Origin of the sequence: Serratia sp. BFP-2025 (assembly GCF_050880365.1) — a bacterium.
GTDB lineage: Bacteria > Pseudomonadota > Gammaproteobacteria > Enterobacterales > Enterobacteriaceae > Serratia > Serratia surfactantfaciens.
The window spans coordinates 112,165-168,346 of record NZ_JBPAFV010000001.1 but is presented as its reverse complement, the minus strand read 5'-3'; the positions used below and the strand labels follow the sequence as shown (position 1 = coordinate 168,346).

General features: G+C 61.4%; 52 protein-coding genes (2 of these 52 running past the window's edge). 8 read left to right on the top strand and 44 right to left on the bottom strand.

Going from position 1 to position 56,182, the window contains the following annotated elements:
• The 10 genes from pepB to trmJ all read right to left on the bottom strand — a co-directional run.
• A protein-coding gene (gene pepB, locus ACRAWE_RS00815) for an aminopeptidase PepB (RefSeq protein WP_025159553.1) crosses the window boundary here: on the bottom strand, positions 1-1,104 show its 5' portion. Its footprint begins 192 nt before the window's first position; the window shows 1,104 of its 1,296 coding nt (coding positions 1-1,104); it begins with the start codon at positions 1,102-1,104; the stop codon falls past the left edge of the window.
• A gap of 223 nt (positions 1,105-1,327) precedes the next feature.
• Entirely contained in the window at positions 1,328-1,528 is a 201-nt protein-coding gene (gene iscX, locus ACRAWE_RS00810) for a Fe-S cluster assembly protein IscX (RefSeq protein ID WP_006327336.1), read from the bottom strand.
• Positions 1,529-1,560: 32 nt separating this feature from the next.
• Complete coding sequence (fdx, locus tag ACRAWE_RS00805) at positions 1,561-1,896, bottom strand: ISC system 2Fe-2S type ferredoxin (RefSeq protein WP_004941417.1); 336 nt, start codon at positions 1,894-1,896, stop codon at positions 1,561-1,563.
• 2 nt (positions 1,897-1,898) lie between these two features.
• Positions 1,899-3,749 (bottom strand): Fe-S protein assembly chaperone HscA, encoded by a 1,851-nt coding sequence (gene hscA, locus ACRAWE_RS00800; RefSeq protein ID WP_432524409.1) that lies wholly within the window; start codon positions 3,747-3,749, stop codon positions 1,899-1,901.
• 32 nt (positions 3,750-3,781) lie between these two features.
• Positions 3,782-4,303, bottom strand: coding sequence for a co-chaperone HscB (hscB, locus tag ACRAWE_RS00795; protein ID WP_033644094.1), 522 nt, complete (start codon positions 4,301-4,303; stop codon positions 3,782-3,784).
• 62 nt (positions 4,304-4,365) lie between these two features.
• Entirely contained in the window at positions 4,366-4,689 is a 324-nt protein-coding gene (gene iscA / locus ACRAWE_RS00790; RefSeq protein WP_004941410.1) for an iron-sulfur cluster assembly protein IscA, read from the bottom strand.
• Between the two features lie 54 nt (positions 4,690-4,743).
• The gene (gene iscU / locus ACRAWE_RS00785; protein WP_004941408.1) at positions 4,744-5,130 is read right to left on the bottom strand and encodes a Fe-S cluster assembly scaffold IscU; all 387 of its coding nucleotides are present in this window, start codon (positions 5,128-5,130) and stop codon (positions 4,744-4,746) included.
• Between the two features lie 24 nt (positions 5,131-5,154).
• Positions 5,155-6,369 carry a cysteine desulfurase gene (gene iscS, locus ACRAWE_RS00780; RefSeq protein WP_015378780.1) on the bottom strand — a complete coding sequence of 405 codons (1,215 nt, stop codon included), beginning with the start codon at positions 6,367-6,369 and terminating at the stop codon, positions 5,155-5,157.
• A 54-nt stretch (positions 6,370-6,423) separates the two neighbouring features.
• Positions 6,424-6,918 carry a Fe-S cluster assembly transcriptional regulator IscR gene (gene iscR / locus ACRAWE_RS00775; protein ID WP_025159551.1) on the bottom strand — a complete coding sequence of 165 codons (495 nt, stop codon included), beginning with the start codon at positions 6,916-6,918 and terminating at the stop codon, positions 6,424-6,426.
• Positions 6,919-7,111: 193 nt separating this feature from the next.
• Positions 7,112-7,846: a tRNA (cytosine(32)/uridine(32)-2'-O)-methyltransferase TrmJ gene (gene trmJ / locus ACRAWE_RS00770; RefSeq protein WP_019452346.1), complete on the bottom strand. Its 735-nt coding sequence runs from the start codon at positions 7,844-7,846 to the stop codon at positions 7,112-7,114.
• 119 nt (positions 7,847-7,965) lie between these two features.
• Here trmJ and suhB point away from each other — a divergent pair, with 119 nt between their 5' ends.
• Positions 7,966-8,769 carry an inositol-1-monophosphatase gene (suhB, locus tag ACRAWE_RS00765; RefSeq protein WP_004941400.1) on the top strand — a complete coding sequence of 268 codons (804 nt, stop codon included), beginning with the start codon at positions 7,966-7,968 and terminating at the stop codon, positions 8,767-8,769.
• A 56-nt stretch (positions 8,770-8,825) separates the two neighbouring features.
• Here suhB and ACRAWE_RS00760 read toward each other — a convergent pair whose 3' ends face one another.
• Together ACRAWE_RS00760 and ACRAWE_RS00755 are read right to left on the bottom strand one after the other, a co-directional pair.
• Positions 8,826-9,848, bottom strand: a complete 1,023-nt coding sequence (locus ACRAWE_RS00760; protein ID WP_063919895.1) for a nickel/cobalt transporter — start codon at positions 9,846-9,848, stop codon at positions 8,826-8,828.
• The gene (locus tag ACRAWE_RS00755) at positions 9,839-10,474 is read right to left on the bottom strand and encodes a DUF1007 family protein (RefSeq protein ID WP_063919896.1); all 636 of its coding nucleotides are present in this window, start codon (positions 10,472-10,474) and stop codon (positions 9,839-9,841) included. Before ACRAWE_RS00755 ends, ACRAWE_RS00760 begins: the two co-directional genes overlap by 10 nt.
• A 181-nt stretch (positions 10,475-10,655) precedes the next feature.
• On the opposite strand from ACRAWE_RS00755, the gene csiE reads away from it, so the two are divergent.
• Positions 10,656-11,921, top strand: coding sequence for a stationary phase inducible protein CsiE (gene csiE / locus ACRAWE_RS00750; RefSeq protein WP_211129579.1), 1,266 nt, complete (start codon positions 10,656-10,658; stop codon positions 11,919-11,921).
• Between the two features lie 6 nt (positions 11,922-11,927).
• On the opposite strand, the gene ACRAWE_RS00745 is transcribed toward csiE, so the two are convergent.
• Together ACRAWE_RS00745 and glyA are read right to left on the bottom strand one after the other, a co-directional pair.
• On the bottom strand, positions 11,928-13,073 hold the full coding sequence (locus ACRAWE_RS00745; protein WP_019452342.1) for a 3-phenylpropionate MFS transporter: 1,146 nt from the start codon (positions 13,071-13,073) through the stop codon (positions 11,928-11,930).
• Positions 13,074-13,229: 156 nt separating this feature from the next.
• Positions 13,230-14,483: a serine hydroxymethyltransferase gene (gene glyA / locus ACRAWE_RS00740; protein WP_432524404.1), complete on the bottom strand. Its 1,254-nt coding sequence runs from the start codon at positions 14,481-14,483 to the stop codon at positions 13,230-13,232.
• 357 nt (positions 14,484-14,840) lie between these two features.
• Here glyA and hmpA point away from each other — a divergent pair, with 357 nt between their 5' ends.
• Entirely contained in the window at positions 14,841-16,031 is a 1,191-nt protein-coding gene (gene hmpA / locus ACRAWE_RS00735) for an NO-inducible flavohemoprotein (protein WP_019452341.1), read from the top strand.
• 37 nt (positions 16,032-16,068) lie between these two features.
• Here hmpA and ACRAWE_RS00730 read toward each other — a convergent pair whose 3' ends face one another.
• From ACRAWE_RS00730 to purL, 15 genes are all read right to left on the bottom strand, one after another.
• Complete coding sequence (locus ACRAWE_RS00730) at positions 16,069-17,253, bottom strand: c-type cytochrome (protein WP_432524400.1); 1,185 nt, start codon at positions 17,251-17,253, stop codon at positions 16,069-16,071.
• Positions 17,250-19,160 (bottom strand): NAD(P)-binding protein, encoded by a 1,911-nt coding sequence (locus ACRAWE_RS00725; RefSeq protein ID WP_432524397.1) that lies wholly within the window; start codon positions 19,158-19,160, stop codon positions 17,250-17,252. The genes ACRAWE_RS00730 and ACRAWE_RS00725 overlap by 4 nt, the downstream gene beginning before the upstream one ends.
• Before the next feature lie 85 nt (positions 19,161-19,245).
• Entirely contained in the window at positions 19,246-20,670 is a 1,425-nt protein-coding gene (gene patD, locus ACRAWE_RS00720) for an aminobutyraldehyde dehydrogenase (RefSeq protein ID WP_015378788.1), read from the bottom strand.
• Positions 20,671-20,705: 35 nt separating this feature from the next.
• Positions 20,706-21,512, bottom strand: coding sequence for an ABC transporter permease (locus tag ACRAWE_RS00715; protein ID WP_016929774.1), 807 nt, complete (start codon positions 21,510-21,512; stop codon positions 20,706-20,708).
• Entirely contained in the window at positions 21,502-22,446 is a 945-nt protein-coding gene (locus ACRAWE_RS00710; RefSeq protein ID WP_019452337.1) for an ABC transporter permease, read from the bottom strand. Before ACRAWE_RS00710 ends, ACRAWE_RS00715 begins: the two co-directional genes overlap by 11 nt.
• Before the next feature lies 1 nt (position 22,447).
• Positions 22,448-23,476 (bottom strand): ABC transporter ATP-binding protein, encoded by a 1,029-nt coding sequence (locus ACRAWE_RS00705; RefSeq protein ID WP_019452336.1) that lies wholly within the window; start codon positions 23,474-23,476, stop codon positions 22,448-22,450.
• 53 nt (positions 23,477-23,529) lie between these two features.
• Positions 23,530-24,684, bottom strand: coding sequence for a putative ABC transporter substrate-binding protein YdcS (gene ydcS / locus ACRAWE_RS00700; protein WP_019452335.1), 1,155 nt, complete (start codon positions 24,682-24,684; stop codon positions 23,530-23,532).
• Between the two features lie 72 nt (positions 24,685-24,756).
• On the bottom strand, positions 24,757-26,220 hold the full coding sequence (locus tag ACRAWE_RS00695) for a gamma-aminobutyraldehyde dehydrogenase (RefSeq protein ID WP_025159549.1): 1,464 nt from the start codon (positions 26,218-26,220) through the stop codon (positions 24,757-24,759).
• Positions 26,221-26,335: 115 nt separating this feature from the next.
• On the bottom strand, positions 26,336-27,259 hold the full coding sequence (locus ACRAWE_RS00690) for a LysR substrate-binding domain-containing protein (protein WP_019452333.1): 924 nt from the start codon (positions 27,257-27,259) through the stop codon (positions 26,336-26,338).
• A 216-nt stretch (positions 27,260-27,475) separates the two neighbouring features.
• Entirely contained in the window at positions 27,476-27,814 is a 339-nt protein-coding gene (glnB, locus tag ACRAWE_RS00685; RefSeq protein ID WP_004847623.1) for a nitrogen regulatory protein P-II, read from the bottom strand.
• Between the two features lie 11 nt (positions 27,815-27,825).
• Positions 27,826-29,448 (bottom strand): NAD+ synthase, encoded by a 1,623-nt coding sequence (locus ACRAWE_RS00680; protein ID WP_019452332.1) that lies wholly within the window; start codon positions 29,446-29,448, stop codon positions 27,826-27,828.
• A 130-nt stretch (positions 29,449-29,578) separates the two neighbouring features.
• Positions 29,579-30,916, bottom strand: a complete 1,338-nt coding sequence (gene glrR / locus ACRAWE_RS00675) for a two-component system response regulator GlrR (RefSeq protein WP_019452331.1) — start codon at positions 30,914-30,916, stop codon at positions 29,579-29,581.
• On the bottom strand, positions 30,913-31,785 hold the full coding sequence (gene qseG, locus ACRAWE_RS00670) for a two-component system QseEF-associated lipoprotein QseG (protein WP_432524390.1): 873 nt from the start codon (positions 31,783-31,785) through the stop codon (positions 30,913-30,915). The genes glrR and qseG overlap by 4 nt, the downstream gene beginning before the upstream one ends.
• 3 nt (positions 31,786-31,788) lie before the next feature.
• Positions 31,789-33,225 carry a sensor histidine kinase gene (locus ACRAWE_RS00665; RefSeq protein WP_019452329.1) on the bottom strand — a complete coding sequence of 479 codons (1,437 nt, stop codon included), beginning with the start codon at positions 33,223-33,225 and terminating at the stop codon, positions 31,789-31,791.
• A gap of 887 nt (positions 33,226-34,112) precedes the next feature.
• The gene (gene purL, locus ACRAWE_RS00660) at positions 34,113-38,003 is read right to left on the bottom strand and encodes a phosphoribosylformylglycinamidine synthase (protein ID WP_432524387.1); all 3,891 of its coding nucleotides are present in this window, start codon (positions 38,001-38,003) and stop codon (positions 34,113-34,115) included.
• A gap of 277 nt (positions 38,004-38,280) precedes the next feature.
• Here purL and mltF point away from each other — a divergent pair, with 277 nt between their 5' ends.
• Positions 38,281-39,741: a membrane-bound lytic murein transglycosylase MltF gene (gene mltF, locus ACRAWE_RS00655; protein ID WP_019452327.1), complete on the top strand. Its 1,461-nt coding sequence runs from the start codon at positions 38,281-38,283 to the stop codon at positions 39,739-39,741.
• On the opposite strand, the gene tadA is transcribed toward mltF, so the two are convergent.
• Positions 39,742-40,248: a tRNA adenosine(34) deaminase TadA gene (gene tadA / locus ACRAWE_RS00650; protein ID WP_019452326.1), complete on the bottom strand. Its 507-nt coding sequence runs from the start codon at positions 40,246-40,248 to the stop codon at positions 39,742-39,744.
• Positions 40,249-40,365: 117 nt separating this feature from the next.
• On the opposite strand from tadA, the gene ACRAWE_RS00645 reads away from it, so the two are divergent.
• A complete protein-coding gene (locus ACRAWE_RS00645; RefSeq protein WP_432524384.1) occupies positions 40,366-41,418 on the top strand; it encodes a DUF2157 domain-containing protein in 1,053 nt (350 codons plus the stop codon).
• Positions 41,419-41,466: 48 nt separating this feature from the next.
• On the opposite strand, the gene yfhb is transcribed toward ACRAWE_RS00645, so the two are convergent.
• From yfhb to murQ, 3 genes are read right to left on the bottom strand one after another with little or no spacing between them, the layout of a single operon-like run.
• Entirely contained in the window at positions 41,467-42,123 is a 657-nt protein-coding gene (yfhb, locus tag ACRAWE_RS00640; RefSeq protein WP_019452324.1) for a phosphatidylglycerophosphatase C, read from the bottom strand.
• A 3-nt stretch (positions 42,124-42,126) separates the two neighbouring features.
• Complete coding sequence (locus ACRAWE_RS00635) at positions 42,127-43,494, bottom strand: PTS transporter subunit EIIC (RefSeq protein WP_432524381.1); 1,368 nt, start codon at positions 43,492-43,494, stop codon at positions 42,127-42,129.
• 18 nt (positions 43,495-43,512) lie between these two features.
• A complete protein-coding gene (gene murQ / locus ACRAWE_RS00630; protein ID WP_154747509.1) occupies positions 43,513-44,406 on the bottom strand; it encodes an N-acetylmuramic acid 6-phosphate etherase in 894 nt (297 codons plus the stop codon).
• A 167-nt stretch (positions 44,407-44,573) separates the two neighbouring features.
• On the opposite strand from murQ, the gene ACRAWE_RS00625 reads away from it, so the two are divergent.
• Both ACRAWE_RS00625 and ACRAWE_RS00620 read left to right on the top strand, forming a co-directional pair.
• Positions 44,574-45,422 carry a MurR/RpiR family transcriptional regulator gene (locus ACRAWE_RS00625; RefSeq protein ID WP_063919905.1) on the top strand — a complete coding sequence of 283 codons (849 nt, stop codon included), beginning with the start codon at positions 44,574-44,576 and terminating at the stop codon, positions 45,420-45,422.
• A 52-nt stretch (positions 45,423-45,474) separates the two neighbouring features.
• The gene (locus ACRAWE_RS00620; RefSeq protein WP_019452320.1) at positions 45,475-45,735 is read left to right on the top strand and encodes a YfhL family 4Fe-4S dicluster ferredoxin; all 261 of its coding nucleotides are present in this window, start codon (positions 45,475-45,477) and stop codon (positions 45,733-45,735) included.
• Between the two features lie 46 nt (positions 45,736-45,781).
• On the opposite strand, the gene acpS is transcribed toward ACRAWE_RS00620, so the two are convergent.
• From acpS to lepA, 7 genes are all read right to left on the bottom strand, one after another.
• The gene (gene acpS / locus ACRAWE_RS00615) at positions 45,782-46,162 is read right to left on the bottom strand and encodes a holo-ACP synthase (protein ID WP_432524376.1); all 381 of its coding nucleotides are present in this window, start codon (positions 46,160-46,162) and stop codon (positions 45,782-45,784) included.
• Positions 46,162-46,893: a pyridoxine 5'-phosphate synthase gene (pdxJ, locus tag ACRAWE_RS00610; protein ID WP_432524374.1), complete on the bottom strand. Its 732-nt coding sequence runs from the start codon at positions 46,891-46,893 to the stop codon at positions 46,162-46,164. Before pdxJ ends, acpS begins: the two co-directional genes overlap by 1 nt.
• Before the next feature lie 71 nt (positions 46,894-46,964).
• A complete protein-coding gene (gene recO, locus ACRAWE_RS00605; RefSeq protein WP_019452317.1) occupies positions 46,965-47,696 on the bottom strand; it encodes a DNA repair protein RecO in 732 nt (243 codons plus the stop codon).
• Between the two features lie 6 nt (positions 47,697-47,702).
• On the bottom strand, positions 47,703-48,611 hold the full coding sequence (era, locus tag ACRAWE_RS00600) for a GTPase Era (protein WP_004929162.1): 909 nt from the start codon (positions 48,609-48,611) through the stop codon (positions 47,703-47,705).
• A complete protein-coding gene (gene rnc / locus ACRAWE_RS00595; protein ID WP_004929158.1) occupies positions 48,608-49,288 on the bottom strand; it encodes a ribonuclease III in 681 nt (226 codons plus the stop codon). Before rnc ends, era begins: the two co-directional genes overlap by 4 nt.
• A gap of 236 nt (positions 49,289-49,524) precedes the next feature.
• Entirely contained in the window at positions 49,525-50,502 is a 978-nt protein-coding gene (lepB, locus tag ACRAWE_RS00590; RefSeq protein ID WP_063919908.1) for a signal peptidase I, read from the bottom strand.
• Positions 50,503-50,534: 32 nt separating this feature from the next.
• Positions 50,535-52,334 carry a translation elongation factor 4 gene (lepA, locus tag ACRAWE_RS00585; protein WP_019452315.1) on the bottom strand — a complete coding sequence of 600 codons (1,800 nt, stop codon included), beginning with the start codon at positions 52,332-52,334 and terminating at the stop codon, positions 50,535-50,537.
• A gap of 519 nt (positions 52,335-52,853) precedes the next feature.
• On the opposite strand from lepA, the gene ACRAWE_RS00580 reads away from it, so the two are divergent.
• Positions 52,854-53,690, top strand: coding sequence for a hypothetical protein (locus ACRAWE_RS00580; RefSeq protein ID WP_309530577.1), 837 nt, complete (start codon positions 52,854-52,856; stop codon positions 53,688-53,690).
• Here ACRAWE_RS00580 and rseC read toward each other — a convergent pair.
• The 4 genes in view from rseC to rpoE are tightly spaced (at most 30 nt apart) and all read right to left on the bottom strand, a layout consistent with a single transcriptional unit that may run on beyond the window.
• On the bottom strand, positions 53,687-54,163 hold the full coding sequence (gene rseC, locus ACRAWE_RS00575; protein WP_432524371.1) for a SoxR-reducing system protein RseC: 477 nt from the start codon (positions 54,161-54,163) through the stop codon (positions 53,687-53,689). The two genes, ACRAWE_RS00580 and rseC, sit on opposite strands and share 4 nt — an antisense overlap.
• Entirely contained in the window at positions 54,163-55,119 is a 957-nt protein-coding gene (gene rseB / locus ACRAWE_RS00570; protein ID WP_019452312.1) for a sigma-E factor regulatory protein RseB, read from the bottom strand. The genes rseC and rseB overlap by 1 nt, the downstream gene beginning before the upstream one ends.
• Entirely contained in the window at positions 55,119-55,772 is a 654-nt protein-coding gene (rseA, locus tag ACRAWE_RS00565; protein WP_019452311.1) for an anti-sigma-E factor RseA, read from the bottom strand. The genes rseB and rseA overlap by 1 nt, the downstream gene beginning before the upstream one ends.
• A 30-nt stretch (positions 55,773-55,802) precedes the next feature.
• Positions 55,803-56,182 carry the 3' portion of an RNA polymerase sigma factor RpoE gene (gene rpoE / locus ACRAWE_RS00560; protein WP_004929136.1) on the bottom strand. It continues 196 nt past the right edge of the window, so 380 of the gene's 576 nt are visible here — the last part of the coding sequence; its start codon lies off the right edge, out of view — the gene reads right to left on this strand; its stop codon occupies positions 55,803-55,805.

Below are 56,182 nucleotides of genomic sequence, written 5' to 3'. Positions count from 1 at the left end.
GCCGGCCACGTTGTTCAGCTCGGCGAAGTTGGACGGCAGCTGGCTGCGGTGGAACTCGGCCAGCGGCAGGCGCCAGAACGGCTCTTGCTCGGCGGCGGCGCTGCTGAGCAGCTCTTGCGCCAGCGCGTCGTCAAAGCTGAACAGCGCATGGTAGTCGTTGCCTACCGCAGTTTTGGCCGCGCCGGTCAGGGTGGCGCAGTCGATAATCAGCTGCGGGTTCTGCTCAGAAGCGTCGATCAGGCCGTCGGCCAGCACCAGGCGCCCTTCCGCATCGGTGTTCATCACCTCAACGGTTTTGCCGTTGCGGTAGCGAATGATGTCGCCCAGTTTGAAGGCGTTGCCGCTGACCATGTTGTCGGCGCAGCACAGGTACAGCTTCACGCGCTGCTTCAGGCCGCGCGCCGCCGCCAGCGCCAGGGCGCCGGTGATGGTGGCCGCGCCGCCCATGTCAGCCTTCATCGAATCCATAAAGGCGCTTTGCTTCAGGCTGTAGCCGCCGGTGTCGAAGGTGATACCCTTGCCGACCAGGCACGCGAACACCGGCGCGTCCGGGTTGCCGGTCGGGTTGAAGTCGAGCGCCAGCAGTACCGGCGGGCGTTCGGAACCGCGGCCGACGGTGTGGATGCCGGCATAGTTCTGCTCACGCAGATCTTCGCCCTTGGTGATGCGATAGCTGACGGCATCGCAGCCGACGTCGCACATCAGATCGACGGCGCGGGTCGCCAGTTGCTCCGGCCCCAGCTCTTCCGCCGGCATGTTGATGGTGTCGCGCACCCAGTCAACGATCTTCAGGCGCTTATCCAGCTCCTGACGCGCGGCCTCCGGCAGCTCGGCCCATTCGACGTTGCGCTGCCCTTTCGGCCCGCGGTAGCCTTGCCAAAACGCCCAGCTGTTTTCCAAATCCCAACCGTCGCCGGCCAGCTTGACGTTTTTAATGCCCTGACCATCAATTTTGCGGCCCGCACGCTGGACAGCGCCCAGCTTGTCGGCACCGGTCAGGTGGATGGTCATCCCTTCGCCGTTGGTGCTCAGCAGCGCTTTCTCGCCCCAGCGGGCGTCGGCAGGTTGTTGCGACAGCGTGACCTGCATGAATTCTGTTGTCATAGCCTTCTTACTCCGGATGTTCCCTTTATTATTTCATTAGGGCTTTATTGCATACCCTATGGATTTCAAATTGCAGCTAGGCGCCCAGCGATCTCATCCCCAGGAGCTTACTCAGGTAAGTGACTGGGGGGTGATCGTGCAGGTAACAACGCTGCGGTTTGAAAGACGACGGGTATGTCGGATACAAAATAAACGGGCCGCCCATGGCAGCCCGTTACGCTATTTACTCCGCTTCATCTAACCAGACCAGCAGGATCGCTTCCAGTATTTTTTCGTTGGAAGCCTGTGGATCGTCATCGAACTCTTCCAGATCGCAGATCCACTGATGCATGTCGGTAAAACGCACGGTTTTCGGATCGGTGTCCGGGTATTGGTCGTACAGGGCTTCGCCGATTTCACGGCTGTCGGTCCACTTCAGTCCCATTATGATCTCCTGGTTGGCGCCGCGGCTAACAATTAATGCTCACGCGCGTGGTTGACGGTGTAACGCGGCATTTCGACCACCAGATCTTCGTCGGCGACCAGCGCCTGGCAGCTCAGACGGCTTTCCGGCTCCAGCCCCCACGCTTTGTCCAGCATGTCGTCTTCCAGCTCGCTGCTCTCTTCCAGCGAATCGAAGCCTTCACGCACGATGCAGTGGCAGGTGGTGCAGGCGCAGGATTTCTCGCAGGCGTGCTCGATTTCAATGCCGTTGCGCAGCGCAACGTTGAGGATCGACTCCCCTTTTTCGGCTTCCAGAACCGCCCCTTCCGGGCAAAGATCTTGATGGGGCAGGAAAACAATTTTAGGCATGGTTAAACCTCATCCACAGAATGGCCAGCCAGCGCGCGGCGAATGGAAGCGTCCATGCGGCGCGCGGCAAAATCTTGCGTTTGTGCATCTAATGTTTTGATAGCGTCTTCGATAGCGGCGGGATCTTCACCCTGCGCCGCCTGCTGCAACGCCTGGGTCGAGGCGGCGATCGCCTGACTTTCCGCCTCGCTCAGCAGCGCGGCGTCGGTGGCCAGCGCGCCCTGCAGGCTTTCCAGCACCCGCGCGGCTTCCACGCGTTGCTCCGCCAGCTTGCGTGCGCCCACGTCGCTTTGCGCGTTGGCCATCGAGTCTTTGATCATGCCGGCGATTTCGCTGTCCGACAGACCGTACGACGGCTTGACCTGGATCGAGGCTTCAACGCCGGTGGATTTCTCCATCGCGGTGACGCTCAGCAGGCCGTCCGCGTCCACCTGGAAGGTCACGCGAATGTGCGCGCCCCCGGCAGGCAGCGGCGGCAGGCCACGCAGCGTAAAGCGCGCCAGCGAACGGCAATCCTGCACCAGCTCGCGCTCGCCCTGCAGCACGTGGATCATCATCGCGCTCTGGCCGTCTTTAAAGGTGGTGAACTCCTGCGCGCGCGCCACCGGGATAGTGGTGTTGCGCGGGATCACTTTCTCCACCAGACCGCCCATGGTTTCGAGACCCAGCGACAGCGGGATCACGTCCAGCAGCAGCATGTCGCTGTCCGGCTTGTTGCCCACCAGGATGTCGGCCTGGATCGCGGCGCCGATGGCGACCACTTTATCCGGATCGATCGACGTCAGCGGCGTGCGGCCGAAGAAGGCCCCCACCTGCTCACGCACCAGCGGCACGCGGGTAGAACCGCCGACCATCACCGCTTCCAGCACCTCGTCGGCGGTGACGCCGGCGTCTTTCAGCGCGCGACGGCAAGCCATCAGCGTGCGTTTCACCAGCGGGGCGATCAGCGCTTCAAACTGGGCGCGGGTCACCTCGCCCTGCCAGCCTGCCACCTCAACGCGCGCGCTGTCGGCATCGCTCAACGCGATTTTGGCGGCGATGGCGGCATCCAGCAGTTGGCGCTGCACGCCGTGGTCGCTGCGATCGGCCACGCCGGCCTGCTCGCGCAGCCAGTCGGCCAACAGATGATCGAAGTCGTCGCCGCCCAGCGCGGAATCGCCGCCGGTCGCCAGCACTTCGAACACGCCGCGGCTGAGACGCAGAATAGAGATATCAAAGGTGCCGCCGCCCAGATCGTAAACCGCGATCACCCCTTCCTGGCCGGAATCCAGCCCATAGGCGATCGCCGCCGCGGTCGGTTCGTTCAGCAGGCGCAGGACGTGCAGGCCGGCCAGACGCGCCGCGTCTTTGGTACCCTGGCGCTGCGCGTCGTCGAAGTAGGCGGGAACGGTGATCACCACGCCGTCCAGCTCCCCTTCCAGCGCCGCTTGCGCGCGCGCGGACAGGGCCCGCAGGATATCGGCGGAGACGCCGACCGGGTTAACCGGGCCGGCGGCAGTGACGATCAGCGGCAGGCCGTTGTCGCTGGCCTGGAATTGATACGGCAGGTTCGGGTAACGTTGCTGCACGTCCGCCAACGAGCGGCCCATCATGCGTTTGATGGAGCTGACGGTATTGGCCGGATCCTGCGCCGCCTGTTGGCGCGCCTCCCAGCCGACGCGCTGCGCGTCCGCCTGATAATGCACCACCGAAGGCAGCAAATGGCGCCCCTGTTCGTCGGCCAGCGTTTCCGCCTGCCCGCTGCGCACCGTGGCGACCAGCGAGTTGGTGGTGCCTAAGTCGATGCCGGCGGCCAAGCGTCGCTGGTGCGGCGCGGCGCTGAGACCAGGCTCACTAATTTGTAATAAGGCCATGTTGAAGCTTCCACAATCAGAATCAGAAGGTGTTACTCAAAACCCAGCAGTTTTTCTTCGAGTTGTTCAACCTGTTGCTGGAGTTTGTCCAAAAAGCGCAGCTTGCGCACGGTGTCGGCGGCGTCCGCCCACTGCTCGCTATCCAACTGCTGCAGCATCAGCGCGCTGCGCTGTTTGACCGAGGCGGCCAGCCGCGCGCCGAAATCGGCCAACAGGCTTTCCGCCTCCGGCTTGCGCTCAATGGCGTCGAGCTCTTCGCGCAGTTCCAGCTGTTCCATCAGAAACGCGGTGTCGCGCATCGTATGCTGCTCGTTGCCCAGATCGAAGCCGTGCAAAGATAGCATATACTCCGCGCGTTTTAACGGGTGCTTCAGCGCCTGGTAGGCTTCATTGATGGTCGCCGCCTGCTGCAACGCCATCAGGCGTTCGCGCTCCGGCTGGTTGGCGAAACGATCGGGGTGGAATTGGCGCTGCAGATCCTGGAAGCGGGACGCAAGCAGGCTGCCGTCCACGGTATAGCGAACTGGCAGCCCGAATAAAGTAAAGTAATCCATAGCGTGCTCTGGGCGTTAGCGGATGAAGTTCCCCCGCCGAGGCGGGGGAGCACGATGGACTGTCAGACGTTGAAACTCTCGCCGCAGCCGCATTCGCTTGAGACGTTCGGGTTGTTGAACTTGAAGCCTTCGTTCAGGCCTTCCTTAACGAAATCAAGCTCGGTGCCGTCAAGGTAGACCAGGCTCTTGCCGTCGATGATCACCTTGATGCCTTTGTCTTCAAACACGATGTCGTCATCGTTGGCTTCGTCAACAAATTCCAGCACGTACGCCATCCCGGAGCAGCCGGAAGTTCGCACTCCCAGACGCAGGCCGAGACCTTTGCCGCGGTTCGTCAAAAACGCCTGAACACGCTGCGCAGCGCTGTCGCTCATGGTAATAGACATCACAACCTCACACTTCACATCAAAGCCCGGCGCGGCCGGGCCGACTCAGACAAATTACTTGGCGCTATGCTTGCTCTTATAGTCAGCAATCGCTGCTTTGATGGCGTCTTCAGCCAGGATCGAGCAGTGAATTTTGACCGGCGGCAATTCCAGCTCTTCGGCGATCTGGGTGTTTTTGATCGCTTCAGCCTGATCCAGCGACTTGCCTTTCATCCATTCGGTCACCAGCGAGCTGGAGGCGATGGCGGAACCGCAGCCGTAAGTTTTAAAGCGCGCGTCTTCGATGATGCCTTCATCGTTAACCTTGATCTGCAGCTTCATGACGTCGCCACAAGCCGGCGCCCCTACCATGCCGCTGCCGACGGTAGGATCTTCGTTGTCGAAAGAACCCACGTTGCGCGGGTTTTCATAATGATCGATTACTTTTTCGCTGTAAGCCATGACCTTGCTCCTGAAACCTGAGAATTAATGATGCGCCCATTCGATGCTGTTGATATCCACGCCCTGCTTGAACATCTCCCACAGCGGGGACAGATCGCGCAGACGGCCGATGGATTTACGCACCAGTTGAATGGTGTAGTCGATCTCTTCTTCCGTGGTGAAACGCCCCAGGGAGAAACGGATCGAGCTGTGCGCCAATTCATCGCTCATGCCCAGCGCGCGCAGCACGTAGGACGGCTCGAGGCTGGCGGAGGTACAGGCTGAACCGGAAGAAACGGCCAGGTCTTTCAGCGCCATGATCAGCGACTCGCCTTCAACATAGTTGAAGCTGACGTTCAGGATGTTCGGTGCGCCGTGCTCCAGATCGCCGTTCAGATACACTTCTTCCATATCTTTCACGCCGTTCCACAGACGATCGCGCAGGGTGCGCAGACGCGCCATCTCTTCGGTCATCTCTTCTTTGGCGATGCGGTAAGCTTCGCCCATGCCGACGATCTGGTGAACAGGCAGGGTGCCGGAACGCATGCCGCGCTCGTGACCGCCACCGTGCACCTGCGCTTCGATGCGGATACGCGGCTTGCGGCGCACGTACAGCGCGCCGATGCCTTTCGGGCCATAGATTTTGTGGCCGGAGAACGACATCAGGTCGACTTTCAGCTTGCTCAGATCGATAGGCAGTTTGCCCACGCTCTGGGTAGCGTCAACGTGGTAGATGATACCGCGCGCGCGGCACATTTCGCCGATCGCTTCGATGTCCTGCACCACGCCGATCTCGTTGTTGACGTGCATGATGGAGACCAGGATGGTGTCATCGCGCATCGCCGCTTCGAGATCCTGCAGGCTGATGATGCCGTTGCTCTGCGGCGCCAGGTAGGTCACTTCGAACCCTTCGCGCTCCAGCTGACGGCAGGTGTCCAGCACGGCTTTGTGTTCGGTTTTGCTGGTGATGATGTGCTTGCCTTTTTTCTGGTAGAAATTGGCAGCGCCTTTGATCGCCAGGTTGTCGGATTCGGTCGCCCCGGAGGTGAAGACGATTTCGCGCGGGTCGGCGCCCACCAGTTCGGCGATTTGGTTACGGGCGATGTCTACCGCCTCTTCCGCCTGCCAACCGAAACGGTGGGAACGGGAAGCCGGGTTGCCGAAAGTGCCGTCCAGGGTCAAAAACTGCATCATCTTCTCAGCAACGCGCGGGTCGACCGGCGTCGTTGCTGAGTAATCCAGATAAATCGGTAATTTCATTGCTCTTGTGCTCCGTACATCACTTCCAAAAACTAAAATAATTTCGCCAGCTGCTTATGCGCGCAGATTAACGTTGATAGTTTCTTGCGGACGACCGTTGGCCGTGCGGCGCGTATCGTTGTTTTGACGATCTGCCACCATCAGCACTTCCTGGTTGTTGACCAGTTCAGCCAGCGTAATGTTGTTCAGGAACCCGCTGATGCGCTCGCTCAGATCGCGCCACAGGGCGTGGGTCAAGCAGCGATCACCGCCCTGGCAGCCTTCTTTGCCCTGGCAACGGGTTGCATCTACCGATTCATCGACAGCAGTGATGACAGCGCCAACGGCGATCTCACCCGCGTCTTTACCCAGCAGATAACCACCGCCCGGACCGCGCACGCTGGCCACCAGGCCATTCTTGCGCAGACGGGAGAATAATTGTTCCAGATAAGAGAGCGAAATACCCTGGCGTTCGGAAATGTCCGCCAGTGGCACCGGCCCTTCCTGGGAATGCAGCGCTACGTCGAGCATAGCGGTTACGGCATAACGGCCTTTGGATGTCAGTCTCATAGCTCAATGGTTACCTGTTGGTCAAATATGGCCGAAAGTCTGACATTCCTGAGTAAATCAGTCAACTATTTAACCTAGTAATTAACTCAAGTATTAGCACGTTTTGTACTTAGCAAGAACAAAGGTATATAAAATACATGTTATAACCTTTGGATAACTAATACTATTGTCGCCCACCGTTACGCCGCATCAATTAATTACCTTGATGTTTGTCCTGTTTCTCGATCGACGTCAGCATGCCGCGCAGGATATTTAGCTCCTGCCCTTCCGGGCGCGCGCGGGTGAACAGCCGACGCAGGCGGTTCATCACCTGGCCCGGATGGGACGGGCGAATAAAGCCGGTGCGCTGCAGCGTCTGCTCCAGGTGCTGATAGAAGCGCTCGAGGTCATCCACCAGCGGATACGGCGTCTCTTCCAGCTGCGGCGCGCCCGCCTGTTGGCGATCGAGGTAAGCCACGCGCACTTCGTACGCCAGGATCTGCACCGCCATCGCCAGGTTCAGCGAGCTGTAGTCCGGGTTGGCCGGAATGGCGACGTGGTAGTGGCACTTCTGCAATTCATCGTTGGTCAGCCCGACGCGTTCACGGCCGAACACCAGCGCCACCGGCGCGTGCTCGCCTTCGTGCACCGAACGCACGCCGCATTCACGCGGCTCCAGCATCGGCCACGGCAAGGTGCGGGAGCGCGCGCTGGTACCCACCACCAGGCTGCAGCCGGCGATGGCGTCATCGAGGGTATCGACGATAGTGGCGTTGCCGATCACGTCGCTGGCACCGGCGGCCAGGGCGATGGCCTGAGAATCGGGTTTGATCAGCGGATTAACCAGATAAAGGTTGGTTAAACCCATGGTTTTCATGGCTCTGGCGGTCGAGCCCATGTTGCCGGTATGTGAAGTCTCTACCAGAACAATGCGGATATTGTGCAGCATACAAACTCTGAGCGTGGCGGAAAATCGCAGCATCTTAACACAGCCGTAGGCAATTTGCCGAACAGCTGCTATACTTCGCGCCGTTTCCTGTTCTTTAACATCCTAGTTGGAAGATACCCATGCATCCGATGCTGACTATCGCCGTGCGCGCTGCGCGCAAGGCCGGTAACCTGATTGCCAAAAACTACGAAACCCCTGACGCTGTAGAAGCGAGCCAGAAAGGGACCAACGACTTCGTCACCAACGTCGATCGCGATGCAGAGCATCTGATCATCGACGTCATCCGCAAGTCTTATCCGCAACACAGCATCGTGAGCGAAGAGCGCGGCGAACTGATCGGCGAAGATCGCGATGTGCAATGGGTGATCGATCCACTGGATGGCACTGCAAACTTCATCAAACGCTTCCCTCATTTCTCCGTTTCCATCGCCGTACGCATCAAAGGCCGTACTGAAGTGGCCGTGGTTTACGATCCGATGCGCAACGAACTGTTCACCGCCACTCGCGGCCAGGGCGCACAGCTCAACGGTTACCGCCTGCGCGGCACCAACGCCAAAGATCTGGATGGCACCATCCTGGCGACCGGCTTCCCGTTCAAAGTCAAACAGCACGCTACGCCTTACATCAACATCGTCGGCAAACTGTTCACCCAGTGTGCGGACTTCCGCCGCACCGGTTCCGCCGCGCTGGATCTGGCCTATGTGGCCGCCGGCCGCGTAGACGGTTTCTTCGAAATCGGCCTGAAGCCGTGGGACTTCGCTGCGGGCGAGCTGCTGGTGCGTGAAGCCGGCGGCCTGGTGACCGACTTCGTCGGCGGCCACAACCACTTCAGCTCCGGCAACGTGGTAGCGGGCAACCCGCGCGTGGTGAAAGCCATGTTGGCCACCATGCGTGAAGAACTGAGCGAAGCGCTGAAGCGTTAATCGCCAGAAGCGAATCGAAAAAAAGCGCTGCCGATGCAGCGCTTTTTTTATGCCCGTTAGCGAGAGAAGGGGCGGATGCCGCCGCCGAATTCCGGCTGCGCGCTGACGTACAGCAGCAGCCCGGCGGCCAGCAGGATCAGGCCACCGGCCAGCGCCAGCGAGCCCCAGGCTACCGCGCTCCAGGCGGCGGGCGCGCGCGAACGGCTGAGGCGCACCGCCAGCCGGCGGCTGTAATGCACCAGCAGCGCCAGCATGGAAATGGTCAAGGATGTGCCGAATGCCATCGCCAGCGCGGAAAGCACGCCCCAGCCGAACACGCCGATCACCTTGGAGAACAGCAGTACCAAAATCGCCCCCGAGCAGGGGCGCATGCCCATCGCCAGCACGATGGCGGTTCGGGTGCGCCAGTCGCTCCCCGCCTGTAGCTCGCTGTCGCTCGGCAGATGCCGGTGCCCGCAGCCGCAGTCGGCGCTGTGCACATGATCCGCCGCCAGCGGCGTCAGGCTGTTGATGCGCAGCGCCGGCGCCGGGCGCATCGCTTTGATCGCCGCAAACAGACGTTTCAGCGCGCGCCAACTCAGCAGCGCGCCAAGCAGCATCACCAGAATAAAACTGCCCTTCTCCAGCCAAAAGCTGCTTTGGTGCAGCTGGCGCGAAGAGAGCTGCAACACCACCAACATCAACGTCACCAGCGCGATCGCCACCAGCCCCTGCACCAGCGACGCGGCGAAGGTCAGCTTCAGGCTACTTTTCAGCCGCGCCGGGTGGGTGGCCAGATAGGTGGCGATCACCACTTTACCGTGGCCGGGCCCAAGCGCATGCAAAACGCCATAACCGAGGCTGAACAGCATCAGCGCCAGCCCGGCCTGCTGCGGCGCGGCCTTCACCTGCTGCAACAGCCCCGCCATCTGTTGATGCAGCGCTTTTTGCCATACCACGCTCTGCATCAGCAGCTGCGGCCAGTAGTGCCACGCCAGCAGCGCGGCGGCCGTCAGCGCCAGCGTGAACGGCAGCAGCGGCCACAGGCCAAAGACCCAGTGGCGTCGGCTTGTCGTCGGCGGAGAGAAATTTAGCGACATTGCAGCGTCACCCGCTGGGCAAACTGTTGCCCCAGCGCCAGGTCTTCGCCGGGCGAGTCGTTCTTGTCGAGCGACAGCGCATAGGCCTGCAGCGACGCATTCGGCTTCGGCGTCATCAGCTTGTAACTGCACTGCTGCGCCATCTCCGGCGGCAGATGCAGCGCATTTTGGTCTTTATAGGTCATATCCACGAAATAAGTCGGATCGTAAGTAGAAAGTTGAAACGGCTTGCCCGCCAACGGCTGCGGCTCGGCCAACGGCATCACGAACTCCAACACCGCCTGGTTGCCCTGGCGCGACAGGTGATATTCGCTGGGCAAGTTCAGGTATTTCACCGGCTTGCCGTCACGATAAAGATCGGTGAAATAGTGCTGCCCCAGCACGTTGGCCATCACTTCCGCCGCCAGCTTTTTCCACACTTCCGAATCGCTCTTGGCGTTTTTCGCATCGTAGAGCAGATCCGCCGAGGTGATTTCATCCATCACCCACACCATTTTCAGGCCGACCAGCCGCTGGTCTTTGGCGACGAAGGTGGTGTTCATGTCGATAAAGCTGTGCGGATGAGCGGCCGCTCCAGCGCTGAACACGGCGCCGAGGGCAGCCAAAAGACGACGTAACTTCATCATTATCCTGTCTTACCTGCATTTGTTATAACGTAACACAAATAACTGCCGAACGGTCTGCCGCTCCCGGCAATATTTGTGACGAAAGTTGTAAGCCGAAGTAAAAGCCGCGCTGTCATCCTGACGTTACAAAGCCTTTTGCTATGCTTAGGCATAATCGCAACCTTATATGCCGGAAGGTGATATGAGCCTGGACACCTCTCCCGTGCCTGAGCTCTCCGGACAACAACGGCGCTGTCATCTGCTGCTGATGCTGTACACGCCGGAGCCCGAGTTACAGCTGGAGACCTTAAGCCGAATCAATGGCGTCGCCCCCCCGATAACCCGGCAAGATATAGCCGAGGTGGCCAGTGAAATCCAGCGTTTCCACCATCTGGAGATCGCCGTCGATCCCGACCATGGCTACCAACTGCGGGGCAGCGCGCTCGATCAACGCCTGTGCCTGATCCATTGGCTGCGGCGGGCCCTGCGTTGCAGCCCGCAGTTCGTCGAAAGCGACTTCGCCCCGCGCCTGCGGCTGGCGCTGGCGGCCGATGCCGGGTCGGCGTCGCAGCTGGCTCAAGCGATAGACGCCTGCGAACCGCTGCTCAACCGCCACTTCGACGCGCGCGACCGCCAATTCCTGCTGCATTACCTGCTCTACTGCGCCTGGCAAAACCGCCTGCAGCGCCATCCGCGTTTCGACGCCGTTCAACGCGACTGGCTGCGGCAAAAGCCGGAGCAGCAAGCCGCCGCCTGGCTACATCAGGCCTGCAACCGGCTGTTTAACCAGCCGCCGCACGCGGACGAGCGCGATTTTCTGGCGCTGACCTTCACCATGTTGAAAAATCACAGCTACCACAGCGATGACTCGGCGCAAGAACAGCGGCTGATGGCGGCAATCGACAGCATGGTCGTGCGTTTCCAGCAGCTTTCCGGCATGGCTTTCAGCAGCAAAGCGGAGCTGGTCAGCCAGCTGTTCGCCCACCTGGCGCCGGCGCTGGAGCGCTGCCGTTTCGCCATCGGCATTGACAATATGCTGCTGGAAGAAGTGGTGCGTAAATACCCGCGGCTGATGCGCACCACGCAGGATGCGCTGAAGCCGCTGGAACAGGAGTACGGCGTGCAGTTTTCCAACGAGGAAGCGGGCCTGGTGGCCATCAGCTTCGGTGCCTGGCTGATGCAGGACAACGCACTACAGGAAAAACAGGTGCTGCTGCTGACGCTGGATAACCCGCAGTTGGAAGAGGAAGTGGAATATCAGCTCCGCGAGCTCACGCTGCTGCCGCTGAACATCAAGTATCTGCCGCTGGGCGACTACCTGCGCGGCGGAGCGCCGCAGGGCGTCACGCTGGTGATCACCCCTTATGCGGCGGTGCACAGCGCTCCGCACCCGCCGCTGATCTACACCGAGCTGCCGCTGGAAAGCCGGCAGCGCGAGGCCATCCGCGCGCTGCTGGAAGCCCCTTAATCAACATCAACGGCTGACGCTGACCGCCGGTGGCCGGATGAACAAGGCCGGTGCCGCGACCGCCGCCATCACCCAGAATACCCCGCCCTGCCAATGTTCGAACAGGAACCCGGCGATCACCGTCATGACGGCGATACCGCCGCCCATCGCCAACGCCGAATACACCGCCTGCAGCCGGATCACCTCCTGCCCCTGACGCGCGGCGATAAAGCGCATCGCCGCCAGGTGGCACACGGTAAAGGTGCCGCAGTGCAAGATCTGAATCAGCAGCAACCAGCCCAGTTCGGTACTGTAGGCCATCAGGCTCCAGCGCAACACGCCGCAGCAGGCGGAGAGCAACAGCAGGTTGCGCGCATTCCAGCGGCGGAACAGCACGTTGCTGCTGGCGAAAATAATCACCTCCGCCACCACGCCCAGCGACCACAGGTAGCCGATGGTCGAGGCCGAATAACCGGCCTCCTGCCAGTAAATGGAGCCAAAGCTGTAGTAGCCGGCATGCGCCCCCTGCAGCAACGTGACGCACAGCAGGAAGCGCCAGACCGGCCCTTCTTTCAGCAGCGCCCACAGCGAACGCTCGTCCCCGCTGTGCGTGCGCGCTTCACCCTGCGGCATAACGTTCGGCTTCAACAGCATGCCCAGCAGCATCGCCAGCACGCTGAGGATCAGGCTGTAGAGAATGGCGTTATGGCCCCACACCGCCACCAGTTGCCCGGTCAGCGCCGAGCCGATGACGAACGCCAGCGACCCCCACAGCCGCACCCGGCCGTAGTCCATGCGGATTTGCTTCTGCCAGGTGGCGGCCAGGGCGTCGGTCAGCGGCACCAGCGGCGAAAAGAACAGGTTGAAACCGGCGATCACCAGCATCAGCCAACCCCAACCGTTGCCGAAGCAGAAACCGACCGCGAAGGCCAACGTCAACAGGGCCAACAGGCGCAGGGCGGAGACCAGATGAGAGGGATCTTTAACGCGGGGAGCAATTAGCAAGCTACCGAGGAAGCGGGCCACCAGACCGGCGCCGAGTAAAATGCCGATGGTTTCGGGCGCGATGCCCTCGCCTTTCAGCCACACGCCCCAGAACGGTAAGAAGATGCCATAGGAAAAGAAGTAGGTGAAATAACTGAGAGCGAGCCAACGCGTTGATTGCAGAACCATGATCCCTCCGGTGTGAGGGCAATACTTTGACAGAGCTCACACCGCCCGGCAATCTTCATTCCACTTCAATGCATTAGAGTGCCAAACAGTTCACAGTTTGCCGCAAGCGGCCATAAAAAAACCCGCCGCAGCGGGTTTTTTCAGGCGAAAGCGGGATTAGGCGTAAACCGGCAGGCGGGCGCAGATATCCAGCACTTTCTTCTTGGTGCGTTCGATGGTGGCTTCATCGTTGATGTTGTCCAGCACATCGCAGATCCAACCGGCCAGCTCGCGCACGTCGGCTTCTTTGAAGCCGCGACGAGTCACGGCCGGGGTGCCGATACGCACGCCGGAGGTGACGAACGGGCTCTTCGGATCGTTCGGCACGCTGTTTTTGTTGACGGTGATGTTGGCGCGGCCCAGGGCGGCGTCAGCTTCTTTACCGGTCAGGTTTTTGTCGACCAGATCCAGCAGGAACAGGTGGTTATGGGTGCCGCCGGAGACCACTTTGTAGCCGCGCTGCAGGAACACTTCCACCATCGCCTTGGCGTTGACCGCCACTTGCTGCTGGTAAATCTTGAACTCAGGCTCCATCGCTTCTTTCAGCGCCACCGCCTTGCCGGCGATCACGTGCATCAGCGGGCCGCCCTGGCCGCCAGGGAACACGGCAGAGTTCAGTTTCTTGTACAGCTCTTCGTCGCCGCCCTTCGCCAGGATCAGGCCGCCGCGCGGACCCGCCAGGGTTTTGTGGGTGGTGGTAGTGACGATGTGCGCGTGCGGCACCGGGTTCGGGTACACGCCGGCGGCGATCAGGCCCGCCACGTGCGCCATGTCGACGAACAGGTAAGCGCCGATGCTGTCGGCGATTTCGCGCATTTTGGCCCAGTCAACCACGCCGGAGTAAGCGGAGAAGCCGCCGATGATCATTTTCGGCTTGTGGGTCTGCGCCTGTTTGGCCAGATCGTCATAGTCGATTTGACCTTTGTCGTCGATGCCGTAAGGCACCACGTTATACAGCTTGCCGGACAGGTTGACCGGGGAACCGTGGGTCAGGTGACCGCCGTGCGCCAGGTTCATGCCCAGAATGGTGTCGCCCGGCTGCAGCAGCGCGGTGTACACAGCGAAGTTAGCCTGGGAGCCTGAGTGCGGCTGCACGTTGGCGTAATCGGCGCCGAACAATTCTTTGGCGCGATCGATAGCCAGCTGTTCAACGATATCCACGTATTCACAGCCGCCGTAGTAACGCTTGCCCGGATAGCCTTCAGCGTATTTGTTGGTCAGCTGGGAACCCTGAGCCTGCATCACGCGCGGGCTGGTGTAGTTCTCAGACGCGATCAGCTCGATGTGCTCTTCCTGACGCACCACTTCCTGCTCCATGGCGCGCCACAGTTCAGCATCGTAATCGGCAATGTTCATTTCACGCTTTAACATCCGGCATCTCCTGACTTAAATCAGCTAACTAAAAAATCACCAAATAACTACCCGTTTGGGTTCTGGGCCACAGTGTAAACCGTTTCCCCCCACCGAAGATAGGTCTTGACAGAGGTTTTTACGCAAACGATTGGCATAAGGCAGCGCAAGGCTTTGATCCGCGAAATGTCCCCGTTTATCAACGGACATTTCCTCATGCGAACAATGCGCTTTTTTCATGTTCTGTGAACACGATCGACGCCTGAAGAACACCGCAACGAAAACAAGGGCATTTACAAGCGACGCGGAACCCAATAAGATGCATTTAAAATACATCATTAAAATTCTCGTCAAGAGCCCAACCCAAGGAGCGCTCCCATGCTGGATAGCCAAACCATCGCCACCGTGAAATCCACCATTCCCCTGCTGGCTGCAACCGGGCCGAAGCTGACCGCCCACTTTTACGATCGCATGTTCGCGCACAACCCGGAATTGAAAGACATTTTCAACATGAGCAATCAGCGCAACGGCGATCAGCGTCAGGCGCTGTTCGACGCCATCTGCGCCTATGCCGCCAACATCGAGAACCTGGCGGCGCTGCTGCCGGCGGTGGAGCGCATCGCGCAGAAGCACACCAGCTTCAATATTCAGCCGGAGCAGTACAACATCGTCGGCGGCCACCTGCTGGCAACGCTGGACGAGATGTTCAGCCCGGGTCAGGAAGTGCTGGACGCCTGGGGCAAAGCCTACGGCGTGCTGGCCAACGTGTTTATTCAGCGTGAAGAGCAGATTTATCAGCAGAGCGAAGCCGATAACGGCGGCTGGCGCGATCTGCGCGCATTCCGCATCCTGAAGAAACAGCCGCAGAGCGACGTGATCTGCAGCTTCGTGCTGGCGCCGGTGGACGGCGGCCGGGTGGCGGACTTCAAACCGGGGCAGTATCTGGCGGTCTACATCAAGCACGACAGCCTGGAGCATCAGGAAATTCGCCAGTACTCGCTGACCACCTCGCCGAACGGCGAGTTCTACCGCATCGCGGTAAAGCGTGAAGATCAGGGTAAAGTGTCCAACTACCTGCATCAGCAGGCGCAGGAAGGCGACGTGATCTACATCGCCCCGCCGCACGGCGACTTCTTCCTCGACGTGGCGCCGACTACGCCGGTGGCGCTGATCTCCGCCGGCGTCGGCCAAACCCCGATGCTCGGCATGCTCAACACCCTGCACGACAACCAGCATCAGGCGCAGGTCCACTGGCTGCACGCGGCGGAAAACGGCGACGTGCACGCCTTTGCCGATGAAGTGGCGGATATTGCCGGGCGCATGCCGAATCTGAGCCGCCATGTGTGGTACCGCGAGCCGGGCGCCGATGACGTGGAAGGCCGCGATTACCACAGCCGCGGATTGATGGATTTGAGCGCGCTGCGGGGCAGCCTGGCCGATCCGCAGATGCACTATTACTTCTGCGGCCCGGTAGCCTTCATGCAGTTCGTGGGGAAACAGCTGCTGGAGATGGGCGTAGAGGCCGAACGCATCCACTACGAATGCTTCGGCCCGCATAAGGTGCTGTAATGCTTGCGGAGCGCGGCCGTCAGACCGCGCTCCCCCTTCATTTCTCCTGCAGTTTGCGCGCGTCCTGCACCTGCTGTACCGTCACCGGCACCGCCTGGTTGCCCCAGCTTCCCCGCAGATAGCTCATCAGATCGGCCGCTTGCCGATCGTTCAACGCCCAGCCGTAAGCCGGCATGTCGAACGCCATCGCCTGTTGCGTGGTCGGCGTATGCGCCCCTTCCAGCACCACCCGCAGCGCGGTCAGCGGATTGTCCGCCGTCACCGTGGCGTTGCCCGCCAGCGCCGGAATGGCGAAGTCGGTGCCCTCGCCCTGGTTGCCGTGGCAGGTCGAGCAGTACATCGCATAGGTCGCCTTGCCGCCCGGATTATCCGCCTGCGCAGCAGATGAGGCAGGTTTAGCGGCGCTTTCCGGTGCCAGGCTGCGCAGGTACACCGCGATGGCGTTCAGATCGCCGTCGCTGAGGTACTGCGTACTGTGGGTCACCACCTCGCTCATCGGCCCGGCGACCGCCGCATGGCGGCTGCGGCCGGTTTTCAGCAGCGCCGTCACCTCTTCCGGCGGCAGGCCGCGCAGATTGGAAGCGTACCAGCCGTCGAGTTCGGCGCCGCTCAGGAACACTGTTTCCTTGCCATCCAGCCCCTTCTCCTGCATCGCCCAGCCGCGCGGCGTGTGGCAGCTGCCGCAGTGGCCGGCACCCTGCACCAGGTAGGCGCCGCGGTTCCACTCGGCGCTCTGCTGCGGATCCGCCTGATACGGCTGGTCGTCGTGGAACAGCTGGTTCCACACCGCCAGCGGCCAGCGCATCGACAGCGGCCAACTAATGTCGCTGGCGCGGTTGGCGACGTTCTGTGCCGGCACCTCGTTCATCAGATAGTCATACAGCGCACGCATGTCTTCCGCGCTCATTTTGGCGTACGAGGTGTACGGCATCGCCGGGTAGAGCCGGTGACCGTCTTTGGCCACCCCCTGGCGCATGGCGCGATCGAATTCCTCGAACGAATAGGCGCCGATGCCGTGCAGCTTGTCCGGCGTGATGTTGGTGGCGTAGATGGCCCCGAGCGGCGTCGGGAACTTCATGCCGCCCGCCAGTTCAGCGCCGCCCGGCGCGGTGTGGCAGGCGGTGCAGTCGCCGGCTTTGGCGACGTATTCCCCGGCCGACATCGCCTGGGCCGAACCGCCGGCCGCCAGCAGGCTCAACAGGTACAGCGAACGCAGACTCATGCACCCTCCTTGGCGGCAACCTTGCCGTAGGCCAGTTCGTTAACCGCGCGCCACGCCTGGTCGATCGCCGAGTTAGCGTACGGGCTCCAGTCAGCATCGGAGTTGGCGATAACAATCTTGCCGATCGGCTGCCGCGCCGTTTCGATGATTTTCTTGGCTTCTTCTTCGTCGTCAAACAGCCCGTTGAGGAAGTAGGAGTAACCGTGCGACCAGCGGTTGACGGTGATCGCCTGAATATCGCGCTGATGATCGAAACCGGCCTCGCCCAGCATGCCCTGCAGCTGTTCGCGGATCATCTGCTCGTGTACCTCAAACGGCGTGCCCAGCAGCAGCGCGCGCCCTTTGCGCGACTGCTCGCGCGGGCTGAGGCCGCTGCCCGGTAGCGTCGGTACATACACCATATGCAGGCCGATTGGCCGATCCGGATCGCGCGGATGCTGATAGCCGCCCATGCTCACCGGATAATCCAGCTTCACGCGGCTGTACGGTGCGGCCGGCGAGTAGATCTCGTGCACCCCCAGCTTGATGAACGGCTGCCAGTTGCGGATCACCACCTTGCTGTACACCAGCGGCGACTTGACGTTCTGCTTCAACGCCTCCTGCTGCTCGTGCGACATCTCCGGCACCAGATACGGGATCATCATGTTGTAGCCGGCCATCACCACCTGGCCCGCGCGCACTTTGGTCATCTTCTCGCCGGTCATATAGGTGACTTCCACCTTGTCGCCGACGTTGGCCGCGTGCAGCCCGGTGCTGTTCAAACGCAGCTTCACCGGCGACTCCGGCCGATCGAGCTGGCTGTAATCGAATTTGGCCAGCACCACGTCGTCCATGTCCTTGCCGGCCGGCGCCACCGCCGGGATCAGCTTGCGCACCATCAGGCGCGCCAGCGTGGCGTTGCCGTCCGGGAAATGGAACACATAAGGATCGTCGAGATCCGCCTGCGACTCTTCGTCCAGCGGCGGCAGATTCATGCCGCCGAGGCCCGGCAGATCGCAGATGCGCGCATCGCTGCACGAGGTGCCGTCGATGCCCACCGCCTGGAAATCGTTGGTGGTCTGCTGGAAGTAGCGGATCGCCAGTTCGCTCAGCCCAACCTTCTCACGCAGGAACTGGGTGTAGCTGTGGGTGTCGAGCCATTCGACCTTCTGCTCCAGCGTCATCTCCGGCAGATAATCTTTCTCCACCGTATGCAGCGCGATCAGCGCCTGGCGGTCGCTTTCCGGCAGCGGGAAATCGCCGATGAACTCTGCGTAAGGCCGCCCGTTGAGGCGATCGCGCGGAATGTCGTCCGCCACCGTGCGGCCCGGATCGCCGCTCACCACCTTATCGACGCCGAAGTTTTTGCGATCGAAATAAACGCCGCGGCTCAGGTTCAGATCCGGATAGAAATTGGTGTCAAAAGCCTGCTCCAACCGATCGATATCGACGCCGATCTTGCGCAGCAGCCCCATCGCCACCGGGCTGAAGTTGGAACGCGGCGACTGCAGCGATTCGCTGCCGCCGTAGCCGAGCAACATGCCGTCGTCGCTGTTGAATTCGTTGCGCTTGGCGTGGCCGCCGAAGTCGTCATGGTTGTCGATCAGCAGAATGCGCTGCTGCTCGCCCTTCAGCTGCTGCCAGAAACAGGCGGCCGCCAGGCCGCTGATGCCGGCGCCCACCACCACCAGATCGAACTCTTCAACGGCGGGCACGCTGCCGAAGTCAAAGGCTTTTCCGTCGCGCCCCAGTTGATGCGCATGCTCGAACGAGCCCGGATGGTTGCCCCGTAGCCCGGTCAGCGCCGGCGGGTAGTACAGGGTTTGATTGGCGGTTTGCGGTGACGCGCGCAGGATTTGCAGCGGCGTCAACCCGGCGGCGATGGTGATCGCCACCCCGTTGAGAAAATCGCGTCGGGTGATACCCATATAGGCTTCCTTTCAATTTTTATTATCATCGGCCGGCCGGGGCCGGCCCAAAGGCCGCGCTATTGTGCGGATAATTATTGTAAAATCAATGTTTGAACATCACATGACGAATGGCCGTGTAATCCTCCAGCCCGTACATCGACATATCCTTGCCGTAACCGGACAGTTTCTGGCCGCCGTGCGGCATCTCGCTCACCAGCATGAAGTGGGTGTTCACCCAGGTGCAGCCGTATTGCAGGCGGGCACTTAAGCGATGCGCGCGGCCCACGTCGCGGGTCCACACGGACGAGGCCAATCCGTAGTTGGATTCGTTCGCCCAAGCCAGCACCTGCTCTTCGTCGTCGAACGGCGTCACCGTCACCACCGGGCCGAACACTTCGCGCTGCACGATCTCATCTTCCTGGCGCGCGCCAGCCAGCAGCGTCGGCTGGAAATAGTAGCCCGGCCCCTTCACCTTCTCGCCGCCGGTCACTACCTGTACGTGCGGCAACGCTTTGGCTCGCTCGACGAAACCGGCGACCCGTTCCAGATGCTGCGCGGTAATCAACGGCCCCAGTTCGGTGCTCTCATCGTCCGGCGCGCCGATCTTCAGGCTGGCCACCGCCTCGCCCAGCCGCTTCACCAGCTCGGGATAAATGCTTTTCTGCGCGTAGATGCGGCAGGCGGCGGTGCAATCCTGCCCGGCGTTGTAGAACCCGAAGCCGCGAATGCCGTCCACCACCTGTTGCAAATCGGCGTCGTCGAACACCAGCACCGGCGCCTTGCCGCCCAGCTCCATATGGGTGCGTTTAATGCCGGCGGCGGTGTGGGCGATGATGTGCTCGCCGGTGGCGATCGACCCGGTCAGCGACACCATGCGCACCTTGTCATGCCCGGTCAGCCGATCGCCGACGCTGGCGCCGCGGCCGAACAGCACGTTGAGCACGCCCGGCGGGAACAACCCGGCGGCCAGTTCGGCCAGTTTGAAGGTGGTCAGCGGCGTCTGCTCCGAAGGCTTGATCACCACGCAGTTGCCCGCCGCCAACGCTGGCGCCAGTTTCCAGGCCGCCATCATCAGCGGGTAGTTCCACGGCGCGATCGAGGCCACCACGCCGAGCGGATCGCGGCGGATCATCGAGGTGTGCCCGGCCAGATACTCGCCGGCCGCCATGCCGGTCAGGCAGCGGCTGGCACCGGCGAAGAAGCGAAACACGTCGGCCACCGCCGGCAGCTCGTCGTTCAGCACGCAGTGATAAGGCTTGCCGCAGTTGAGCGACTCCAGCCTGGCGAAGGTCTCGGCATGCTCGTCGATCAGATCCGCCAGCTTGAGCAGATGCTCGGCGCGCTCTTTCGGCGTGGTTTGCCCCCAGGCGGCGAATGCGGCGTCTGCCGCCAGCACCGCGCGATCGACCTGCTCCGGGCTGGCCTCCGCCACCTGCGCGATCACTTCGCCGGTCGCCGGGTTATACACCGGCTGGGTCGCGCCCTGGCCATTCACCAGTTGGCCGTCAATCAACAGTTGGCTTTGCATAGGGTTATCCTTTTATCAGAGGTCGGGTAAGGAAATTATTTGCCGCTGCCGGCGACGCTTTCCCCACCTTTGGTCAGGTAGTAAGCGCCGAGGATCGGCAGCATGGTCAACAGCATCACCGACAGCGCCACCACGTTGGTGATCGGCACGTCGCGCGGGCGACCGAGCTGGTTCAACAGCCACAGCGGCAGCGTGCGCTCGTGGCCGGCGGTAAAGGTGGTCACGATGATTTCATCGAACGACAGCGCGAATGCCAGCATGCCGCCGGCCAGCAGCGCAGAGCCGAGGTTCGGCAGGATCACATAGCGGAAGGTTTGCCACCCGTCGGCGCCGAGGTCCATCGAAGCCTCGATCAGGCTGTATGAGGTGCGGCGGAACCGGGCGATGACGTTGTTGAACACGATCACCACGCAGAAAGTCGCATGGCCGACGACGATGGTCAGGATGCCCGGCTCGATGTTCAGCGCCTTGAACGCCGCCAGCAACGCCAGGCCGGTGACGATCCCCGGCAGCGCGATCGGCAGCAGCAGCAGCAGCGAAATGCTGTCCTTGCCGAAGAAATCGCGCCGATAGAGCGCCGCCGCCGCCAGGGTGCCGAGCACCAGCGCGATGGCGGTCGCCAGGCAGGCGATCTGCGCCGACAGCAGCACCGCATCGATGATGTCCTGCCGCCCGGCGGCAACGTTGAACCAGTGCAGCGTAAAGCCCTTCGGCGGGAAGCTGAAGGCCGCGTCCTCGGTGTTGAAGGCGTAGATGGCGATGATCGCCAACGGGAAATGCAGGAAGACAAGTCCGCCCCAGGCGGCCAGCTTCAGCCCTAAGGGCGCGCGTTCAGAGTGCATCGAAGGCCCCCAGACGTTTGACGATGGAAAGGTAGATGGCGATCAGGACGATCGGCACCAGCGTAAAGGCCGCGGCCATCGGCATATTGCCGATCGCGCCCTGCTGGGCGTACACCATGCTGCCGATGAAATAGCCCGGCGGCCCCACCAGCTGCGGCACGATAAAGTCGCCCAGCGTCAGCGAGAAGGTGAAGATCGACCCGGCGGCGATGCCCGGTACCGCCAGCGGCAAAATGACGTGACGGAAGGTTTGTGCCGGCCGGGCGCCCAAATCCGCCGAGGCATGCAGCAGCGAGGGCGGCAGGCGCTCCAGCGCCGCCTGGATCGGCAGGATCATGAACGGCAGCCAGATATAGACGAACACCAGAAAACGCCCCAGGCCCGAGGTCGACAGCGTGTTGCCGCCGACGCCAGGCACCGTCAGCAGCGAAGCCAACAGCGGCTCCAGCCCCAGGTGCTGCAGGAACCACTGCGCCACGCCGTCTTTCGCCAACAGCAGAGTCCAGGCATAGGCTTTGACGATATAGCTGGCCCACATCGGCATCATCACCGCGATGTAAAAGAACGCTTTGACGCGGCCGCTGGTGTAGCGCGCCATGTAATAGGCGATCGGGAACGCCAGTGCCGCGCTGGCCAGCGACACCAGCACCGCCATGGTCAGCGTGCGCAGGATGATGTCGTAGTTGGCCGGGTTGAACAGCGCCGCCAGGTTGGCGAAAGTCAGATCCGGCGTCACCGCCATGGTGAAATCGTCGAAGGTGTAAAAACCCTGCCACAGCAGCGTCAGCAGCGAACCGAGGTACACCGCGCCAAACCACAGCAGCGGCGGCACCAGCAACAGCAGCAGGTACAACGTCGGCCGGCGATAAAGCCAGGTCGACAGCGCGCGCACGCTACCGCCGCGCGCCGAGGGGGAATCGATGCTCATGTCCATCTCACCTCTCCTCCAGCAGCGGCACCATCGCCGCGCGCGGCCAGCAGGCGACAATCGGCTGGCCGATCTGCCGCTGTTGCCCTGCGGCGATCCACTGCGGATTGGCCTGGCTGACCAGCAGCTTTTCGCCGCCGTTCAGCGCGATCTCATACCGCGTGGCCGCGCCCTGGTAATGGATTTCCTGCAGCGTGCCCTGCACCTGGATCTCGTCCTGCGCCGCGCCGCCTTGCTCCAGCAGGCGGATATGTTCCGGCCGGATCGAGAAGGTCCGGCTTTCGCCGAGCAGACGCTGCGCCAGCTCGCTGCGCACCACGTTGGAGGTGCCGACGAACTCGGCAACGAACGGCGTCTTCGGCCGCATGTAAAGCTCGCGCGGCGTATCCACCTGTTCGATGCGGCCGTTATTGAACACCGCCACCCGATCGGACATCGACAGCGCTTCGCTTTGATCGTGGGTGACGAAGATAAAGGTGATGCCCAGCTGGCGCTGCAGCTTCTTCAGCTCGCCCTGCATCTGCTCGCGCAGCTTGAGATCCAGCGCGCCGAGCGGTTCGTCCAGCAGCAGCACCCGCGGCCGATTGACCAGCGCGCGCGCCAACGCCACGCGCTGCCGCTGGCCGCCCGACAGGTGCGCCGGCTTGCGTTCGGCGACGAAACCGAGCGCCACGCTCTCCAGCGCCTCTTGCGCCCGCGCCAGCCGCTCGCGTTTGGCGACGCCCTTCACCATCAGGCCGTAGGCGACGTTTTCCAGCACCGACATGTGCGGGAACAGCGCATAATCCTGAAACACGGTGTTCACGTCGCGCTGGTACGGCGGCAGGTTGGCAGCTTCCTGGCCGTGGATACGAATCGAGCCGGAAGTGAGCTGTTCAAAGCCGGCGATCAGGCGCAGGCAGGTGGTTTTGCCCGAACCGGACGGCCCGAGCATGGAGAAGAATTCCCCGTCCTGAATGTCGATGGATACCCGATCCACGGCGCGAACATCGCCGAAAGTCCGCGAAACATCGATGAATTGCACGGCAATGGTCATTTTCTGTGCTCCATACTGATGTAAATCGGGCGCAGCGGGCTGCGCCCCGCGGCTTAGCGGCCGCCCATGATGGCGATGTAATCCTGGGTCCAGCGGCTGTACGGCACGAACTTGCCGCCCTGCGCCTGCGGCGTTTTCCAGAAGGCGATTTTGTCGAACTGGTTAAAGCCGTTGGTTTCGCAGCCCTTCTCACCCAGCAGCGCGCTGGCCTTGCAGCCCGCCGGCGAAGCCGGCACCGAACCGAACCAGGCCGCCACGTCGCCCTGCACCTTCGGCTCCAGAGACCAGTTCATCCACTGGTAGGCGCAACTCGGGTGTTTGGCGTCGGCATGCAGCATGGTGGTGTCCGCCCAGCCGGTCACGCCCTCTTTCGGGAACACGGTGGCGATCGGCTGCCCTTCGCCCTTCAGGGCGTTGGCCTGATACGGCCAGGCGCTGGAGGCCACCACGCCTTCGTTTTTAAAGTCGCTCATCTGCACCGAGGTATCGTGCCAGTAGCGGTGGATCAGCGCGTGCTGGCTACGCAGCAGTTTCAGCGCCGCCTGGTACTGCTCTTCGTTGAGCTGGTAAGGATCGCTTATGCCGAGCTGCGGCTGGGTGGCCTTCAGGAACAGCGCCGCGTCGGCGATGTAGATCGGGCCGTCGTAAGCCTGCACCCGCCCCTGGTTGCTCTTGCCGTCCGGCAGGTTCTGCTGCTGGAAGATCACCGCCCAGCTGTCCGGCGGCGTCGGGAAGGTTTTGGTGTTGTACATCAGCAGGTTCGGCCCCCACTGGTACGGCGTGCCGTAGGTTTTGCCGTCCACGGTGTACCAGGCGCCGTTCAGCAAGCGCGGATCGATGTTCTTCCAGTTCGGGATCAGCGCGGTGTTGATCGGCTGCACCCGCTTGCCGAAGATCAGACGCAGCGAGGCGTCGCCGGAGGCGGTCACCAGATCGTAGCCACCCTTGGCCATCAGGCTGACCATTTCATCGGAGGTGGCGGCGGTCTTCACGTTCACCGCGCAGCCGGTTTGCTTTTCAAACTGGGTGACCCAGTCGTAGTTTTTATCCGACTGGCCGCGTTCGATGTAGCCGGGCCAGGCGATGATATCCAGCCGGCCTTCGCCTTTGCCCAGCGACTGCGGCAGATCGGCCGCCTGAGCCAGACCGCACAGCACCGTGAGGCAGAGCGCGGAGACGGTGGTGGTGACTGCGGTAGTTTTTCCCATCGTAATTACCCCTGTGTTGCTTATCGGTGTGCGGCAGGGAACGGCTGCCGCCTGATTTTCTTGATATAACCGTTAGAAGCTGGCTTTGAACTTCGCCATAACGTGCCTGACAACGCTGTAATCCTGCAGCGAATCGCTGGACAGATCCTTGCCGTAGCCGGAGCGTTTCAGGCCGCCGTGCGGCATCTCGCTCGCCAAGGTGAAATGGGTATTGATCCAGGTGCTGCCGTACTGCAGATGGGCGGCGATGTGCAGCGCCCGGTCGATATTTTGCGTCCACACCGACGAAGCCAGCCCGTATTCCGAGTCGTTGGCCCACTCGACCGCCTGCTCCAGGTGCTCGAAGCGCGTGACGCTGACCACCGGGCCGAACACCTCGCGCTGCACGATCTCGTCGCTTTGCAGGCAACCCGCCAGCAGGGTCGGCTGGTAGTAGAACCCCGGCCCGGAGTGGGCCGCGGCGCCGGTGATCAATTCGATATGCGGTTGGCTGAGCGCCCGCTCGACAAAGCTGGCGACGCGATCGCGCTGGCGGCTACTTATCAACGGGCCGATCTCGTTGTCCTGATCGCGCTTGCGGGCGAAGCGCAGGCTGGCGACCGCCTCGCCCAGCGCGTCCACCAGTTTGGGATAGATGCCGGCCTGCGCGTAGATGCGGCAGGCGGCGGTGCAGTCCTGGCCGGCGTTGTAATAGCCATAGGTGCGAATGCCGTTGACCACCTCGTCGAGATCGGCGTCGTCGCAGACGATCACCGGCGCCTTGCCCCCCAGTTCCAGGTGGGTGCGCTTGACGCTTTTGGCCGCCGCCTGAAGAATTTTTTGCCCGGTGACGATATCGCCGGTGACCGACACCAGCCGCACCTGCGGGTGCCCTACCAGTTGGCTGCCGACCCCTTCACCGCCGCCGTAGACAATGTTCAGCACGCCCGGCGGCAGGATCTCCTGCAGCGCCGGCACCAGCGCCAGAATGGTCAGCGGCGTATGTTCGGAGGGTTTAAACACCACGGTATTGCCCGCCGCCAACGCCGGCGCGATCTTCCACGCCGCCATCATCAGCGGATAGTTCCAGGGGGCGATCGAGGCCACCACGCCGACCGGATCGCGGCGGATCATCGAGGTGTGGCCCGGCACATACTCACCGGCCAGCTGCCCTTGCTGCGTGCGGACCGCGCCGGCGAAGAAGCGGAACACGTCGACCGCCGCCGGCAGATCGTCATTGAGCGCCTGATGCAGCGGCTTGCCGCAGTTGAGGGCTTCCAGCTGCGCCAGCTGCGGCGCCTGCCGCTCGATGGCGTCGGCGATGCGCAGCAATAAGGCGGCGCGCTGGCCTGGCGTGGTGCGCGACCAGTGGCCGAACGCCTGCTGCGCGGCTTTCACCGCGCTGCCGACCTGCGCCGCAGAGGCTTCGGTCAGGGCGATCAGCGTCTCGCCGTTGGCCGGATTGACAATGCACTCCTGCTGGCCTTCGCCGTCGACAAGCTGACCGTTAATGAACTGCTGACAGGACAAACCTGAGAGAACCTGCACATCTGCCATCGCCTGACGCCCCTAAGTGACAAAAACGTTAACCAAATGTGAATAAGTTAGTTTTAATCAGCCTAAGCGAGCCTCTGGCGGGCAACAAATTCTAAATACTGAACGCCGCGTTCGATTAAATCGAATGCTTAAGCCCAGCGGCGTGTTTGCTGCCGTTCTCGCGCGCAATGGTCAGGAACGGCGTCACCAGCTCCGGCCGCGCGCTGCCGCGCCGCCACGCCAGCCCGATATCCAGCGGCTCCAGCAGATCGTCCAGCTTGCGCGCCTCGATCATGTTGCCCTCGAGCGACCAGGCGCGGTACGCCATGTCCGGCAGGATAGACACCCCCATCCCCGCCGCCACCAGGCTGCGCACCGCCTCGGTCGAGGCGGTTTTCATGGCGATCTCCGGCTTCAACCCGGCGCGCGACCAGATGCGCCGCGCGTGCACGTCCATTTCATCAGCGTTGAGCTGGATCAGCGGCTGTTTGGCCACGTCCGCCAGGCTGATGCTCTCGTGATCCAGCAGCGGGTGCAGCGGCGGCAGCCACAGGCGATACGGCGAGTGCATCAGCACCTCGGTCTGCAACGCATCGCGGTCTTCGATGTTCGACAGGATCAGCACGCCGATGTCGATCTCGCCGCTGACCAGCAGATGCTCGATATACGGGCGCTCGTCTTCAACCACCTGCACGGTGACGTTGGGATAGGCCGATTTAAAGCGCGTGAGCAGTTCCACCAGGAAGTAACCGGCCACCAGGCTGGTGACGCCGACGGTCAGCTTGCCGGTCAGGCTCTCGGTGCCGATCTGCAGGCTGCGCTTGGCGTTGTCCACCGTCGCCAGGATCAGATACGACTGGCGCAAGAACTGGTGCCCCTGATGGGTCAGCGTCATGCCCTTGGCGTGGCGATCGAACAGCCGCACGCCGATCTCGGTTTCCAGCTGCTGGATCGCGAGCGTCAGCGAAGACTGGGAGACAAACACCGCCTGGGCACCGGCGGAGATCGACCCGGTTTCCGCCACGGCGATGAAGTGGCGGATTTGGCGTAACGTCATCATGGGGGTGATTCCTCAAGCAAAAACATTGCGTTGAGTGTAGACACAGGCCGTGAAGCGATCGGGAAAAGTATCAAAAACGCGATAGCGTTCGCTTTTTTAGAATGCCGACAGGCAAAAATGGGGGAAACAATGAGGCGAAGAAGTGCGATGTGCGGGGAACAGAAATGACAAGGGCGCAGCATGCTGCGCCCTGATGGCCGAGGACCCTTGCGAGGATCAGATCGCTTCTTCGTCCTGCTCGCCGGTACGGATGCGCACCACGCGCGCCACGTCGAAGACGAAGATTTTGCCGTCGCCGATCTTGCCGGTCTGCGCGGTTTGCATGATGGTTTCCACGCAGGTGTCGACGATGTCGTCGGCAACCACGATCTCGATCTTCACCTTAGGCAGAAAATCGACCATGTATTCGGCGCCGCGGTACAGCTCGGTGTGGCCCTTTTGGCGGCCGAAGCCTTTGACTTCGGTGACCGTCATGCCGGTGATGCCCACTTCGGCCAGCGCTTCGCGGACGTCATCCAGTTTGAACGGCTTGATAATCGCGTCGATCTTTTTCATCTTCTTTCCTTTTACCAATTTTTGCGGCCAAAACCGGATGTGATGGGGTAGCGGCGGTCTTTGCCGAAGTTACGGGCGGTGATGCGCGGCCCGACGGCGGCCTGACGCCGCTTGTATTCGTTGATGTCCACCAGGCGGATCACCTTGCGCACGATCGCTTCGTCGAACCCTTCGGCCACCAGATCGGCGACCGACTTGTCGCGCTCGACGTAACCTTCCAGGATCGCATCCAGGATATCGTACGGCGGCAGGCTGTCCTGATCGACCTGATCCGGCGCCAGCTCGGCGGACGGCGGACGATCGATCACCCGCTGCGGGATCACGTAGGAGACGGTGTTACGGTATTCAGACAGCTTGAACACCAGCGTTTTCGGCACGTCTTTCAGCACGTCGAAACCGCCGGCCATATCGCCGTACAGCGTGGCGTAACCCACCGCCATTTCGCTCTTGTTGCCGGTGGTCAGCACGATGCTGCGGCGTTTGTTGGACAGCGCCATCAGCACCACCCCACGGCAACGCGCCTGCAGGTTCTCTTCGGTGGTGTCGCGCTCGGTGCCAGCGAACATCGGCGACAGCTGGCCCATAAAGGCATCGAACATCGGCTCGATGGAGACGATATCAAACTCCACGCCAAGGATTTCCGCCTCTTCTTTGGCGTCGGCGATGCTGATATCCGCGGTATAGCGGAACGGCATCATCAGCGCCTGCACCTTGTCTTTGCCCAACGCATCCACGGCGATCGCCAGCGTCAGCGCCGAGTCGATGCCGCCGGACAGGCCCAGCACCGCGCCTTTAAAGCCGTTTTTGGTCACGTAGTCGCGCACCGCCAGCACCAGCGCCTGGTACACCTGCGCCAGCTGCGGCAGCTCAGCGGCCGGATCGGCCATCGGCACCACGGCCAGATCGTTGAATTCCAGGCGGGTCACCTGCTCGTCGAAGGCCGCCAGACGGTGAGTCATGGTGCCGGCGGCGTCGAAGACCTTGGAGCAGCCGTCGAAGATCAGCTCATCCTGGCCGCCGACCTGGTTGAGGTACACCAGCGGCAGCTGAGTGCGCTGGCAGTGGCCGGCCATCAGCGTTTTGCGGATATACGGCTTTTCGCGGTTATACGGCGAGGCGTTGATCGACAGGATAATCTCCGCACCGGCCGCCTTGGCGGCGTCGATCGGCTCAGGGAACCACAGATCTTCGCAGATCAGCAGCCCCAGACGGTAGCCTTTCAGCTCCACCACGCAGGTGTCGTTGCCGGCGTGGAAATAGCGCTTCTCATCGAACACGCCGTAGTTCGGCAACTGCTGCTTGAAGTAGCGGGTCAGCAGGCGGCCCTCGGCGAACAGCGACAGCGCGTTGTACAGCTTGTCGCCTTCGCGCCACGGGTGGCCGACCAGGATCGCCGTCTCGGCGGAGGCCTGCTGCAGGCGCAGCAGCTGCGCATCGCAGCGCTGGTAGAAGTCATTGCGATACAGCAGATCTTCCGGCGGATAACCGGACAGCGCCAGTTCGGTGAACATGACCAGATCGGCTCCCGCCTTCTGCTGCTCCTGCACGATTTGCAACATGCGTTCGGTGTTGCCTTCAATGTCGCCGACCAGCAGGTTCAACTGGGCCAGGGCGATGGAAAGTGATCTGCTCATTTGTGTACGATCCCGCTTAATACGTTCCATGGTGCTCTACGCCGGGACATGCCGCGGCAAAGAGAACGGAGTGTAAATCATTCCGCCAGATTTGTTGAGAACCTGCATGGCAGGCACCGGCGGAACACTGTCATTCTTTAAAATCGTTGGCGTCCAGCTCGTGGCGCGACAGCAATTTGTAAAACTCGGTGCGGTTGCGGCCCGCCATGCGCGCGGCCTGTGTCACGTTGCCCTTGGTGATCTGCAGCAGCTTGCGCAGATAGTGCAACTCGAACTGATTGCGCGCTTCGGCAAAGGTCGGCAGCGCGGTGTTTTCCCCTTCCAGCGCCTGTTCCACCAGCGCTTCACTGATCACCGGCGCCGAGGTCAGCGCCACGCACTGTTCGATAACGTTGACCAGTTGACGCACATTGCCCGGCCAGCTGGCGGTCATCAGCCGTTTCATGGCGTCGGTCGAGAAACTGCGCACGAACGGCTTGTGCCGCTGAGCCGCTTCGCGCAACAGGTGGTTGGCCAGCAGCGGAATGTCTTCGGCCCGCTCGTTGAGCGCCGGGATCTTCAGGTTCACCACGTTGAGGCGGTAGTAAAGGTCTTCGCGGAACTCGTTCTTCGCCATCGCCTTTTGCAGATCGCGGTGGGTGGCGGAGATGATGCGCACGTCGATGTCCAGATCGCGGTTGCTGCCCAGCGGCCGCACCTTGCGCTCCTGCAGCACGCGCAGCAGCTTCACCTGCAGCGACAGCGGCATATCGCCGATCTCGTCGAGGAACAGCGTGCCGCCCGCCGCCGCCTGGAACAGCCCTTCACGGCTGCTGACCGCGCCGGTGAAGGCGCCCTTGGCGTGGCCGAACAGTTCGGATTCCAGCAGCTGCTCCGGCAACGCGCCGCAGTTGATGGCGATGAATGCCTTACCGGCGCGCGGGCTGGCGCGGTGGATCGCCTGCGCCAACACCTCTTTACCGGTGCCGCTCTGACCGTTGATCAGTACGCTGACGTCGGACTGCGCCACCATATTCACCTGCTCCAGCAGGCGCAGCATCAACGGGCTGCGGGTGACGATGTCTTCGCGCCAGGCGTCGTCACCGGCCGGTGCCGACAGCGACAGCGCTTCATCGATAGCCTTGTACAGCGCATCGCGATCCACCGGCTTGGTGAGGAAGCTGAACACCCCCTGCTGAGTCGCGGCCACCGCATCGGGAATCGAGCCGTGCGCGGTGAGAATGATCACCGGCATGCCCGGCTGATGTTTCTGGATCTCAGCGAACAGCGCCATGCCATCCATCTCGTCCATGCGCAGATCGCTGATCACCAGATCGATCTGCTCGCGCGCCAACAGGCGCAGCGCTTCCTGGCCGCTTTCGGCGGTGGTGACGTGAAAACCTTCGCTGGTCAGGCGCATGCCCAACAGCTTCAGCAGGCTGGGATCGTCGTCAACCAATAACAGGTTGGCCGGTTTGCGTGCGGTCATTGCGCGTGGGACTCCTTATTGGCGGGGTGCGGCGTATAGGTGTCTTCCGGTTCAACCGGCAGCGCGGTGCCCTTTTCCGGTTCGTCCTGCGACTCGGCGCCTTTGGCGGCCGCGCCATTTTTACCGGCGGCCTCGCCCTTTTGCGAGCCTGCACCATTTTCCGGGATTTCGCCTTGCAGCTGCTTGCGTGACGAGAGCTGGCGCTCGATGTCGGTCAGGTTTTCCAGCTTACGCGAGGTGTCCTGCAGCTGCGCTTGCAAGCGCGCCTGGTTCTGACGCAGCGAATCGATCTGGCTGTCACTGCTTTCCTGCAGATGCTGATAGCGCGCTTTTTCATCGAACAGCGTGATCTGCAGCATTTGCTGCTGGCGCCACAGCTGCGTCAGCGGGCGCAGCGAGCCGGGGAATTCCATGCGGTAGCTATTGATCCGATCGATTATCTGGCGACGTTCGCCGGAGGTCGGCTGTGCGCTTCCCAGCAGGATGCTCTGCTTGAAAACGCCGGACCAGCTGTCGCCAGGCACCGTTTTCGCCAACGCGCGCGCCTGAGTCGAGCCGATGCGATCGGCGCAATCCATCGCGCGCAGCCAGTAGAGCGAGTTAGCCAACGCGTCCTTATCGTCCAATTGCCACAGGGTATCGCAGGCCGCAGTGCGGTAATCGATCACCTTGGTATCCGGGATCGCCTCTTGCTGCTGAGGATTCAGGCCGCCGCTGACGGCGCGATCGACACAGCCCGCCAGCAACAGCGGCATAAAGAAAACGGCACCCAACCAGCTGATCGGGCGTTTGCCGAGCGGCGCTCTGTGCGTGGCACGCGGTGAACGTTCGGTCTGTGAAAGACGAAGGCGTTTAGACCATGTGTACATTATTTATTCATTCTCGGCGGTTAACGGCAGTTCAATGCGGAAGCAGACGTCTGCACCGGCGACCGTCGCCAGTTGCAGCTCACCGCGCATGCGACGGATACAGTCCTGAGCGATGCTCAACCCCAGTCCGCTTCCTTTTACCGCCCCTTTTCGCTGGTGACTACCCTGGAAAAAAGGCTCGAAAATCATGGCTCTTTCAGCCTCGGGGATCGGCGTGCCGGTATTGGCGACGTCGATTTGCACCCGTTGTCCAACCTGACGGCTGCGGATCCAAATGTTACCGGATTCCTTGCCGTAGTGCACCGCATTGGAGTAGAGATTATCCAGCACGCGCATTAATAGCGTAGGCTCTGCCCAGCAGATTTCCGCCTTCAGATCGATATCGGTGGCGATCATTTTCGCCCGTGCCGGCAAACTGTGCGCGGCGACCACCAGATCGACCATGTCGCGCAGCTCGACGTTCTCGTGTTCCGCCGGGCCGTCGGCCAGTTTGCGGTTGTAATCCAGCAGTTGTTCAATCAGCTGTTGCAGATGACGGCTGCTGTTGTCGAGGATCGCCACCACCTCTTTTTGATCGGAGGTCAGCGGCCCCGCCACTTCGTCGGCCAGCAGTTCGGTGCCTTCACGCATGCTGGCCAGCGGCGTTTTCAACTCGTGCGAGATATGGCGCAAGAACTCGTGGCGCTGCGACTCCAGCCACGCCAACCGTTCGCTCAGCCAGATGATGCGCTGCGCCAGCGAACGCAGCTCGCGCGGCCCTTTGAACGACGCGGTGCTGCCCAGCGCGCGCCCTTCCCCCAGACGGTTGATCATCCGCTCCACGGCCTTGACCGGCCCGATGATCATGCGGGTGAACAGCACCACCAGCAGCACGCTGACCAGGAACAGCAGCAGCGCCTGCCAGCCGAAGAACTGACCGCGCTCGGCGATGGCCTGCTGCAGCTGCTGGCCGCGTGAAAACACCACCGCGCGCGTGGCCTGCACCATTTCGGCATTGGATCGTGAGAACGACTCGAGCAGGGCCGAGGCCTCTTGGTCCGGCCCGCTGTTATGGCATTTGATCGCCGCCAGCTGGGTCAGCAACTGACGCAGCGTTTGGTAATAACGTTCGTCCGGCAGGATCGGCGCGTGGGCGTCCAGCATCTGCGAATACTGTTTGCGCTGGTTCTGGTACAGCTTCTGCAGCGTAGGATCGACCAGCACGCAGTACTGACGATAGCTGCGCTCCATCTCCAGCGCCACGCTGGTCATCGCCTCGCTACGCCGCGCGTCCACCAGCGTGGTGCGGTTGATGTCCGCCGCCTGTGCGCTGAGGTGATCCAGGCTTTGATAAGCCTGATAAGCCAACACCAACAGCGGCAGCAGCACCAACAGGAACGCCAGCAACACCAGCTGCCGCAGCGAACGGGGGAATAAACGCCATTTTTTCAACGAAATCATCTCATTCTCTCAGCTCTGTCACGATGCTAACTGACTCGCCGGAAAGAGAAAAGCCCGGCAAGGGAGAATCCTGAACGCGCAAGGAAAAAGCCGCGGGATCGGTGAAGCGTGCGCAGAAGCGCAGCGCACCGACGACACGCGGCAGCAATACGATAAACGGGAATAAAAGCGATACTGTTTGGACAACGTCTGTGTTCGCGGGCATAGGCGACGAAACAGGGATAAACGCAGCGTTGAGAATTGACGCCGGGGCAAGAAGTTTGCCCCGCCGCAAGGAAAGTGTGGATGCCCTTGAGTCTCGTCCCCAGGGTGATGTAGCGCAGCGGCTGGCATCGAACAGGACGAATAGCATCCGTAAGTATCCAGGATTGATGAACCCTTCATCACAGTTGGATACAGGCGGTGCCTCACTCCACGTGTCGCCCGATGCTTGATAAAGCCGCTTGCACGGTCTGTTATCGGTTTGGTTGGACGATAGGCACCATTTCTTTGGCATCATTCGGAGGCTTATGAGGTGATTTGCCGTCTAATTACGGCGCCGTCATAAAAAGTTGAATGAGCAACCGCTGAGAATAATGCACGTTGCATGCCAACTTTGCAATAAAAATCATAACATACTGATTTTAATTTAAAATAAATTCACAACGACAAATATTCTCACTCATCAGGCACCGATGGGCGATGAAAAAAACGCCGCGCTGTCGCCAAACGCAGACAACTAAAGCCAAACCCAATTAGCATTAATAAAATCAACCAGTTAAATGTCTCCATTTAGCGACAGGAAAAATAGCCCTTGTCGCAAAATGCAGACACTGCCGCCCGGCGGTGAACAGCGGCCATAAAAAAGGGCGCAATTGCTTGCGCCCTCTGTACGGTGGTGGTCGTTTTTAGCCCAGCTGCTTACGGGCGTTGCGGAACATGCGCATCCACGGGCTGTCCTCGCCCCACTCTTCCGGGTGCCAGGAGTTGCTGACCGTGCGGAACACGCGTTCCGGGTGCGGCATCATCACCGTAGCGCGCCCGCTGGCGCTGGTCACGGCGGTAATGCCGTTCGGCGAACCGTTCGGGTTGGCCGGGTAAGCCTCCGTTACCTGACCGGCGTTGTTGACGAACCGCAGCGCCACCAGGCCGTGGCTTTCCAGCGCCGCCAGATGCGCCGCATCGCGCACTTCGACATGCCCTTCACCGTGGGAAACGGCGATCGGCATACGAGAACCGGTCATGCCCTGCAGGAACAGCGACGGGCTGGCCGCCACCTCCACCAGGCTGAAGCGCGCCTCGAAGCGATCCGACAGGTTGCGCACAAAGCGCGGCCAGTGTTCGGCGCCCGGGATCAGCTCGCGCAGGTTAGACATCATCTGGCAGCCGTTGCATACGCCCAGCGCCAGCGTCTGCGGACGGTGGAAGAACGCTTCGAACTCGTCGCGCACCCGCTCGTTGAACAGGATAGACTTCGCCCAGCCTTCGCCGGCGCCCAGTACGTCGCCGTAAGAGAAGCCGCCGCAGGCCACCAGCGTGTGGAAGTCCTGCAGATCGCGGCGCCCCGCCAGCAGATCGCTCATGTGCACGTCCACCGCGTCAAAGCCGGCACGGTGGAACGCCGCCGCCATCTCAACGTGGGAGTTCACCCCCTGCTCGCGCAGCACCGCCACTTTCGGGCGAGCGCCCTTGGCGATATACGGCGCCGCGATGTCTTCCTCTGGTGCGAAGGTCAGTTTCACGCTCAGGCCGGGATCTTGTTCATCCTGCTTGGCCTGATGTTCCTGATCGGCGCACGCCGGGTTGTCGCGCAGGCGCTGCATCTGCCAGGTGGTTTCCGCCCACCAGGTGCGCAGGGTATTGCGGCTTTCGCTGTACAGCGCCTTGCCGTGTTGCTGAATGACGAAACGATCGCCGGCCTGCGCGCTGCCGATGTGATGCACGTTGTCGGTCAAACCGTGTTGAGCGAACGCCTGCTTCACGTCGTCAAGACGTTCGGCGCTCACCTGAATCACCGCGCCCAGTTCTTCGTTGAACAGCACCGCCAACGCATCGTCGCCGAGGCCGTCCAGGTTAACGTCCACGCCGCAGTGGCCGGCGAAGGCCATCTCCGCCAGCGTCACCAGCAGGCCGCCGTCGGCGCGGTCGTGATAAGCCAGCAGCGCGCGATCGGCCACCAACTGCTGCATGGCGTTGAAGAAACCCGCCAGCTGCGCGACGTCGCGCACGTCGGCCGGTTTGTCGCCCAGTTGGCGATAAACCTGCGCTAGCGCGGTGGCACCCAGCGCGTTATGGCCGTTGCCCAAGTCGATCAGCAGCAGCGCGTTGTCGCCCTTATCGGTGCGCAGCTGTGGCGTCACGGTGCCGCGCACGTCTTCCACGCGGGCGAAAGCGGTGATGACCAGCGACAGCGGCGAGGTCATTTCACGCTGTTCGTTGCCTTCCTGCCAACGGGTTTTCATCGACATGGAGTCTTTGCCCACCGGAATGGTGATGCCCAGCGCCGGGCACAGCTCTTCGCCCACCGCTTTCACCGCTTCGTACAGGCCGGCGTCTTCGCCCGGGTGGCCGGCGGCGGCCATCCAGTTGGCGGACAGCTTCACGCGCTTCAGGCTACCGATCTCGGTGGCAGCCAGGTTGGTCAGCGCTTCCCCAACCGCCAGGCGACCGGAGGCGGCGAAGTCCAGCAGCGCCACCGGCGCGCGTTCGCCGATCGACATCGCTTCGCCGTAGTAGCTGTCCAGGCTGGCGGTGGTGACCGCGCAGTCGGCCACCGGGATCTGCCACGGGCCGACCATCTGATCACGCGCCACCATGCCGGTGACGGTGCGGTCGCCGATGGTGATCAGGAAGGTCTTCTCCGCAACGGCCGGCAGATGCAGCACGCGTTTCACCGCATCGGCCAGGGTGATGTTTTCGCGCTGTACCGCCTGGCCACGCGCCTGCAGGCGGGTGACGTCGCGGGTCATCTTCGGCGTCTTGCCGAGCAGCACGTCCAGCGGCATGTCGATCGGTTGATTGTCGAAGTGGCTATCGTTCAGCGTCAGGTGCTGCTCTTCGGTCGCTTCGCCGATCACCGCGTAAGGTGCGCGTTCGCGGCGACAGATCTCGTCGAACTGCGCCATCTGCGCCGGGGCGATCGCCATCACGTAACGTTCCTGCGATTCGTTGCACCACACTTCCAGCGGGCTCATGCCCGGCTCGTCGTTGAGGATATCGCGCAGTTCGAAACGGCCGCCGCGGCCGCCGTCGCTCACCAGCTCCGGCATGGCGTTGGACAGGCCGCCGGCGCCGACGTCATGAATGAACAGGATCGGGTTCTGGTCGCCCAGCTGCCAGCAGCGGTCGATCACTTCCTGACAGCGGCGTTCCATTTCCGGGTTGTCGCGCTGCACCGAAGCGAAATCCAGATCGGCGTCGGACTGGCCGGACGCCATCGAGGACGCCGCGCCGCCGCCCAGGCCGATATTCATCGCCGGGCCGCCCAGCACCACCAGCTTGGCGCCGACGGTGATTTCCCCTTTCTGCACGTGATCGGCGCGGATGTTGCCGATGCCGCCCGCCAGCATGATCGGTTTGTGGTAGCCACGCAGCTCAACGCCGTTGTGGCTGTTGACGCGCTCTTCATAGGTACGGAAGTAGCCCAGCAGCGCCGGCCGGCCGAATTCGTTGTTGAACGCCGCGCCGCCCAGCGGGCCTTCGGTCATGATATCCAGCGCGGTGACGATGCGTTCCGGCTTGCCGAAATCTTGCTCCCACGGCTGTTCAAAGCCGGGAATGCGCAGGTTGGACACCGAGAAGCCCACCAGACCGGCCTTCGGCTTGGCGCCCCGGCCGGTAGCGCCCTCGTCGCGGATCTCGCCGCCGGAGCCGGTCGCGGCGCCCGGCCACGGCGAGATCGCCGTCGGGTGGTTGTGGGTTTCCACTTTCATCAGGATGTGCGCTTCTTCCTGATGATAATCGTACGTGCCGTTCTCCGGCGCGGCGAAGAAGCGGCCGACCTGCGAGCCTTCCATCACGGCGGCGTTGTCTTTATACGCCGACAGCACGTAGTCCGGCGTCTGCTCGTAGGTATTCTTGATCATTTTGAACAGCGACTTGGGCTGCTGCTCGCCGTCGATGATCCAGTCGGCGTTGAAAATCTTGTGGCGGCAGTGCTCGGAGTTGGCCTGCGCGAACATATAAAGTTCGATATCCGTCGGGTTGCGCCCCAAACCGGTAAAGGCATTCAGCAGGTAGTCGATCTCATCCTGCGCCAGCGCCAGGCCGAGCCGGACGTTGGCCTGCTCGAGCGCGGCGCGCCCTGCGCCCAGCACGTCGACCGACTGATACGGCGCCGGCTGATGGTGCGCGAACAGCTGTTCGGCCTGTTGCAGCTCGCTGAAGACGGTTTCCATCATGCGATCGTGCAGCAGCGCTGCAAGCTGCCGCCACTGGGCTTCCGTCAATTCGGGCGCCTTGACGTAGAACGCCAGACCGCGCTCCAGCCGCTGCACCTGTTGCAGACCGCAGTTGTGGGCGATGTCGGTGGCTTTGGAAGACCAGGGTGAAATGGTGCCCGGACGCGGCGTAACCAGCAGCAGCCGGCCTTCAGGGGCGTGTTCGGCGAGAGAAGGACCGTACTTGAGCAGACGCTGAAGTTTGGCGTGTTCTTCGGCACTTAACGGTGCGCTGACATCGGCAAAGTGGACGTACTCGGCGTAGATATCACTGACGGGCAGGTGGGCGTCCTGACAGCGGGACAGCAGTTTGGTAATGCGAAAAGCCGATAAAGCGGGCGAACCACGCAGAATTTCCATAATCAAAGTTCTCTCGTCTTCGAAGCGACGGATAAGACGCTTCATTGGGCGCAACAGGGGAAAACGCGCGTCATTATAGAGAATCCTCCGCGCCGACGAAACCGTTTGCGTAGGGATTATTGATAAAAGCGTGCCGCACCGTCGAATTGTCATAACGTGTCAATAAAGTTGCACACTGGCGTTTTGTTGCGCAAAATGCCCCCGCACTGGTGATTTAACCATGAGAAAAGTCGTGGTTGCCGTCGCCGGTGTACCTGTGCCACCACTGGATAACTATTTGAAACGTCTTAAAATAAACTACATCCTCATCGGCGTTGTCACCCTGCTTCTGGCTCTCGCGCTGTGGCCCAACATCACCTGGCGCAGCGGCCAGGGCGGGCAACTCCAGGAGATCATTTCCCGCGGCGAGTTGCGTATCAGCACGCTGAATTCACCGCTGACCTATTTCAACACCAAGCAAGGGCCGGGTGGGCTCGACTACGAACTGGCCAAGCGCTTCGCCAACTACCTCGGGGTGAAGCTGGTGGTGATCCCCCATCAGAACATCAATGACCTGTTCGACGATCTGGACGACGATGACGCCGACCTGCTGGCGGCGGGCCTGATCTACAACCAGGAGCGCCTCAGCCGCGCGCGCACCGGCCCGGCCTACTATTCCGTTTCCCAACAGCTGGTGTACCGGCTGGGCACCGCGCGGCCGAAAAGCTTCGCTGACATTAAAGGCAAGCTGGCGGTCGCCTCCGGTTCCGCGCACGTCAGCACGCTAAAGCAGCTCAAGCAGGATAAATACCCGGACCTCGCCTGGGAGTCCTCCAGCGATCTCACCTCCAAAGAGCTGCTGGAACGGGTTGCCGACGGCAAGCTGGATTACACCCTCGGCGATTCGGTGACCATCGCGCTGCTGCAGCGCATCCATCCGCAGCTGGCGGTGGCGTTCGACGTCACCGACGAAGAACCGGTCACCTGGTACCTCAAACGCGACGGCGACGACAGCCTGTACGCGGCGATGCTGGATTTCTACAGTCAGATGGTGGACGACGGCACCCTGGCGCGGCTGGAAGAGAAATACCTCGGCCACGTCGGCAGCTTCGACTATGTGGACACCAAAACCTTCCTGTCGGCCATCGACTCGGTGCTGCCCAACTTCCGCCCGCTGTTCGAGAAGCACGCCAACGAGATCGACTGGAAGCTGCTGGCGGCCATCGCCTATCAGGAATCGCACTGGAATCCGCAGGCCACCTCTCCCACCGGCGTGCGCGGCCTGATGATGCTGACCCGCGCCACCGCCGACGGCCTGGGGGTCAATGACCGCCTCGATCCGGAAGAGAGCATTCAGGGCGGCGCCCTTTACCTGCAGCGGCTGATGGCCAAGGTGCCGGACAGCGTGCCGGAAGACGAACGCATCTGGTTCTCGCTGGCGGCCTACAACATGGGTTGGGGCCATATGCTGGACGCACGCAAGCTGACCAAGACGCAAAAAGGCAACCCGGACAGCTGGGTCGACGTCAAGCAGCGCCTGCCGATGCTCAGCCAAAAGCGCTACTATCCGCAGCTGACCTATGGCTATGCGCGCGGGCGTGAAGCCTACAACTATGTAGAAAACATCCGCCGCTACCAGGTCAGCCTGGTGGGCTATCTGCAGGAAAAAGAGAGAAAGGCGGCGCAGGCGGCCGCCGAGCAGGAGGCGTTGGGGAAAGGCTATCCGACGGTGATGCCGGAACTGGCGCTCAACTACTGATTATTCCGGTTTATCCGCCGCCCGTTGCGCCAGCCTGAGCGCTTTTTTCTGTTCGCGGCGCAGGCGGAAGAAATTGCTCAGGGTGGCGGCGCATTCGTCCGCCAGCACGCCCGAGACGATCTCCACCTGATGGTTCATGCCCGGATGGCGCAGAATGTCCACCAGCGAACCGGCAGCGCCGGTTTTCTCGTCGGCGGCGCCATACACCAGCCGACGGATGCGGCTGTGCACCATCGCGCCGGCGCACATCACACAGGGCTCCAGCGTGACGTACAGCGTGGCGTTCAGCAGGCGATAATTTTGCAGCACCGCGCCGCCCTGGCGCAGCGCCATGATCTCGGCGTGTGCGGTAGGGTCGTGGCGGCCTATCGGCCGGTTCCAGCCCTCGCCGATGACCTGATTGTCCAGCACCAGCAGCGCACCCACCGGCACCTCGCCCTCTTCCTGCGCGCGCAGGGCCAACCGCAATGCCTGACGCATCCAGTATTCATCGTTATATTCAGTCATCGCATAATTCCTCGTGCGCTTTTGCGGCGGGCATTATACACACTAGCCCCACTTTGTCGTAACCGCGCGACAATGGCTATACTGGCCGAATCAGCAGGTGATTCAGGGACAAGAAACATGAAACTCAGTAAAAAGAACGCCGTCGTGGTGCGCAAGGCGCTGGACGGCTGGGTCGGCGAAGGCACCTTAACGCCCGAGCAACAACAGCAACTGCTGCAGCATATGGATGTGCAACCTTTCGACTGGCGCCGGCTGGCGCGCTATGCGTTTCTGGCCGCGCTGGCCTCGCTGCTGATCGCCGTCACCAGCCTGTTCGCCGACAGCGAACTGCTGGCATGGCTCAGCGAGCTGTTCCGCTTTGACGCGCCGGTACGCATGGCGATCGCCGGCGTACTGGCGGCGCTGGCCTACGTCTGGGCGCTGCGTCGCCGCCGGCGGCATCCGGAGAAACGCTACGGCAACGAGGCGGCGCTGTTTGTCGCGGTGTTGCTCACCGCCTGCGCCTTATGGCAACTGGGGGTCTGGCTGGATAACGGCAGCGGGCGGGTTTCCGTGCTGCTGCTGTTCGCCGCGCTGCTGTACGGCGCGATCGGCTGGTTCAGCCGCTCCGGACTGGTGTGGTGGTTCGCCCTGCTGTCGCTCGGCAACGCCTTCGGCGCCGAGACCGGCTACCTGTCCGGCTGGGGCGCCTACTGGCTCGGCATGAGCTACCCGATTCGCTTTATCGCCTTTGGCGCGGTGCTGATCGCCGCCGCGCTGCTGCTGCGGCCGCTGTTGGCGCAGCGCGGTCTGCAGCGGGTGTCGCTGGCGATGGGGCTGCTGTACCTGTTCATCGCCCTGTGGCTGCTGTCTATCTTCGGCAACTACGGCGATCTCGACAGCTGGTACAGCGCGCGCCAGATCGAGCTGTTCCACTGGAGCCTGCTGTTCGGGCTGGCCGCCCTCGCCGCCATCTGGCTGGGGTTGAAACATGACGACGCCATGCTGCGCGGTTTCGGGCTGACCTTCCTCGGCATTAACCTGTATACCCGCCTGTTCGAATTTTTCTGGGACAGCATGCCGAAGACGATTTTCTTCGCGCTGCTCGGGCTGAGCCTGTGGGCGTTGGGACATTATGCGGAGAAGATTTGGCAGCTGGGGCGCAAGCCACACGACGTGAGCGATGACTGATCGCAGTACCGATAACAACAACAAAGGGCGGAATCCTCCGCCCTTGGTTTATTCCAGCTGCTGCAGCTCACCCTGTTTGCTTACCCGCCAGCGGTGCTCACAAAAGAACAGCAGCGGATTGTCCTGCTTACTGTCGCTGTAACCACTGTACAGCTTCAGCGGCGCACCGAGCCGCTGCTCCAGCTGCACCACTTTCTGCTCCCCCAGGCAACGCAGGGTCAAGACCCAACCGCCGCAGCGGCGCGTGATGCGGCTGCCGATCAACCGCACCCGCGGCAGAAACGCCGAATCGCGATACACCTGCTCCACCAGCCGTTCCGGCGAGCCGGTAATCAGCCACACTTCGGCATCGTGCTCCTCCAGATACTGCCGCAGCCGCATTTGCACCACCGGAAACGCGGTGACCTTCTGGCGAAAGGCTTCGATAAACTGCCGCTCCAGCGCCTTCAGCGTCGCTTCGGAACGCCCGAAAGTGATCGCCCACAGCAGCAGGCTCATCGGCCAGCGCGCAGCGCGCCCCAGCAGCAACAGCGCCAGACCGATCGGCAGCAGCAGCGGCACCACCAGCAGCAGGTTCAGCGGTAGGCGGCGTAGCAGGAAGCGCAAGAAACTGCCGAACATATCCTCCTGATGCAGGGTGCCGTCCAGATCGAAAAACACCACGCGGCGCCCTTCTGCGGCCGGTTGTTGCTGCTTGTCGCTCAAACGCTACTCCTCGGGATCGTCGAACCCCATCATCCAGGTGAAGAGAAAACCAGCGATAATCGTAATCAGCATCCCCGCCAGATACAACATCACCTTACCTGAGACGATGGTCAACGCCAAAGGCAGCCCCGAAATGCCGAAGGTGATGACCGTCGCCACCTTCCAGTAGCTGATCAGCGCGCCGCCGACCGCGCCGCCGAGGCAGGCGCCGATAAACGGCCGGCCCAGCGGCAGCGTCACCCCAAAGATCAGCGGCTCGCCGATGCCGAGAATGCCGACCGGCAACGCCCCTTTGATCACCTTCTTCAGCCGCGCGTTGCGGGTTTTCAACAGTACCGCCAGCGCCGCCCCCACCTGGCCAACGCCGGCCATCGCCAGAATCGGCAGCAGCGGGTTGGAACCGTGCGCCTGCACCAGTTCGACGTGGATCGGCACCAGCCCCTGATGCAGGCCGGAGAGCACCAGCGGCAGGAACAGCCCCGAGAGCAACGCTCCCACCAGCAGCCCGCCCTTGTCGATCGCCAGATTGGCGCCGTGAGCGATGGCATCGGAGATAATGCCGCCGATCGGCTGCAAAATCAGGATCGCCAACGAGGCGGTGACCAGCGTGGTCAGCAATGGGTTAAGGATCAGTTCGACCGACTCCGGCAACAGCGTGCGCAGGCGCTTCTCTACCCAGCACATCAACGCCACCACCAACAATACGGCGATCACCCCGCCGCGCCCCGGCTGCAGCGCCTCGCCAAACAAGGTGATCTGCGCCAGCGCCGGACTGGAAAGAATGCCGGCCATCACGCCGCCCATCGCCTGCGAGCCGCCAAACACCCGCGCAGCGTTAACCCCGACCAGAATGTTCATGATGGCGAACACCGCGCTGCCGAAGATAGCCAGCAGCCCCAGCACGTTCGGATAGTCCACCGCCAGCTGGCCGGCGATGTCGGGCCGTTTCAGCAGGTTGATGATGCCGGTGATCAGCCCCGAGGCGATAAACGCCGGGATCAGCGGAATAAAAACATCGGCCAGCTTTTTCAGCGCACCGCTCATCGGCGCCGCGTACTTTTGCTTGGCCTGCGCTTTTGTACGAGCGGCATCGCCGACGGCGGCAACGGGCTGCGCATCACCGCTCAACAGCCCGCGCATGGCGTCCACCACCTTGGCGGCGGCGCCCGGGCCGACGATAAACTGATGCTGTTCACCCTGCTTGATATAGCCCTTCACGCCCGGCAGCTCCTTGAGGGCGGCCAGATCCAGGCGCTGCTCATCGCTGACCTCGACGCGCACCCGCGTCATGCAGTTTTCCAGTTTGAGGATATTACCCTCGCCCCCCACGCCCGCCAGGATCTGTGTCGCCAATGCCGTTGTCTTGTCCATCGCCGCCCCCACCGTGAATTAACGCGCCAACGCCGCGCGCAGATAACCGTCGTGCTGCTGCAGCCGCTGCTGCGCCTCTTCAGCGCTGACACCGGCCAGAATCATCAGGATCGCCGGTTTGACCTCAAAACCGGTCTGCGTCAGCGCCGCCTCCGCCTGAGCGCGTCCGGCGCCGGTGGCTTCCACCACGATGCGGCAAGCGCGATCCACCAGTTTGACGTTGGTGGCCTTCACGTCCACCATCAGGTTCTGATAGACCTTACCCAGCTTGACCATCGCGCCGGTCGACAGCATGTTGAGCACCAGTTTCTGCGCGGTGCCGGATTTCAGGCGAGTCGAGCCGGTCAGGGCCTCCGGCCCCACCACCGGCGAGATCGCCACCTGCGCTTCATGCGCGATAGGCGAGTCCGGGTTGCAGGAGATGGCCGCCGTCGGGCAGCCCAGCCCGCGGGCATAGCGCAGTGCGCCGATCACATAAGGCGTGCGCCCGGAGGCCGCCAGCCCCACCACCATATCGACGGCGGTCAGATTCAGCGCTCTGAGATCGGCTTCCCCCAGGGCTTCATCGTCTTCCGCCCCTTCCACCGCTTTGAGCAGCGCGCCCGGTCCGCCGGCGATCAGCCCCACCACCACACCGTGCGGCACGCCGAAAGTCGGCGGGCATTCGGAAGCATCCAGCACGCCCAGCCGGCCGCTGGTGCCGGCGCCCAAATAAATCAGCCGTCCGCCAGCCTTTAGCGCCGCCGCCGCCAGGTCAACCGCCTGCGCGATCGCCGGCAGCACCTTTTCGATCGCTTCCGGCACCTTGCGATCCTCCTGGTTAAAACAGCGGACCATGTCCAGCGTCGACATCTCATCCAGCCCCATGGTGGCCGGGTTGCGGGTTTCCGATACCAGTGCGCCTAAATTCATCTGTTCACCTTTGAATTTTTAATTCACAAAATTAAATCAATATTTGAATATTTTATTCAACAAAGCGAGCGCTATTTGCTATTTTAACGGTGAGCTCACAAAAATTTTCACCGCGCGTTTTCGCCCTCTGCATGGCAAAATGGCCGCTGGTTTCCAGGGAAAGAACAATGAGTACCCTTCTGCGCATTCGCCAGATGTATCCGACACTGGCGCAAAACGACCGCAAGCTGGCGGACTTTCTGCTGAATAACGCCGAGCAGGCGCGCCATCTCAGCTCGCAAAAGCTGGCCCAGCTGGCCGGCATCAGCCAATCGAGCGTGGTGAAGTTCGCCCAAAAGCTGGGCTATAAAGGCTTTCCGGCGCTGAAGCTGGCGCTGAGCGAAACGCTGGCCCAACCACAGGCCGAACCGGTGGTGACCGTTCACAACCACATCCTCAGCAGCGATACGCTGAAAATCGTCGGTGAAAAGCTGCTGGCGGAAAAGCAGGCGGCGCTGCGCGCGACGCTCGACATCAACAGCGAAGAGCGGCTGCATCAGGCATTGGACATGCTGCGCCAGGCGCGCCGGGTGATGCTGATCGGCATCGGCGCTTCCGGGCTGGTAGCCAAGGATTTTTCCTTCAAGCTGCTGAAAATCGGCGTAATGGCGGTAGCCGAAGCGGATATGCACGTCCAGCTAGCGGCGGTGCAGGCGCTGGATAAACGCGATCTGCTGGTGGCGATCTCATTCAGCGGCGAACGGCGTGAAATCAATCTGGCGGCGGAAGAGGCGCGCCAGGCCGGCGCCAGGGTGCTGGCGCTGACAAGCTTCTCACCCAATGGCCTGCAGCAGCGAGCCGATCACTGCCTGTATACCATCGCCGAAGAGCCCCATACCCGCAGCGCGGCCATCTCTTCCAGCACCGCCCAGTTCGCTCTGACCGATCTGCTGTTTATGGCGCTGATCCAGCACGATCTCGATCATGCGCGTGACCGTATCAGGCACAGCGAACAATTAATGAAAAAGTTGGTTTAATCGGTATAATGCCGCTGCGAAAAATACCCCTGTTAAAAATGAGAGATATGCCATGGCGCTGCTAATCACACGCAAATGCATCAACTGCGACATGTGCGAGCCGGAATGCCCGAACCAGGCGATTTCGATGGGTGATGACATCTACCAGATCGATACCGATCGCTGCACCGAGTGCGTTGGCCATTACGATACGCCGACCTGCCAGCAGGTCTGCCCGATCGACAACACCATCATTACCGATCCGCTGCATCGCGAGACCAACGAGCAGCTGTGGGACAAATTCGTGGTGTTGCACCACGCCGATCGCCTTTAGCCCGCCGCAGAACTGACAAGGGCGCCACAGGGCGCCCTTTCTCTTTTCAGCTTTCGATGATCACCGTCGCGCAGGCATAGCGCCGTTCGTCGGCCAGCGAAACGTGGATCGCGGCGACCCCCATCTCCCCCGCCAGCTCGGCGGCGCGGCCGTGCAAACGAATATTCGGCTTGCCCAACGCATCGTTGAACACTTCGAACTGGTTGAACGCCAGGCCGTTGCGGATGCCGGTGCCGAACGCCTTGGCAGCGGCCTCTTTCACGGCGAAACGCTTGGCCAAAAAGCGGATCGGCTGCTGGTGCTGCTGATACAGCGCCCACTCGGCATCGCTCAGCACCCGGCGCGCCAGACGGTCGCCGCTGCGCTCCACTACCGCTTCGATACGCGCCATCTCAACGATGTCGGTACCCAGCCCGAGCACCGCCATTACCGGCGCGCTTCCCGCATCAGCACTTTCATATCGGCAACCGCGGCCGGCAGCCCGCACATGACCGCCTGGCCGATAATCGCATGGCCGATATTCAGCTCGTGCATTTCCGGCAGCGCGGCGATCGGCTGCACGTTGTGGTAAGTCAGACCGTGGCCGGCATTGACCTTCAGTCCCTTCTCGGCCGCGTAGGCGGCAGCCACCGCGATGCGGTGCAGCTCGGCCTGTACCGCCAGCGCGCCCTGCGCTTCGGCGTAGGCGCCGGTGTGGATTTCGATATAAGGAGCGCCCACCGCCACCGCCGCGTCAATCTGGCGATGATCGGGATCGATGAACAGCGAAACCAGAATGCCCGCCTGCGCCAGGCGCTCGACCGCCACGCTCATTTTGTCCAGCTGGCCAGCGACGTCCAGGCCGCCTTCGGTGGTCACTTCTTCGCGTTTTTCCGGCACCAGGCAGCAGAAATGCGGCTTCAGCTCAACGGCGATGTCCAGCATCTCGTCGGTCACCGCCATCTCCAGATTCATGCGCGTCTGGATGGTCTGGCGCAGCAGGCGCACGTCGCGGTCAGTGATGTGACGGCGGTCTTCGCGCAGATGCACGGTAATGCCGTCGGCCCCCGCCTGTTCGGCAATAAATGCCGCCTGAACCGGATCCGGGTATTGGGTTCCGCGCGCGTTACGTAACGTGGCGATGTGATCGATATTGACGCCCAGCAGCAAATCAGCCATGACAACCTCTAAATACGATTTTCAGTGCCAGCAGTGTACACGCGGGCGCAGGACGGCAAAAGGGGAAAAGGTCAGGCGTCGTCGACCGGCGTATTCGGCTGTTTGCGCACGAACTGGCGAAACAGTTCGCGGCTCTTCAACGGCTTGCCGCCGAGGTAGGGTTTCAGCGCCATGCGGGTGAAACGCTTGGCGGCGCGCAGCGTGTCGGCATCGGGAAACTGACGCTCCGCCAGCGCACGCAGTTCGCGGCCGGTGAAGCTGTAATGATCCACCACCAGGCTGGCGATAAAGCCTTTCTCTTCGCGGTAACGGTAGGTCATGGCGTCATCCACCGGCAGGCCGCTGCCGGCGCAGTGCAGAAAATCGAGGCCGTAGCCGAGGTGATGCAACAAGGCCAGCTCGAACTGGCGCAGCGCCTGCTCCGGCGAACTGTCTTCCGCCGCCAGCGCCTGCAGGCATTGCAGATAGTCGAAGAACAGCACCGAGTAGTTGGCTTCCTGCTCCAGCACCCGCGCCAGCAGTTCGTTCACATACAGGCCGCTGTAGAGCATCATGCCGCTGAGGGGTAAACCGAGAGAGACCGCTTCGGCGTTGCGCAGCGTTTTCACTTCGCCGCGGCCGCCCCAGCGCACTAACAGAGGGGTAAAGGGCTGCAGACAGCCCTTCAGATTGGAGCGGCGGCTGCGCGCGCCTTTCGCCAGCAAGCGCACCCGCCCATGACCTTCGGTAAACAGATCCAGCATCAGACTGGTTTCACTGTACGGCCGCCCATGCAGGACGAAAGCGCGCTCCCAGCCGTCCACGGATCGTTACTTCAGATCGTCAACGTAGCCCAGGCTGCGCAGCGCACGTTCGTCGTCCGCCCAACCGGATTTCACTTTCACCCACAGCTCCAGATGCACTTTGGCGTCGAACATCTGTTCCATGTCCTGGCGCGCTTCGATGCCGATGGTTTTGATCTTGGCGCCCTTGTTGCCGATGACCATTTTCTTCTGGCCTTCGCGCTCGACCAGGATCAGGCCGTGCACATCGTAACCACCGCGATCGTTGGCCACGAACTGTTCGATTTCCACCGTCACCGAATACGGCAGCTCTTCACCCAGGAAACGCATCAGCTTCTCGCGAATGATCTCAGACGCCATAAAGCGCTGGGAGCGATCGGTGATGTAATCTTCCGGGAAGTGGTGTTCCGCTTCCGGCAGCAGTTTGCGCACGATACCGGCGATGGTGTCGACGTTCATCCCTTTCTCGGCGGAGATAGGCACCACGTCGAGGAAATTCATCTGCTGGCTGAGGAACGCGATGTGCGGCAACAGCTTGGATTTGTCGGTGACGTTATCAACCTTGTTGATCGCCAGCAATACCGGGCAGCGCAGGCTGCGCAGCTTGTTGACCACCATTTCGTCGTCGGCGGTCCAGTTGGTGCCTTCGACCACGAAGATCACCAGTTCGACGTCGCCGATCGAGCTGCTGGCCGCGCGGTTCATCAAACGGTTGATGGCGCGTTTTTCTTCGATGTGCAGCCCAGGGGTATCGACGTAGATCGCCTGATAGGCGCCATCGGTGTCGATGCCCATGATGCGGTGACGGGTCGTCTGCGGCTTACGCGACGTAATGGAAACCTTCTGCCCCAGCAGTTGGTTCAGCAACGTCGATTTGCCCACGTTCGGGCGGCCGACGATGGCGATGAAACCGCAGTGTTGTTTTACTTCGCTCATTCAAGCTCCAGCTTTTTCAGCGCTTGTTCCGCTGCCGCCTGCTCGGCTTTACGGCGGCTCGAGCCGGTGCCCACTACGGGCTCGCTCAAACCACTCACCTGGCAGTGGATGGTAAACTCTTGGTCGTGCGCTTCACCGCGAACCTGCACCACCAAATAAGAAGGCAACGGCAGATGACGCCCCTGCAAAAACTCCTGCAAACGGGTTTTCGGGTCTTTCTGCTTATCACCGGGGCTGATTTCGTCCAATCGGCTGCGATACCAGTCCAAAATCAGTCGTTCAACGGTCTGAATGTCGCTGTCCAGGAACACGCCGCCGATCAATGCCTCCACCGTATCCGCCAGGATTGACTCGCGGCGGAACCCACCACTTTTCAATTCGCCCGGCCCAAGCCGCAGACATTCACCCAGGTCAAACTCGCGCGCCATCTCCGCCAGCGTGTTGCCGCGCACCAGCGTGGCGCGCATGCGGCTCATATCGCCCTCGTCTACGCGAGGAAAGCGGTGATAGAGCGCATTGGCGATGACAAAGCTCAGAATCGAGTCACCCAGAAACTCAAGACGTTCATTGTGTTTACTGCTGGCGCTGCGGTGAGTCAAAGCCTGCAGTAAAAGCTCCTGCTGTTGAAAAGTGTAGCCCAGCTTCCGCTGCAGCCTGTTTATTACGATGGGATTCATGAGTTACCAATAGATCAAGAATGCGTCAAAAACTTGCAGCATACGGAACAGGCCTGCTTCGCTGAAAGCCGATCCAAAGCTGTTTCGTTTGCAGTGGCTCCCAGCAGAGAACCAACTTTTTATCGCTCGAGAAAGTATTCTACAACGAGTGGAAACATAATGCTGTGTTTATATCCCCTTAATCTTTCACGCCGCAGTAGGCTGCGGCGTGAAATTTACGGAAAATAAGTCAGCGATTAATGAATGCCGCCAATCCGGCTGAAACGCACGCCGGTCGGCCACTCACCTTCCTGCTTTTCAAAGCTCATCCAGATGGCCGTGGCTTTGCCCACCAGATTCTTCTCCGGCACAAAGCCCCAGTAACGGCTGTCCGCGCTGTTGTCGCGGTTGTCGCCCATCATGAAGTAATGCCCGGCAGGCACCACCCACTCCGCCAGCGGTTTACCCGGCTGTTGATAGTAAGCGCCCACCCGATCCTGTGCATCCGGCACAGTCAGGATACGGTGCGTCACGTTGCCCAGGCTCTCCTGACGCTCACGCAGGCGAATGCCGCCCGGCGGCACGTCGTCGTTCAGCGGGATCTGGTAGAAACCGTTGCTGGCCTCGCCCATGCCGCTGCGGCTGAACAACTGCACGAAGTCGCTCGGCTGCGCGTCGGCGTAGGTCACCGCCAGCGCGGTGTCGCAGGACTGCCCGCTGTTGCATGACGGCTGCACCGTGACGCGCTTATTTATCGGATCGTAAGTAATACGATCGCCCGGCAGGCCGATCACGCGCTTGATATAATCCAGTTTTGGATCCAGCGGATATTTAAATACCGCGATATCGCCGCGCTTCGGATGACCGGTTTCAATTAGCGTGGTCTGGGTAATCGGATCTTTAATGCCGTAAGCATATTTCTCCACCAGAATGAAATCGCCAATCAACAGCGTCGGCATCATTGAGCCGGACGGGATCTGGAACGGTTCGTAAATAAACGAACGCACCACAAACACCAGCAGCAGCACCGGGAAGACCGAAGCGCCGGTCTCTACCCAACCTGGCTGCTTCGCCACTTTCGCCAGCGTTTTATCGTCTACGGCGCCCGCAGTCTGTTCGTTGACCGCCGCGATCTTCGCGCGGCGGGCCGGAGCCCATTTAAAGCGCTCGAAGCACCAGATGATCCCGGTGACCAGGGTGGCCAACGCCAGGATCAGGGCAAACATATTCGCCATGCAAACTCCCTCGTTTCGCGAACTCGTCGCGGTTACTTGCCGTCTTTGCCCACGTGCAGAATGGCCAGGAACGCTTCCTGCGGCAGCTCGACGTTGCCGACCTGCTTCATGCGCTTCTTACCGTCTTTCTGTTTCTGCAGCAGCTTTTTCTTACGGCTGACGTCGCCGCCGTAGCACTTCGCCAACACGTTTTTACGCAATTGCTTCACGGTGGAGCGCGCGATGATGTGCGTGCCGATCGCCGCCTGAATCGCGATATCGAACTGCTGACGCGGGATCAGATCTTTCATCTTCTCCACCAGTTCACGGCCGCGATACTGCGAGTTGTCGCGGTGGGTGATCAGCGCCAGCGCATCCACGCGCTCGTTGTTGATCAGCACGTCCACGCGCACCATGTCGGAAGCCTGGAAGCGCTTGAAGTTGTAATCCAGCGACGCATAACCGCGCGACGTGGACTTCAGGCGGTCGAAGAAGTCGAGCACCACTTCCGCCATCGGGATTTCATAGGTCAGCGCCACCTGGTTGCCGTGGTAGACCATGTTGGTCTGTACGCCGCGCTTTTCTACGCACAGGGTGATGACGTTGCCCAGGTATTCCTGAGGCATCAGCATGTGACATTCGGCGATCGGCTCGCGCAGTTCCTGGATGTTGTTCAACGGCGGCAGCTTGGACGGGCTGTCGACGTAGATCACTTCCTTGCCGGTGGTTTCCACTTCGTAGACTACCGTCGGCGCGGTGGTGATCAGATCCAGATCGTATTCACGCTCCAGACGTTCCTGAATGATCTCCATGTGCAACAGACCGAGGAAGCCACAGCGGAAGCCGAAGCCCAACGCGGTGGAGCTTTCCGGTTCGTAGAACAGGGAGGCGTCGTTGAGGCTGAGCTTGCCCAGCGCATCGCGGAAGGATTCATAGTCGTCGGAGCTGATTGGGAACAGACCGGCGTACACCTGCGGCTTCACTTTCTTGAAGCCCGGCAGCGCTTTATCCGCCGGCTGACGCGCCTGCGTCAGGGTATCGCCCACCGGCGCACCGAGGATGTCTTTGATCGCACAGACCAGCCAACCCACTTCGCCACAGTTCAGCACGTCGCGATCGACCTGCTTCGGCGTGAAGATGCCCAGGCGATCGGCGTTGTACACCTGGCCGGTGCTCATGACCTTGATCTTGTCGCCCTTGCGCAGCGTACCGTTCTTGACGCGCACCAGAGACACGACGCCCAGGTAGTTATCGAACCAGGAGTCGATGATCAACGCCTGCAGCGGCGCATCCGGATCGCCCTGCGGCGCAGGAATGTCGCGCACCAGACGCTCCAGCACGTCGGGCACGCCGACGCCGGTTTTGGCCGAGCAGCGCACCGCATCGGTGGCGTCGATGCCGACGATGTCTTCAATTTCCTGCGCGGCGCGATCCGGATCGGCGGCCGGCAGGTCGATTTTGTTCAGCACCGGCACCACTTCCAGATCCATTTCGATCGCGGTGTAGCAGTTGGCCAGCGTCTGGGCTTCTACGCCCTGGCCGGCGTCCACCACCAGCAGCGCGCCTTCGCAGGCCGCCAGCGAGCGGGAAACTTCATAGGAGAAGTCGACGTGGCCAGGGGTGTCGATAAAGTTGAGCTGATAGGTCTGCCCATCCAGCGCTTTATAATCCAGCGTAACGCTCTGCGCTTTGATGGTGATGCCGCGCTCGCGCTCCAGATCCATGGAATCGAGCACCTGCGCAGCCATTTCACGGTCGGACAAGCCGCCGCAGATTTGGATAATGCGGTCAGACAGCGTCGACTTACCGTGGTCAATATGGGCAATAATGGAGAAATTTCGTATATGCTTCATTATAAAAGTTTTTCTGCCTTGGTATTTCTGAATTACTCGCCTATAGAAACCCGCATGGACCTAAAGCGACAGTGAATGGGTTAGGCCGTCTTGCACCTGAATCGCTGCATTCTACATGCCACACCACTGAAAACCTAGCGATCGGTGCAGTGAAGGCACTCTATTATGCGCGGCTTAATGTTACAGGGCGCTCCAGGTTGTGAAAACAGATGTTAACACGAGCGATGCCACCCGAACCCAAGGCTGGCACCGCCTCCGCAGCAGCCAAACCCCGGTGTTAATACATAAGCGGCCGCAACGCAATAAACCCTCTCCGAAATTATAAAAAAAGAATATTTGGATCAACCTCTTAGAATTCAATTTCGCCCCTCTGCGTTTAGGAAAAACCCCATATACGCCACTGCCTTCCCTCGGATAGAAAGGGCGTGAACTCCGCGACAAAACATTATTCCGGGCACTACATCGGCAGCCCACCGGGGTTCACCAGCATATCTGCGTACGTTGATTGGAAGGTGCATCATGATCGATAAAGGGCAAATGCTGAGCCGGCACGATTTTTCGAAGGTCAACTGGGGCATTCTGGCGGCGGCGGCGTTGCTGTTTAGCGTGGGAGCGGCGCTGTTGGTGCTGCCGCTGCTGAGCAGCATTGATGAGAGCGAAGCCATCACGCTGCTGCAGGCCGGCGCGGGCACGATTTTACTCGGCTGTACGCTGCTGGCGCTGCGGCATTATCTGCGTCCGGCGCTGACCTATCGCCTGTATGAACACGGCGTACGGGTCTTTGACGGCCATCATCACAAAGAGCGTTTCATCCCGTTTGAGAAAATCGGCGACATCTATCGCTTTCGCGGCGGTAAGGCTTTCGGCGGGTGGCTCGACGTCACGGCGTTTCGCACTGGCGCGGATCAGCCCTGGTGTACGGTCTTCAGCAATGTCGCCCATTCGTGGCGGCTGGCGGACGTGATCGTCGATCAGCAGTTGCAGCAGCGCGGGCCGCTGGCGTTGAATACGCTTTATCAGGGGGAGACGGTGTCGTTTCACACCGTTGAGGGCGACGCGCGCTGGTTGTGGCAACTGCTGCTCGGCAAGCGGCAAGGCACACCGGCGAATACGCTGCGGCTGAGCGCCACCCTGCTGACGACTGAACGGGGCAATGTGCCGATCGAACAGATCCGCGCGCTGGAAAACCATCCGCAGCGCGGCATCCGTTTACTCGACGGCCAGGGAAATGTGCTGTTCGCTATTAACTATGATTCGTTGCTCAGCGCCGATCTGTTCATCGCGCTGCTGGAACATATGATCCACAACCGCATCCCCGCCTATCACACCCCGGCGATGACGCGGCCGTCGGTTTAAATCAGCGGAGAATTTTCCGCCTGCATGCGCATCGTGGTAGGCGGCAAGCCAATCTGCAGCACCACCGGCTGATAATCGGCCTGCTCGCCCAGGCGCCGGGCCAACCGGCGCGCCAGCATAAAGGCCGCCCCGCCACCCAACACGGCACCCACTGCCGCCGAGGCGTCGCTGCCGAAGCCATATTGCAGCAGCGTGCCGCCCAGCATCATGCCCAGCAGCGGCGTCAGGTAAACCAGCATGGCGGAGCGCAGCAGGCTGCCTTCCGCAATGCCGACCTCGACGCGCTGCCCCGGCTCGAGCGGCTGATCGATACGCACCTGCAGCTGATGCTCGGTTTCCGGCACCAGCTCGTTCAGCGCACGCGCGCCGCAGCCGGAACGCGCAGTGCAGCTGCCACAGCCGGCCTTGGGTTCACAGCGCAGCAGCGCTACGCCCTGTTGCCACGAAACCACCGTGGCCCACTCTTTCATCATTACGGCGATACCTTGAAAGAAATGCTGTCGGCGATGCGCTTGGCCGTCGCCGGCGGCAATTCGCCCACAATCGTGATTTCGTTGCCCGCGCGCACTTCGGTCTGAATGGTGCGGCGCCCCTGACGGTAGTACTGCTGCCCGGCACCGCTGCCCGCCGGGCTGACGTTGACCGAGAAGCTGAACAGGCCGTCGCTGTAGAGCCGGGATTCAACCGGCACGGCGACATTCGGCAATTTACGGCGATTGCGCGCCACCTCGTCCACCCCGGCCGGCAACCAACCGGTGCTCCAGCTCAGCTGGACCTTTTCCACCGCCGGCAGCGACAACAGCGGCGGCAAATTGGCTTTGAGCAGCCCCTGCATCGCGCCCTGCACATCGGCGCCGACCGCGAAGGAGATCACCCGATATTGCTCCAGCGTTTCGCCGTCGCGATCGAGCAAATCCACCCGCAGCGGCAGCTTGGTGTCCTCGTCCATCCAGACGATGTAGCTGTAGCGGGAGCCGTCGCGCGCCACCACGCGCAGCACTTCACACGGCCGATCGGCGATGCGGGTGCTACCCACGGAAATGAAGTCGTAGTACTTGGCCAGGCGATCGAAATCGGCATAGACAATGGCCGGCAGCGCATCGACGATGTGATCGCCGGTGAGCGTGAACGGCTCAAGGCCGGGTTCGAAGTAACTGATCCCGCCGCCGCGCTGTAGCACTTCGCGGCGCGGGCCGTCCATATGCAGCAACTGGCCGAGCGGCACGTTGCCGATCACCGCATGGCGATAGCGCAACGACTCGATTCCCTGCTTGCTGATGCTGATGTAGGCGAGCTCGTAATTGAGAGAACGGCTGGCACTGCTCATCTGTTGCAATAACGCCCCGGACGCAGTCGGCTGCGCCGGGGCGATGCTGGAATAGAGCAGGCTGCCCGTCAATAAACAAACGGAGAACCAGATTTGCTTCATTACTGCTGTTGCATTCCTAAAGACTGAGTTCCGGGAACCTGAATGGCAGCCTGTTGCGGGTTGCTTTGCTCAAGCTGCAGCTGATCCGAATGCAGGCGACGTTGCAGTTCATAGTCCTGCAGCATAGCGTTGATACGCTTACGCTGTTCCTGCACCTGCTGCTGTTGGCCGCTGCCGGTGGAGAAACTGTCGGCCGGGACGCCCAGGCTGACCGGTGAGGCTTGGCCCATGATCGGCAGTGTAGTGAAGGCCGGCGATTCGGACGCGTTCGATGACGCAGCGGGCTGGTTGTAGTGCTGCACGCCGACGATCACCGCCAGCGACACGCAGGCCGCCATGCCGATTTGCGTAATCTGGCTCGCCCAAGGACGCACTTTGTGCCAGAACGGCATTTTCTGCCAGGTGTGCGGCTGCGGTTGAGATTCCTGAACGGCAGAAGGCACCAGCCGGGCAGGTTCTTTCTCAAGTGCAGCGGCGACGCGATCGGCGATATCGAAATGCATCACTTGTCCGATATCACCCCGCAGCGTGTCACGTATCAGGTGATAGCTCTGCCAGCTTTGTTGAAGCGTTCGATCTTGCGACAGAGAACTCAACAGCTCGCTGTCGAACGATTCACCATCCATCAGAGCGGAAAGCTTTTCTTTCTGCATGCCTAAGTACCCTTCCTGTGCCCGCCATTGCTAACGCTGGATCAGCGGTTGAACTTTATTATCGATAGCTTCCCGGGCGCGAAAAATACGCGAACGTACGGTTCCGACCGGGCAATCCATGATGGCAGCTATCTCTTCGTAGCTTAGACCATCCAACTCCCGCAGGGTAATCGCCATGCGAAGATCCTCTGGGAGCGACTCAATGGTACGGAAAACTATCTGTCTCAGCTCTTCTGACAACATTAAGTTCTCAGGGTTCGAAATTTCTTTCAGTGCGCCCGCACTTTCGTAATTTTCCGCATCGTTGGCGTCCACATCACTGGATGGCGGACGGCGCCCCTGAGCAACCAGATAATTCTTTGCCGTGTTCACGGCGATTCGATACAACCAGGTATAAAAAGCGCTGTCGC

Excerpts from the sequence above, each read along its gene's own strand:
- iscX (WP_006327336.1), bottom strand. The coding sequence starts at position 1,528 with ATGGGACTGAAGTGGACCGACAGCCGTGAAATCGGCGAAGCCCTGTAC.
- fdx (WP_004941417.1), bottom strand. The coding sequence starts at position 1,896 with ATGCCTAAAATTGTTTTCCTGCCCCATCAAGATCTTTGCCCGGAAGGG.
- hscA (WP_432524409.1), bottom strand. The coding sequence starts at position 3,749 with ATGGCCTTATTACAAATTAGTGAGCCTGGTCTCAGCGCCGCGCCGCAC.
- hscB (WP_033644094.1), bottom strand. The coding sequence starts at position 4,303 with ATGGATTACTTTACTTTATTCGGGCTGCCAGTTCGCTATACCGTGGAC.
- iscA (WP_004941410.1), bottom strand. The coding sequence starts at position 4,689 with ATGTCTATTACCATGAGCGACAGCGCTGCGCAGCGTGTTCAGGCGTTT.
- iscU (WP_004941408.1), bottom strand. The coding sequence starts at position 5,130 with ATGGCTTACAGCGAAAAAGTAATCGATCATTATGAAAACCCGCGCAAC.
- iscS (WP_015378780.1), bottom strand. The coding sequence starts at position 6,369 with ATGAAATTACCGATTTATCTGGATTACTCAGCAACGACGCCGGTCGAC.
- iscR (WP_025159551.1), bottom strand. The coding sequence starts at position 6,918 with ATGAGACTGACATCCAAAGGCCGTTATGCCGTAACCGCTATGCTCGAC.
- trmJ (WP_019452346.1), bottom strand. The coding sequence starts at position 7,846 with ATGCTGCACAATATCCGCATTGTTCTGGTAGAGACTTCACATACCGGC.
- suhB (WP_004941400.1), top strand. The coding sequence starts at position 7,966 with ATGCATCCGATGCTGACTATCGCCGTGCGCGCTGCGCGCAAGGCCGGT.
- ACRAWE_RS00760 (WP_063919895.1), bottom strand. The coding sequence starts at position 9,848 with ATGTCGCTAAATTTCTCTCCGCCGACGACAAGCCGACGCCACTGGGTC.
- ACRAWE_RS00755 (WP_063919896.1), bottom strand. The coding sequence starts at position 10,474 with ATGATGAAGTTACGTCGTCTTTTGGCTGCCCTCGGCGCCGTGTTCAGC.
- csiE (WP_211129579.1), top strand. The coding sequence starts at position 10,656 with ATGAGCCTGGACACCTCTCCCGTGCCTGAGCTCTCCGGACAACAACGG.
- ACRAWE_RS00745 (WP_019452342.1), bottom strand. The coding sequence starts at position 13,073 with ATGGTTCTGCAATCAACGCGTTGGCTCGCTCTCAGTTATTTCACCTAC.
- glyA (WP_432524404.1), bottom strand. The coding sequence starts at position 14,483 with ATGTTAAAGCGTGAAATGAACATTGCCGATTACGATGCTGAACTGTGG.
- hmpA (WP_019452341.1), top strand. The coding sequence starts at position 14,841 with ATGCTGGATAGCCAAACCATCGCCACCGTGAAATCCACCATTCCCCTG.
- ACRAWE_RS00730 (WP_432524400.1), bottom strand. The coding sequence starts at position 17,253 with ATGAGTCTGCGTTCGCTGTACCTGTTGAGCCTGCTGGCGGCCGGCGGT.
- ACRAWE_RS00725 (WP_432524397.1), bottom strand. The coding sequence starts at position 19,160 with ATGGGTATCACCCGACGCGATTTTCTCAACGGGGTGGCGATCACCATC.
- patD (WP_015378788.1), bottom strand. The coding sequence starts at position 20,670 with ATGCAAAGCCAACTGTTGATTGACGGCCAACTGGTGAATGGCCAGGGC.
- ACRAWE_RS00715 (WP_016929774.1), bottom strand. The coding sequence starts at position 21,512 with ATGCACTCTGAACGCGCGCCCTTAGGGCTGAAGCTGGCCGCCTGGGGC.
- ACRAWE_RS00710 (WP_019452337.1), bottom strand. The coding sequence starts at position 22,446 with ATGGACATGAGCATCGATTCCCCCTCGGCGCGCGGCGGTAGCGTGCGC.
- ACRAWE_RS00705 (WP_019452336.1), bottom strand. The coding sequence starts at position 23,476 with ATGACCATTGCCGTGCAATTCATCGATGTTTCGCGGACTTTCGGCGAT.
- ydcS (WP_019452335.1), bottom strand. The coding sequence starts at position 24,684 with ATGGGAAAAACTACCGCAGTCACCACCACCGTCTCCGCGCTCTGCCTC.
- ACRAWE_RS00695 (WP_025159549.1), bottom strand. The coding sequence starts at position 26,220 with ATGGCAGATGTGCAGGTTCTCTCAGGTTTGTCCTGTCAGCAGTTCATT.
- ACRAWE_RS00690 (WP_019452333.1), bottom strand. The coding sequence starts at position 27,259 with ATGATGACGTTACGCCAAATCCGCCACTTCATCGCCGTGGCGGAAACC.
- glnB (WP_004847623.1), bottom strand. The coding sequence starts at position 27,814 with ATGAAAAAGATCGACGCGATTATCAAGCCGTTCAAACTGGATGACGTC.
- ACRAWE_RS00680 (WP_019452332.1), bottom strand. The coding sequence starts at position 29,448 with ATGAGCAGATCACTTTCCATCGCCCTGGCCCAGTTGAACCTGCTGGTC.
- glrR (WP_019452331.1), bottom strand. The coding sequence starts at position 30,916 with ATGACCGCACGCAAACCGGCCAACCTGTTATTGGTTGACGACGATCCC.
- qseG (WP_432524390.1), bottom strand. The coding sequence starts at position 31,785 with ATGTACACATGGTCTAAACGCCTTCGTCTTTCACAGACCGAACGTTCA.
- ACRAWE_RS00665 (WP_019452329.1), bottom strand. The coding sequence starts at position 33,225 with ATGATTTCGTTGAAAAAATGGCGTTTATTCCCCCGTTCGCTGCGGCAG.
- purL (WP_432524387.1), bottom strand. The coding sequence starts at position 38,003 with ATGGAAATTCTGCGTGGTTCGCCCGCTTTATCGGCTTTTCGCATTACC.
- tadA (WP_019452326.1), bottom strand. The coding sequence starts at position 40,248 with ATGACTGAATATAACGATGAATACTGGATGCGTCAGGCATTGCGGTTG.
- ACRAWE_RS00645 (WP_432524384.1), top strand. The coding sequence starts at position 40,366 with ATGAAACTCAGTAAAAAGAACGCCGTCGTGGTGCGCAAGGCGCTGGAC.
- ACRAWE_RS00635 (WP_432524381.1), bottom strand. The coding sequence starts at position 43,494 with ATGGACAAGACAACGGCATTGGCGACACAGATCCTGGCGGGCGTGGGG.
- murQ (WP_154747509.1), bottom strand. The coding sequence starts at position 44,406 with ATGAATTTAGGCGCACTGGTATCGGAAACCCGCAACCCGGCCACCATG.
- ACRAWE_RS00625 (WP_063919905.1), top strand. The coding sequence starts at position 44,574 with ATGAGTACCCTTCTGCGCATTCGCCAGATGTATCCGACACTGGCGCAA.
- ACRAWE_RS00620 (WP_019452320.1), top strand. The coding sequence starts at position 45,475 with ATGGCGCTGCTAATCACACGCAAATGCATCAACTGCGACATGTGCGAG.
- acpS (WP_432524376.1), bottom strand. The coding sequence starts at position 46,162 with ATGGCGGTGCTCGGGCTGGGTACCGACATCGTTGAGATGGCGCGTATC.
- pdxJ (WP_432524374.1), bottom strand. The coding sequence starts at position 46,893 with ATGGCTGATTTGCTGCTGGGCGTCAATATCGATCACATCGCCACGTTA.
- era (WP_004929162.1), bottom strand. The coding sequence starts at position 48,611 with ATGAGCGAAGTAAAACAACACTGCGGTTTCATCGCCATCGTCGGCCGC.
- rnc (WP_004929158.1), bottom strand. The coding sequence starts at position 49,288 with ATGAATCCCATCGTAATAAACAGGCTGCAGCGGAAGCTGGGCTACACT.
- lepB (WP_063919908.1), bottom strand. The coding sequence starts at position 50,502 with ATGGCGAATATGTTTGCCCTGATCCTGGCGTTGGCCACCCTGGTCACC.
- lepA (WP_019452315.1), bottom strand. The coding sequence starts at position 52,334 with ATGAAGCATATACGAAATTTCTCCATTATTGCCCATATTGACCACGGT.
- ACRAWE_RS00580 (WP_309530577.1), top strand. The coding sequence starts at position 52,854 with ATGATCGATAAAGGGCAAATGCTGAGCCGGCACGATTTTTCGAAGGTC.
- rseC (WP_432524371.1), bottom strand. The coding sequence starts at position 54,163 with ATGATGAAAGAGTGGGCCACGGTGGTTTCGTGGCAACAGGGCGTAGCG.
- rseB (WP_019452312.1), bottom strand. The coding sequence starts at position 55,119 with ATGAAGCAAATCTGGTTCTCCGTTTGTTTATTGACGGGCAGCCTGCTC.
- rseA (WP_019452311.1), bottom strand. The coding sequence starts at position 55,772 with ATGCAGAAAGAAAAGCTTTCCGCTCTGATGGATGGTGAATCGTTCGAC.